Here is a 43,837-nt window from a genome sequence, read left to right on the forward strand (position 1 = left end):
CAGTTGGAAGTGTATGGCTTCCCTCGTGTGAAGAGAAACTCAGGTTATGTTGTCTTCGAGTGTTACCAAGATGGAGATGCCGACAAACTTGCGAGAGGTTTAGACTTTAAGTCTTTAATTTTTGCTCGACAAATGTTTGCGGTAGCAGCTGAGTTTCAATCGTTGCCAAGTGATGACCGCATTAGTCCAATTTTGAATGAACTAGCAGACATTGAAGCATTCCCTCGTTGTGGTGATTTGAGAATTGAAACGCCAGATACAAATGAAGCGAAAGAGCTACTGAAATTCTGCCGTAAGTTTACCGTCCCAATGCGTCAAGCGTTGCGCGGCAAAGGCTTAATGCTGAACAAAGATAACGCGAAAAAACCAGTACTGCACATTTGCTTTGTTGAGCCTGGCCACTGTTACGTTGGTTACTCTTACACTGACAACAACTCACAGTTCTTCATGGGTATCCCTCGCCTTAAATTCCCAGCAGACGCTCCAAGTCGTTCAACACTTAAACTGGAAGAAGCATTTCATGTCTTTATTCCACGTGAAGAGTGGGATGAGCGTTTGGCACCAGGTATGTGGGGTGTGGATTTAGGTGCATGTCCAGGCGGTTGGACGTACCAATTAGTGAAGCGCTCAATGTTCGTTCACTGCGTTGATAACGGCATGATGGCAGACAGTTTGATGGAAACTGGCCAGATCAAGCACCATATGGTGGATGGTTTTAAGTTCGAACCAGACCGCAAGAACGTAACATGGATTGTTTGTGACATGGTGGAAAAGCCAGCTCGTGTTGCTCACCTGATGGGACAGTGGCTGTTAAAAGGTTGGGCAAAAGAGGCCATCTTTAACCTTAAGCTGCCAATGAAAGGGCGTTATGACGAAGTGCTGCAAGACCTTGAAAATCTGAAGCAGTTCCTCATTGATAATAAGGTAAAGTTCAAGCTACAAGCTAAACATTTGTATCATGATCGTGAAGAAATCACGATTCATATCCAATGTCTGTCGAATATTTCACCTTACTAACTTTATTCCCCGAGTCTTTTGGGAATAGTGATTAGAATAGAAAAAGCGCCTTCAAATGGCGCTTTTTTAATATCTGCCGGATTTCATTGTGTGAAACTACCATCGGGCACTACTCTGCTTTGTTTGGCCCTACAAAGCGAATATCTTGCAAGTTAAAGCCTAGTTCGATATCGCACTTTAAAGCGGCGACGCGTTTACATAAACGAGCAGACTCAATGTGCTCATCCAATTTTTTACGGTATTTCGGTACGAGATCTTCACTAGCGTAGGCAGCTTCAATACTCTCAAACTGAGTGAGAATCTCTTTCGCTGCTTTCGGGCCAATTCCAGGTACGCCCGGAACTTGGCTAGAGCTTATCCCTGTCAATCCCCAGTAGTCCGCTAGTTGATTTGGTTTTACGCCGAACTCTTTTTCGATAAATGGTTCATCTAACCAACGATGTTGGAAATAATCACGGATTTGTAGGGTAGGGGAAAGTAGCTGGCAGTAACCTTTGTCAGTCGAAACGATGGTGACTTTTTCACCATGGCTGGCCACTTTCGTTGCGAGTGTAGCAACCAAATCATCTGCTTCATCGCCTTCAGACAGCAATGAATCAATACCTTGCTCCCACCACGCTTGTTGAATCGCATCTAACCCTTGCAGTAGTGGCAGAGGCATTGGTTTTCGGTTTTGCTTATAGTCAGGGAGAATTTCAGCGCGCCAACCTCTGTCTTGTTCGTGGTGATCAAAAACTGCGATGATGTGTGTCGGGTTGGCCTCTGACAGAATGCGAGTGAGGGTTCTTTGCGTTGTGGTTATGGTTCTTGCTATGTCGGTTGGATCTGGTTGTGCTGAGTGCACTCGGCGGATCAGGTTTAGGGCATCAATGATAACAAGATGAATAGACATAATGACTTAGCAATAAAAAAAGGGGCGTAATGCCCCTAGTGTAACGAATGCTAGCCTGACTATCGACCACCAATTTCCGGGTGAGCGATTCGATAACACGGTTCGTAGTCTGAACCGCCAGGTAATTTCATTCGGTGCTGTTCGACAAAGTCTTTTAGCAACTTATCGAGTTTTTTCATGAGGACTGCGTCTCCATGAATGGTGAAAGGCCCTCTACGTTCTATTTCTCGAATACCTTCAGCCTTTACGTTACCTGCCACTATACCAGAGAAGGCTTGACGCAAGTTGGCCGCTAAAACTTGCGGTTCTTGATCTAGGCTTAAATCCAATTGTTCCATCGACTCATGAGTAGGTTCAAATGGCAGTTGGAAGTTGGGCTCAATTTTCAATGACCAGTTAAAGCTGTACGCATCGCCTTTCTCTTTTCGGTGAAGGCGTACCGAGTCCATGGAGCGTTTCATAATACGAGCGACTTCTGCCGGGTCGTCAATGATGATCTCGTAGTGCTTTTGCCCTTCCTCACCAAGTGTGTCGCGAATGAACTCATCAATAGAGCGGAAGTACTCTTCACTTTCTTTTGGTCCTGTTAATACGATAGGCATTGGCTGATCGGCGTTATCCGGGTGCATCATGATGCCAAGAATGTACAGTAGCTCTTCCGCTGTGCCCGGACCTCCTGGGAAAATAACGATACCATGAGCCATACGGACGAAAGCTTCCAAGCGCTTTTCGATGTCGGGCATGATGACCAGTTCATTTACTATTGGGTTTGGTGGCTCGGCAGCAATAATCGAGGGTTCGGTTAAACCAAGATAACGTTGCTGAGTATAACGTTGCTTTGCGTGCCCAATTGCTGCACCTTTCATCGGCCCTTCCATTGCGCCAGGGCCGCAACCTGTACAGATGTTAAGTTCACGCAGGCCCAGTTCGTTACCCACTTCACGTGTGTACTGATACTCCACTCCATTGATAGAGTGACCACCCCAACATACGACAAGATTCGGTGCGATACCTGGAGTTAATGCTCTGGCATTACGAAGAATGCCGAACACGAGGTTCGTAATGTGAATTGGGTTAGTAAGGTTGAGCCGTTGGGCGTCTGCCAAATGCATGTTTACGTAAACGATATCACGCAATACGGAGAACAGATGCTCTTGGATACCTTTAATTATTTCGCCGTCAACAAAAGCGTGCTCTGGCGGATTAGTCAGCTCAAGCTTAATACCACGCTCACGACGCACGACGTTGACATCAAACGATTGGTATTTATCGAGCAGTTCTTTCGAGTTATCGGTATGGCTACCGGAGTTCAACACCGCTAATGTGCAATTACGGTACAGCTGATAAAGTTCACTCGAGGCTGTGTTCTTTAAGCGCTCTACTTCTAGTTGAGATAGCAAGTCCATGCTACCAGCGGGGCTTATATGGGTAATCATAACGCCTCCTTGTGTTGCATTAATTTGAGGGAAAGTACCAACTTACCTTTTTGGTGTTATACGTATGGTTTGATGAAAGGTAGTTGGCCGATTTGGTTTTATGGTTATCAACTCCCAAGCAACCTCAAGATGATACATTTGCCTTTTATAAATACATCATCTTGAAGTGACTTGGGTTTTTACAGCTTAGCAGACTAAAAGGGAAGAAATGTGATAACTCGTTGAAAATGGGTGGTTATAAAGCGTAGATTGCACCAAATTTGGTTTGTTTGCTCGCTTTTTGTACGAATCTTAGCTCCAGTTAAGCTGGTTTGTTCCACGTTTTTTAGCGTCCGCAAGCATCTTGCCAAGACGATCGAGCACATACTCTGGCGTATCGGACTCTTTGAAAGACGTCGATACAGCAGCTAAGGTAATCATGATATTTTGCTCACGGAACTTAAAGGGTAATTGGCTAATATCACGCTGGATATGCTTAATCAGATCCAGTGTGTATTCTTCAGATTGTTCCGGGACGAGTAGAATAAACTCCTCGCCACCAAAGCGAGCTACTGTTTCCGTTTCTGATACGCGCTTGTTAATAGTACGAGCGATGATCTTCAGCGCTTTATCGCCAGCCGTATAACCATAGCTATCATTCACCGCTTTGAAGTTGTCTACATCAAATAGCACAACACGAAGGTTTTGCTGAGAGCGAATCCAACGGCGATACTCTAGCTCTAGTCGATCGTTAAATGCAGTGCGGTTATAAACTTTAGTCAGCGGGTCGAGCAACATACGCTGAGCTTGGTCATCTAAGCGTCGACGATAATCTTGCGTAGTTTCAAATACCGCTTCGAGTTGGTTCTTACTGTAACTTAACCGCTCTTGCAGCGCTTGCTCTCGCTCTTCCGTCATTTTCAGTCGCTCTGTCAGCGACGCCATTTTTTCGAGAAGAGGCGTGATTTCTTTTTTCACAACCGCGATATCTTGAGCTTGATTAAGTGACTTTTGGCTTAATTCAACCAAGCTGTTCATTTCTGTGTTGAGCTCTTGGCGGTGTTCAAAGTAGGTATGATGCTGGTCGACGTTCTGATGAACGGTTTTTAGGTTACTTGCGAGAGAAGTGTTCAGCTGATCAAGGAATTGGCTAGACGCCTCGCGCTCGAACTTTGTTGCTTCGACAACCAATTTCAGCGTTGAGAGCGTAAGCTCAATGAGAGACTCGGCACTCACGCTAAGGAGCAACTTAGCGCGAATATCCAGCAATCTATCGCCTGATTCTCCCTCGAAATCCAGCTCTGTAATAGTATGTTGGAGGTCGCTGGCTAAGCACTCAAGCTGAGATCTGTCGGGATTGTTTTCAAATTCACTAAGATGTAGACGTGAATTAGACGTGATGATTTTCAGAGCGCGTTCGTAAATACTCAGTAGCTTAGTGGCTTGATCAGCTTTATTGCTGGCGTGAACTTCAGAGAAACTCATCAGGTTCCGTAGTTCACGTTTTAACTGCGCAGGTAAGCCCGTGACACGTTGCAGTGTTTCACCACTGTGCTTGATTTGTTCGTCAAGGTAACCGTTTTGTTTATCCATCGTCTTCGACTGCTGTTTGAGCATCCTCTCTAATACCGCTAAACGCGGGATAAGAGTGCTGATATCTTTTTGATGTTGCAGCTCTTGTTGGATTTCAAATAGGTAGTTGGATACCTGAGTATTCGAACCCTGGCAAGCTGAAGACAATGATGCCACAACGCGTTTAAGAACTTGTTGTTCACGTTTGAATTTGAGTGAAGTATCACGATGAGTCAGTCTGAGTTGGTCAAGTTGACAACTCAGCTGATGCAGCTGCGACTGAATATCGGATTCCAAGATTCCCATGAAGTGACTACGGTTAAGTCCATGTACTACTGACAATTATCTGATAATAACAAAAAACTTTATAGCGTCATTAGTTATTACGTTCAACAGGCGTTTAATTATCCATTTTTTAATATTTTCTTGATGTCGTCCTCATTCTTGTAGGACGAATGGATCTTGATCAGGCCTTGGCTAATGGCATGTTGACAGGCAGTTCTTATGTTACCTGTTGCAAAGCTAGCAGCAGGCGCATTATCGATGGCTTTTAAGAACACCCAGTGGCTTTGCTTATCCTTCAAGCTGACTTCTCGTGCGATGTGAGTCGCAAGCAACAACAGATCGAGTAATTCCTCATCGTTAATTGCAGTGTAGGCTCGGGGTAAGAACGGATAATCACTGATGCCCATACGAATAATACGATTGACGTTGTGCTGCTGAGCGAACTCATCCACCCAAGTCTGGAATTTTTCGAACATGACTTCGGCAGAAGCATCACGGTCAGCGTTCGGTTCTATATAGAGTAAGTTCGCATCTGAGAAATGGTAAAGACGCGACGGTTTTTCTATTTTTTCCGCAAGGAAGTCGCCAAATGCCCGTTCTAGTTCTAGACCTGCCTTATAGCCGTTATGGACGTACATGCTTCGTAAGAATGGCAAATCGATCATAACAAAGCGTAGGCGATCATTAAGTGGTTCGTGGATCAATTCACCCATTTGCCATTGCTCGAAAGTTTCGCTCGACTTTTTCAATGAGCGAGAAAGCTTAACATTCAGCATACGCAAGTTACGTAAACGAGAGCGAGAGTGGGTGAAGAGGTCGTTACGCAGTTTTTCGATTTCACTTGCTTGGCGCTGCATAATGACCCCACGGCGCATAATGAACAAAAACATGACCAAGACAGTAATAAACAATGCAAATGAGATTTTCTGGAATTTACGATGCTCTCTTTCCACTTGCTCTAAGCGTTCTGATTGACCGATGTAATGGATGGTTTGTTCGGCAAATTCTTTTTGCTGACGGAACGCATCCTCACTGATTTGGTTAAGCTGCTTTTGTTCTAGACGAACGAGGTTGGTGTATTTTTTATAAGCTTGCAGAGAAAGTTTGTATTCGCCTGCCTGCTCGTAACCCAACCCAAGTAAACGGTATGACTGCTGCTTAATGAAGTTGTTATTTTCAGGTGACTTTTCAGCAAGCGCTAACGCCAGCTTTGCATTAGTAATGACGTCTTTACTGTCATTTTGATGATAAGCCAGACCTGACTGAAGCAGGGCTGCCTTTGCTTCAAGCTTAGGAATATTGGTGTATTCTAAAAGCTCTTTAGAGCGGTCTAAGTACTGCTCTGCTAGCGCGTAGTTATAGAGTTGTAGGTAGGTAGCCGCCAAGCTTAAGCGAATCTTAATGATTCTATTGATGTTCTTACTGGTACTTTCATGGTCAAGCACGTTGAAGTAATGCACTAACGCAAGATTAAACTTACCCTGATAAAAGTAGATGTCGCCCATTTGCTCTAGGACGTCCGCTAGGATCGGAGAGCTAGGGTAGGAGTCATAAAAATCTGCGGCTTGAGATAAGTATTCGATCGCTTTGTCGTACACTCGTCGCTCCTGGAAGAGCCTAGCCAAAAGGCGATTCACTTTTGCTAATCTTGCACCACTGTTACTTTCAATAGATTGCCAATAACCGTATAGCAGTTCTGACAAAGCCAAATTGTACTTCTTGCTATTGAGGTAAAACTCGCCGACGGCAGTGTAGTAGTCGATCAAGGCTAACTCAGAGCGGCTATCGTCAAGCATGGTCTTTGCTTCAGAGTACAAGTTTTCCGCTTTAATGATATCGCCACTATGTGAAGCGAGGAGTGCTCTTTGCATCACTAGTCGGTAGCGAACGCTGTCGGTGCGTTGTAATACGGCATCGGCTTCATCGAGCTGTTGTTCAATTTGGTTAAGCGTGTCTTCCGCTTTTGAGTAGTTTTCGTCGTACATCCAAATCATTTGGTTGCGCATCAGCTGTAGATCTAAGTCCATGTACGGCAATTGATATTCTTGCGCTAAGCGTTCCGCTTTATTTAGGTGCTCGATAGCCGAACGAACATTACCCATGGCGTAATCTGCCTGAGCGATAATCTTGTGCGCTTCGATGGTGCTGCTTGGTGTGCGAACGCTACGATCTGTTTCGTCGCGAGACATGGCTGAAGGGCTGTCACTTTCTTTGCGTTCTGTTAGCTCACGCTGTGACAAATAGTTGGTTGCCGCTTGTTTTGCTTGTGATGGCTCTATTTCCGCCAATTGTTGTGCTTCGTTGAGTAACGCGGACGATAAAATGGTTGCATGAAGTGGCTGTACAAACAGCAAGCAAAGAAAGCCAATCAACTTGAATAGACGCGAACTGTCCCAAAACATCCTTTCGTTCCCTCGAACTGTTTTTAGATATGGCGATAACGGCGAAAAGCCTCAATTAGCCGTTTAAATGCGGGTTGAAGCCATTTGATATAGTAACATGCTTGGACAATAAAAACGTCCGGCAACCCTTTAGATTGCCGAACTTATTTCTGTTGCCTATGCGCTTACTGACGAGCCATACGGTGATTGTGAGCTGGCTTATCTTGTTCCGTTGAGCGGTAAGGGTTGATATCCAAGCCTCCACGGCGCGTATAGCGGGCAAATACGGTCAGTTTGCTTGGTTGGCAGTATTTCATTAGATCCGTAAAAATACGCTCTACACACTGTTCGTGGAACTCATTGTGCTCGCGGAAAGACACTAAGTAACGTAACAGCTTCTCACGATCTATTTTTGCGCCTTGGTAGCGAATTTCTACACTGCCCCAGTCGGGTTGGTTAGTGATCAAACAGTTTGATTTCAATAGGTGGCTATGTAGCACCTCTTCAACTTGTACTTCACCTGCTGCACCTTCAAGCAAATCGGCATCGAAATCGTAACTGGTGATGTTAATGTCTTGGTCATCAATACATTCACCGTCCATTGTTACGATAGGTTGATTGGTATAGTGGGTCACTGGATTCACCTCAACCAGCACCTTTTCACCTGCGCATTCAGAAAGGTCTTGTGTTAAACGCTCAGTCACTTCTTCCCAGCTTGCAAAGCGGGTTTGGTTGTAGCTGTTTAAGTACAGTTTGAAAGACTTCGATTCAATCAAGTTTGCGCTGGTGGCTGGAATGTATACTTCGCCAACGGCCACTTGTGGTAAACCTTTACTATTTAACCAAGACAGTTCATACAGCGTCCAAATGTCGTGCCCCATGAAAGGCAGAGTATCGCCTAACTGAAGGTCATCTCGGTTCAGGCTGCGAGGGACTGGTTGCAGCAAGCTTGGGTCATACTGGTTCGCATACTCGGTCGTTTTACCTAGTGTTAGGCCAGCAAGCTCTTTAGCGTCAGAATATTTGCTCATACTTTGTGGTCGTTTTCGATTAGAATGGCGAGAATTTTACTGAATCCGCTGGTCAATTGCCATCCGGCAAGTACGGCTATCTGATAAATAAGGAATGAGGAGACCTTCATGACCCAAAACGTTACTCAGGCGCTACAAGAGTTCAGCCTGCGCTACCAACAAGCTTGGCAAGCTAAGCACAATGAGTTGCCAAGCAGTGAAGAGCTTGCAGATCTTGTTTCTCCTTGTGTCGAAGAGAAGCGTGATGGAGAGGTGCTTTGGAAAGCGGTCGCACGTGATGAAATGGCCGATTTCACCAATGTGGAAAATGCGATTGAGTTGTCACTACAAGATGATGTTAAAGCCTTTTATGGTTCTCAATACTGCGCCGATATGGAGGCAACTTGGCAAGGTAATTCGTTGACGCTGCTGCAAGTGTGGAGCGATGACGATTTCGTGCGTCTACAAGAAAATATTCTTGGTCATTTGGTGACTCAGCGCCGCTTGAAACTTAAACCAACAGTATTTATCGCAGCGACAGATGAGGAAATGGATGTGATTTCTATTTGTAACCTCACTGGCAATGTGATTCTAGAGCGTTTGGGCACCTCTAAACGTGATGTATTGGCAGATTCATTGGTTGAGTTCTTGAATAAGTTAGAGGCTGCCGTCTAAGTATGTATGTTGTTGAGTTGCAGTTTGAGTGTTTTGATAACACCACCGTCAGCGCGGTAGACAAAGCCATTAATGGCTTGATGGATGCTCTGCGTTACAACGGCCAAGTATTAGGTCGTGAATTCCCGATAGTGATGGGAGAAGGTGAATTTTTCGTTCGTGTTGTTTGCCCAGAACAAGACAGCTTGCATCCACGTTATCACTCAGATTTCGTCAAAGTGTGCATGAACCGTTTGTCGGATGCGTCTTTGCTTGCTCCGAAAATGCGTATGCTGGGGCGTGATTTGAATTCAGAACAAGCAGCCGAAGAAGAGACACCTAGCTGGCAAGTGTTGTACACGACTTATGTTCATACGTGTTCGCCTTTGCGAAGTGGTGAAACCCTGTTGCCAATTCCTTTGTATCGTAATGAGCCAACACTTAATGGAGACCATAAAGCCGTCATTAAGTGGCAGACTGAGTGGCAAGCTTGTGATGAAATCCAAATGGCAGGGGGTTGCCGAGCGGAACATGCGGCGCTGCACGAAATTTGCGATGTGGATAGTGTGCTGTTTCGCCGAGGTTGGGACTTACGTGGCCGTATCGAATACATCACGAAGATCCCTACGTACTATTACCAGTATCGTGTCGGTGGTCAGTCGCTGGAGAGCGAGAAAGCGCGCAAGTGTCCAAAATGCGATGGCGAGTGGCTACTCGATGAGCCACTACATGACATATTTCATTTTAAGTGTGATGACTGCCGAATCGTGTCGAATATCTCTTGGGACCATCTTAAGTAGCGAATTGAAGCTACTTAAATGGGTAGATAGACAAATAGAAAGGGCTGATGTTTTCACATCAGCCCTTTTGTGTTTAGAACGTTTATGTTTAGAACGTTGTTTTCAGTCATGTTTTGAAAGGTGGGATTACCAACCTTTCACAACACCGCCTTTGAACAGCTCTTTTGCCGCTTCGTAAACTTCTTCCGTTTGGTAAGCTTTTACGAAGTTTTGTACGTTTTGCGCATTAACATTTTCTTCGCGAGCGACAATTAGGTTTACGTATGGTGAGTCTTTATCTTCAACGAACACGCCGTCACGCTCTGGCGATAGGTCGATAGAGCTTGCGTAAGTGGTGTTGATGATTGATAGCGTTACGTCATCCAATGAACGCGGAAGCTGTGGGGCTTCTAGTTCAATGATTTCGATATTTTTAGGGTTGCCTACGATGTCACGTACTGTAGCGAGTAGACCAACGCCATCACGTAGCGTAATCAAACCTTGTTGCTCAAGAAGCAGTAGTGAGCGACCTAGGTTAGTTGGGTCGTTTGGTACTGCGATGCGTGCGCCATCTTGAATTTCATCAATTGATTTTACTTGCTTTGAGTAACCAGCAATAGGGTAAACGAATGAGTTACCCGCGATAGCCAGTTTGTAGCCGCGGTCTTTCACTTGTTGGTCTAGGTATGGTTTGTGCTGGAACGCATTCGCGTCTACTGAACCATCATCCAGAGCGGCGTTTGGTGTTACGTAATCGGTAAATGTTACTAGCTCAACATCTAGGTTGTATTTCTCTTTTGCTACTTTAGCGGCAACTTCGGCTACTTGTGCTTCAGCACCAGCAATAACGCCAACTTTTACTTTGTTTACGTCTACTTCTTTGTCGCCGCAACCCGCTAGAGCAAGAGCAGAGGCGGCCGTTGCTACAGTCAAAAGACCTTTAAGGCTAAATTTCATCTTTATCTCCTTATAATTTGTATTTTTGATGCTTATCTGTGGTCTACACGGCGCACCACTGCGTCACCGATAGACTGAATAATCTGTACTAGAACAATCAACATCACGACAGTCACGGCCATGATAGTTACATCGTAGCGGTGGAAACCGTAACGGATGGCTACGTCGCCTAGGCCGCCGCCGCCTACCGTACCCGCCATAGCTGAGTAGCTAACGAGAGTGACCAAGGTAATCGTTACTGAGTTAACAATAGTCGGCATTGCTTCAGGCAGTAGAACTTTTGTGATGATCTGTGTTGGTGTCGCCCCCATTGACTGCGCAGCTTCCACCAAGCCTGTCGGTACTTCTAATAAAGCACCTTCAATAAGACGAGCGACAAAAGGAATGGCGCCAATAGTCAGTGGGACGATTGCTGCGGTTGTACCGATAAAGGTTCCAACCAGCATTTTTGTCACTGGAATAATCGCAACCATCAGTACGAGGAATGGCACTGAGCGACCAATGTTAACGATAGCGCCTAAGCCGCTATTTAGTTTGGTGTTTTCAAGTAGGCCGCCTTTTTTAGTAATATGGAGGATTACGCCTAATGGAATACCCACAGCAAAGCCGACTAATCCGGCAACCGCAACCATGTAAAGCGTTTCCCACGTTGCACCTAAAAGTAGTTTGCTGTTTAAACTCAGCCATTCAGAAATCGTATTAAAGGACATAACCAAGTACCTCTACTTTTACGTTGTGCTTACGCAGGTATTCAAGAGCTGCGTTGTCATCTTCTTCGTTACCAAATAGCTCTGCGACCATCATGCCGAATTTCACGCCACCAGCGTAATCAAGGTCGGAACTCAAAATACTCACATCAATATTGTATTTACGAGAAATTTGCGACATTAACGGTGCATCAACGGTTGCGCCAGTAAACTCTAAGCGAACCAACGGGTAGCTGCCATCAACACGCTCTGCTTGCAGACGTGCTTGGTAATCTTCAGGAATGGAAAGATCCAGCGTTGAGCGAATGAATTGGTGCGCTAGTTCTGTCTTAGGGTGCGCAAAAATATCGCCAACGGTGCCTTTTTCCACCAGCTCACCACCACCGATGATTGCTACTTCGTGACAGATGCTTTTTACGACTTCCATTTCGTGAGTGATAAGTAAAATCGTGATGTTGAGTTTGCGGTTGATCTCTTTCAATAACTCAAGGATAGATTGAGTTGTTGCCGGGTCTAGTGCACTAGTGGCCTCATCACAAAGCAGCACGCTAGGATCGGATGCCAATGCACGAGCAATTGCCACACGCTGTTTTTGTCCGCCACTTAAGTTAGATGGGTAGCTCTCGTGTTTGTCGGCTAAGCCTACAAGCTTTAGCAACTCAGTTACTTTTGTTGTGATTTGCGATTTGTCTTTACCTGCCAGTTCTAGGGGTAATGCCACATTATCAAACACAGTACGAGACGAAAGCAGGTTAAAGTGCTGGAAGATCATGCCAATGTTACGGCGTGTTTCGACTAGTTGTTTTTTACTGAGTTTGGTTAGATCTACACCATCAACGATGATGGAACCAGAGGTCGGTGCTTCTAGCATGTTGACACAGCGAATCAGCGTACTTTTACCAGCACCTGATGAACCGATAACACCAAAGATGGTGCCTTTGTCGATGTGTAGGTTAATGTCTTTCAGGGCAAGGATTTCCTTACTGCCTTGGTAGAACACTTTATTGACGTTTTTTATTTCTATCATGTTTCAACCTGCCCAAAGATACGGGGAACTTCGCTGTCAAAAACGGCCTTTGACAGAACTTAATGTTGAGCTTTATCTCAATTTTCAGTTGATGCTATGGGTTAAGCAGAATGAAGTCAATAGATATTTTTACGTCTAGACGTCTAAATGTATGGATGTTCTGTTTTGAAACGAAGATGTATAGATAACAAGCAGGAGGTAGACGGCAGGGCACCCTCAGATTTACCGATTCTTGCCCAACAAATCAACCGTTTTGTCGAGGCCTAGAATGAATTAGATAGTGTTGAAGTTTATAAGGTATGTAATAATCTGATTAAACCGAGTTAATAGAGAAATACGTTTTGGCAAAACCTGCTGTTTTTATCGATCGTGATGGCGTAATAAACGTTGACCACGGCTACGTTCATGACGAACATGATTTTGAGTACATTGATGGTGTCTTTGAAGCGACAAAAGCGCTGAAAGATAAAGGCTACCTGTTGGTGCTTGTGACCAATCAATCTGGCATTGCACGTGGTAAATTCAGCGAAGACCGTTTCTTATCTCTGACTCAGTGGATGGACTGGAACTTCGCTGATAATGGCGTTGAGTTCGATGGCATCTACTACTGCCCACATCATCCTGAACATGGCATTGGTGAGTACAAGCAAGATTGTGAGTGCCGTAAGCCAAAACCAGGCATGTTCATTTCTGCACGTGACTTCTTGAAGATCGACATGGAGAAATCTGTGATGATCGGCGATAAAGCTGAAGACATGATGGCAGCAGAAGCGGCAGGCGTTGGCACTAAGATTTTGGTTCGCACTGGTAAGCCAGTAACAGAACAGGGCGAAGCCATTGCAACGGTAGTATTAGATAGCATTGCGGATGTGCCTGCGTACTTAAACAAGTAATCTTCATTACTGACTGAGTTAAGGGAAGCCACTGCTTCCCTTTTGTTTGATTCCTTCTTTTAGTCTGAACACTTATGAGCAAAAAACTCACCATTCTTGATATCGCAAAATTGGCAGGCGTGGGCAAATCAACAGTAAGCCGTGTGCTTACTAACGATCCAAAAGTGAAACCCCAAACGCGAGAGAAGGTTGAGCAAATCATTCGTGAATCTGGTTATGTGCCGTCCAAATCTGCGCAATCAATGCGTGGCGGCAGCCAAAAAGTTATTGGGGTTATCATCTCCCGTTTAGACTCACCATCAGAAAATCGCGCCGTTGGTACCATGCTCAATGCTTTGTATTCCGCTGGTTATGATGCGGTGATCATGGAGAGCCAATTCGATCGCGATAAAACCAATGAACATTTGGATGTGCTTAAACGTCGCAACGTCGATGGGGTGATCGTGTTTGGTTTTACTGGATGTGATGAGCGAGCATTGGCAGAGTGGGGTAATCGTATCGTTGTGATCGCGATGGACACGCAAATGGTTTCTTCGATCAACTACGACAACCAAGGTGTGATAGACATGGCTTTGTCTCATCTTGAGCAGCAATCTTTATCTCGCATTGCTTATATTGGTGTTGATCCTGAAGACAAAACCACTGGCTTAGCTCGTCTAAATGCTTATAAAGCTTGGTGTCAACGCAAGCAAATTGCACCTTGTTTCCAAACGGGTAAGTTGAGCCATGAAAGTGCTTATCAGTTGGTAGACAAAGTCCTTCAATCTGATACTCAGGCCATCGTGTGCGCCAGTGACACCATCGCGTTGGGCGTGATTAAGCGTCTTCAAGAGTTAGGCCGTGAAGACGTGGTTGTGACAGGTGTTGGTGGTAATGAATTGCTCTCTTTCCTTTTCCCTAAAGTATTTAGTGTCGACCCAGGTTATACCCTTGCAGGTGAGAAGTCCGCTAACATGCTGATCAATCAATTAAATGGTGATGAGGAAGTGGTTCACTTTACTCAACAGCCTATCGTTTGTTAATCCACACTAAAACGATCTGCTCTAAAATTATACTGTGATCATTCTCAATTAATGGGACTGTTCCCATTTTGTTTTTTGTCTTCGGATGGCAATATTAAAATTAAGAAATGGGAATGTTCCCATTTATAAAAACAAAATGATGAATCGAATGTATCCAATACAGGGTGGACAAAGTTATGAGTAAGATTGCGCGTAAAGACGTGGAGCGTCTTATTGAGCTGGTCGGGGGGCCGGACAATATTGCCAGTGTAAGTCACTGTTTAACTCGCTTGCGTTTTGTTCTAAATGATACGGACAAAGCAGATACGAAACAGTTAGAAGCATTACCGATGGTGAAGGGCTGTTTTACCAACGCAGGCCAGTTCCAAGTGGTTATCGGTACTGAAGTGGATGAAGTTTACAAGGTACTGATCGGACTGACGGGTAAAAGTGAAGCCAGCAAAGACGAAGCGAAGAACGCTGCTCGTCAAAACATGAATATCGTTGAGCGTGGTATTTCCCACCTTGCAGAAATCTTTGTACCACTGCTACCTGCGATCATTACCGGTGGTCTGATTCTTGGCTTCCGTAACGTGATTGGCGACATCAAGATGTTTGATGGTCAAACGCTAACGGAAATCAGCCAGTTTTGGGCTACGGTACACTCTTTCTTATGGCTGATTGGTGAGGCGATCTTCTTCTTCCTACCAGTTGGCGTGTGTTGGTCGACAGTGAAAAAGTTCGGCGGTACTCCGATTCTGGGTATCACGCTTGGTGTAACATTGGTTTCGCCACAGTTGATGAACGCCTACCTGATTGGTAAGCAAGTACCCGAAGTGTGGGACTTTGGCTTATTCGCCATCGAGAAAGTGGGCTATCAGGCGCAAGTGATTCCAGCAATGCTTGCTGGTATGGCACTGGCGTTTATTGAAACCAACTTAAAACGCATCATTCCGTCTTACCTTTACCTAGTGGTCGTGCCGTTTGTCTCAATCATTGTGTCTGTGATTCTTGCGCACTCTATCATTGGTCCATTCGGTCGTATGTTGGGTGACGGCGTTGCTTTCGCAGCAAAAGCAGCCATGACGGGTGACTTCGCTATGATTGGCTCAACCATCTTCGGCTTCCTATACGCGCCATTGGTCATTACTGGTATTCACCACACTACCAACGCGGTAGACCTTCAACTGATGCAAGAGCTAGGCGGTACGCCAATTTGGCCTCTGATTGCACTTTCAAACATTGCTCAAGCGTCTGCGGTCGTCGGCATCATTATCATCAGTAAAAAACACGGCGAGCGTGATATCTCAGTGCCTGCGGCTATCTCTGCTTACCTTGGCGTGACTGAACCGGCGATGTACGGCATCAACTTGAAATACAAGTTCCCAATGCTGAGCGCGATGATCGGTAGTGCGTGTGCTGCTGCTATTTGTGGTAGTGCGGGCGTAATGGCGAACGGTATCGGTGTGGGCGGTTTGCCGGGCATCTTGTCTATCCAACCGCAGTTCTGGGGCATTTTTGCTTTGGCTATGTTAGTCGCAATGCTGGTACCTGCTGCATTAACGTTAATTCTTTATAAGCGTGCACAAGCCAAAGGTGAGCTTGAGCCTGCAAACGCGTAATTCTATTTGAGGCAGTGACTTGGCTGCCTCCTCCTATTTTTTCTTTTCAAATTTTAAGTTTCCGATTACTGGTAAGTGAGTGTTAGAAATGGCTATGACCAAGCATGATGAGAGCTGGTGGAAAACCGCAACCATCTATCAAATTTACCCAAAAAGCTTTTGTGACAGTGGCAGTAAAGGCACGGGCGACATCAAAGGGATCATTTCTAAGCTGGATTATCTTAAGCATCTTGGTGTGGATGCGATTTGGCTGACGCCGGTTTACCAATCGCCAATGATCGACAACGGTTATGACATCTCCGATTACTACTCGATCAATCCACAGTTCGGCACTATGGAAGATTTCGATACTTTGCTAGCAGAAGCGCATCAGTTGGGCATTCGTATCATCATGGACATTGTAGTGAACCACACGTCGACAGAACACAAGTGGTTCCAATCCGCACTGGGTGATAAAAACAGCCCATACCGTGATTACTACATCTGGAAAGATCCGGTAGATGGTGCTGAACCAAACAACTGGCAATCAAAGTTTGGTGGCAACGCTTGGGCGCTGGATGAAAAAACAGGCCAGTACTATTTGCACCTTTTTGCTAAAGAGCAAGCGGACTTAAACTGGGAAAACCCAGTAGTGCGTGAAGAAGTGAAAGAAGTCATCAGCTTCTGGGCAGAAAAAGGAGTGGATGGTTTCCGTCTCGACGTTATCAACCTGATTTCCAAGCAGCAAGATTTTCCAAGTGATGATATTGGTGATGGTCGCCGCTTCTACACCGACGGCCCACGCGTGCACGAATACCTTCAAGAGATTAGCGAATCTGTGTTTCAAAAATACGGCAGCGTGACGGTGGGTGAAATGTCTTCCACCACACTAGAGCACTGCCAGCAATATTCTTCGCTAGACGGCAAAGAGCTATCCATGGTGTTCAACTTCCATCATCTGAAAGTCGATTATCCAAATGGTGAAAAATGGACCAAAGCGCCGTTTGATTTCATTCAGTTAAAACAGATCTTCAATCATTGGCAAACGGGCTTAAATGGCAAAGGGTGGGGGGCGCTGTTCTGGTGTAACCACGACCAGCCACGCGTTGTGAGCCGATTAGGTAACGACGAGCAATACCGTGTTGAATCTGCCAAGATGCTTGCGGCATCAGTGCACATGATGCAAGGCACACCTTATGTTTACCAGGGGGAAGAGATCGGCATGACCAACCCGGGTTATACCGAAATCAGCCAATATCGTGATGTTGAAAGTACTAACATGTACGACATCATGGTCAACCGTGATGGTGTATCTCATGACGATATGATGGCGATCTTGGCACAGAAGTCGCGTGATAACTCACGTACACCAATGCAATGGAACAGTGCAAAACACGCGGGCTTTACTGAGGGCACGCCGTGGCTTGAAGTGGCGCAGAATTACTCTGAAATCAATGCTGAAGCTGCGGTTGCCGATTTGAACTCGGTGTTCTACTTTTACAAGCGTCTGATTGAACTGCGTAAACAGGTTCCAGTCATCACCGATGGCCGTTACGAGGACCTGCTGCCAGAGCACAAACGTATTTTCGCTTACGCTCGTCAGAACGATAAGCAAACGCTGCTGTGTATCAATAACTACTACGCAGAAGAGGAGGAATGCGTTCTGCCAGAACTTTTTGATATGAGTAAAGCGAAAAACTTGCTATCTAACTATCAAAACTCAGCGAGCGCAGTCGCGTCAAACCATCAAGTGTTACGACCTTACGAAACTCGTATTTTATTGATAGAAGAATAAACTCGGGTGTCATCACCCCTAAGATTGATGTTCGAGATGAAGGCTTTGGTGTGCTCCCCAAAGCCTTCTTTTATTGAGGTATCTCTAAAAATGCGAGCTTATTTTGTTTCAATCGCTGTTAGCTGCACTTTCTCTTCGTTGATTTGTACTTGTTGTACTTTTAGTAGTTCAATTTGTTCAATCAGACCTAAGCTCGGATTAAACCAACGTTCTGCCGAAGTAGCGAACTCCATTGAGTCCATGTCATCACAGTTCAGGTTGTAGATGTTCTCTTCCATCAGGTATGCCGCTTCAATTTTCTTGCCTGAGATCGAGAACGCTTTACGCACGCCAGTCTCTCGGATTTGCTGTTGCCAAACCACTTGGCAAGATGCTGTCATAGGAAGGTTTTGTACCCACTCATGATCTTCAAAACGGTCTAGAAGGTTGTGAACTGCGTAGCCTGTAAGAGTGGTTTGCAGAGACATAGTTTCTTCACCGATGTCAATATTCGGGCTTTTCTCTTTTACGTCGTCACCGTTTAGGCGGAAAATCGGACTGCTGTGCATAAGCATGGCAATAAACTGATGACCAATGAAATAAGCGTCAGTGATTTCATGGAGTGCACCATCTGATCCTGCAAAGTAAAGCGTATTGCTCTCTTCGTCGTCGTTGTACTGCTCGTCTGAATAGTAGAACTGTTCGGCGCCGTAGTTCATCAAGTCATTAACCAACTGGACCATTGCCTCGCTGTTTGGGATTTGTGCCAATGCTGCCAATATTTGCTCGCTATCCATCGCTTGGAAGCTCAGTTTCATGTCGCCCTCTGGTTGGCCATCCAAGCTAAACGAATAGCTCAATTGTGTGTTTGGTACAGGAGCGAAAATGGAGTTGTGAATCGAGACGTCGAAACTTTCTTGAGGCACTTTGTTTGGATTCGCACTGCCAGAAGACGAACCTCCGCCACAGCCGTAAAGAGCCAGAGTTGCTGCTGCGATAAGCGTCATTTTGTTTAGCATGGTTTACATTCCTGATTGATAAGGCCGCTTCATGTTGGGCCGTTGCTTGAATGCGAGCATGCTAAGTTCAGTGAGAGAAAAAGGGCAAAAAACAAAAGATAACAGGGGTTAATGAAAGCTTAATTTTATATTTAGGTCTTTGTTTTATTTGGAGTTATTTCGTTGGCCACATTAGTGCAATACTCGTTAATGAGCGCTTTCCATCGGCTTATGATTTCTTGATCGGTCACACTAACATGCAACGTTTTCCATGGTTGGAGGCAAGTCTCTTTTGATTCAGATTGAGAAAGACGCTCAAACAAGGTTTCGGAAGGTAAAACGCGCAGCAGCGCCACCAGTGATTCCATGTAGTTGAGACGGAACTGTTCAAGTTTGTTCTGCTTATAAGCAATGTGAGACACAAAGGTATAAATCAGTGCGTTTTGGATACGTGAGTCGCCATCTGGTGTCGTTAACAGGGCTTTTGCCCTGTCTAAGTTACCTAATTTGAAATGCAATAGACCTAACCAGAGGCTCAGCTCATCTGGCAAAACATCAAACGACGATTGTACTTGAGTTAAATATGCTTCCAGCTTTTGATGTTCGTGCTCGTATAAGGCGAGATGTCTTGCCGTTGTTATAGCCGCAAACTCATCAGATTGTCTGAGAGGTTGGCTAGAAAAGGCATTCTCGAATAACATTTTTTTGTGAATATTCGAAAGCTGCCACGAACTTGCCGAAGGTGCAGGCAGATTGAAGTATTGCGCGACATCCGAGTGCATTTGGAAAATATCCGATTGTAGGTCAGATAAACGCAGTGTGTACTCATTGCGAAACGCCAGCTTGCCCGTCGCAGGATAAATAAGGTTCATCTGCGCTTTCAAGATGCCTTGCTCTGCGCCGTCTTTTAACTCGATATTGAGCTCGTAGTCGCTGGTCTGCATGTTTCGTGCGCCAGGGAAATATGGCGTATGACCGATAGGATCAAGAAAGTAACTGGGAGCATCTTGGTTGGCGATGTCGGTGTATGGATATTCGACCTGTTGTTGCAGCAAGATGGCTTTGACCAGTATGCGGTATTTTCGCGCCTGAGAGCCGATTGAATCGACACGGTTGAGTAGTAGCTCGACTTTGGAAATCAGTAGTTGATGACGTGTTTGTTGTGTTGAGATTTCTTGGCGTTGCCATAACAAGCTTGCGAGTGTCATGCTACATACCGCAAGTATGGCACATAAGCTGTAAGCAAAAATCAGCTTGAAGTTCTTATTACTCGCCACCTGGGTTGAGATAACGCGCCGATGGTTTTTCGCTGGTGGCACTAAACGAATATTGGCAGGGTTAAGAAAGTAGCCTTTGCGGGGGTAAGTGACTAAAAGCTTAGCGGCATCGTATTCGGGTAAGTACTGCTGTAGCAGTGCACGTAAGGTGCTAATGCGGTTCGTGAGCACATTCTTAGAGATGAACTTGCTCTGCCAAATGGTTTCAATAATGGTGTCAGCAGAGAGTGGGTGGCCAACGCTTGTTAACAGCAGTTCTACTAATTCAATGGTGCGAGGTTCAAGATCAATCGCGATAGCATCTTGATGAAGGGTCTGTGTCTTCGGGTTATAGATCAGCTCTCCAATCGCAATACAACTGTGAGTCTGTTTAGCTTGTTGCAGAAAGTCGCGCATACCGTACCGATCTATTTGGAAATCGCGAAGTATTATATAGCGATTGGAGCGCGAAATCTTATAAATCGCGCTTCAATCATTATCAAAAATTTATGAACCGTAGGTCACGGAATAGCGGTGCGGTTTGTGGTTCATCGCTAACACGAGATTGAGTGCAAACGCCCCCAAAATTGAAAGGCCAATCACTTCTGGTGTGACAAAGAAGAATGAAGCAAACAGGATACATGCATCGATTGCCATTTGGCTTTTGCCAACTGAAATGCCAAATTTGTCTTGGATAAACAAACACAGCACGTTAAAGCCACCCAAGCTGGAGCGATGTCGGAATAGGATCAGCATACCGAGCCCCATTAAAAGCCCGCCTGCGACGGCGCAATAAACTTCATTTACCGATTCGAGCGAGATTAGCAAATAAAGATGATCGGCAAAGATAGAAACCAACGCGCCAGAAATGGCACTATTAATGGCGAAATGACGGCCGAAGCGTTTCCATGCTAGTAAGTAAAAAGGACTGTTTGCTAAAAAGTACAGCACACCAAAGGTAAAAGGTGTAAATTGGCTAATAAGCAGAGCCAATCCAGTCGTGCCTCCCGTTAGAAGGTTCGCGGATTGGAGAAAGAAAACGCCTTGAGCTACTAAAAAGGTACCCGTGAGAATCGCTATCCAGTCTTCTTTTAATGAGTGTTTTTCCATCAATGTTGCAGTCATTTGTGATAAATAAGGCGTGCATAGTAGTAAAAAGATGATCTTTTCGGTAGCTAGAGGGTAAAATTTACGGTAAACCTATGTAATTGCTGTTTTACAGGGTGTAAAGCACAAATTTGACAGGCAATAGATTGTCGTTATGCGATTGCAATGCTGGCATGATAAACATTGCTTGTCATCATGAAAAAACTGCATGAGAAAAATTGTAAATTTCTCTTTATGACCTAAATCAAATTATGTAGAATGCGCGCCATTAGGGTGACGAAAACGTTTGCGTCGGGTCATTCAACAGTTTTTTTGCAACTTTCAGTACTAATCTGAGTCAGGAGATACAGATGCTTAAGCGTGATATGAACATCGCAGATTACGATGCGGAACTGTTCGCAGCTATCCAGGAAGAAACTCTTCGCCAGGAAGAACACATTGAACTTATCGCTTCTGAAAACTACACAAGCCCACGTGTAATGGAAGCGCAAGGTTCTCAGCTAACGAACAAATACGCTGAAGGCTACCCAGGTAAGCGTTACTACGGCGGTTGTGAGTACGTAGATAAAGCTGAAGCACTAGCAATTGAGCGTGCATGCCAACTATTTGGTTGTGAGTACGCTAACGTACAGCCTCACTCAGGTTCTCAAGCAAACAGCGCAGTTTACATGGCGCTTCTTAACCCTGGCGATACAGTTTTAGGCATGAGCCTAGCGCACGGTGGTCACCTAACTCACGGTTCACCAGTAAACTTCTCGGGTAAGCACTACAACGTTATCCCTTACGGTATCGATGAAGCTGGTCAAATCAACTACGACGAGATGGAACAGCTAGCACTTGAACACAAACCTAAGATGATCATCGGTGGTTTCTCTGCTTACTCGCAAATCGTTGATTGGAAACGCATGCGTGAAATCGCTGACAAAGCAGGTGCTTACTTATTTGTTGATATGGCGCACGTAGCTGGTCTTATCGCCGCCGGTGAATACCCAACACCAGTACCGCATGCTCACGTGGTAACAACAACGACGCACAAAACACTAGCAGGTCCTCGCGGTGGTCTTATCTTGTCAAATGCTGGCGAAGATATGTACAAGAAATTGAACTCAGCAGTGTTCCCTGGTGGTCAAGGTGGCCCTCTAATGCACGTTATCGCTGGTAAAGCAGTAGCGTTCAAAGAAGCGATGGAGCCAGAGTTCAAAGCTTATCAAGCTCGCGTAGTGAAAAACGCAAAAGCAATGGTTGGTCAGTTCCAAGAGCGTGGCTACAAAATCGTATCTAACGGTACAGAAAACCACTTGTTCCTTGTTGACCTAATCGACAAAGATATCACTGGTAAAGACGCAGACGCGGCACTAGGTGCAGCAAACATCACTGTAAACAAGAACTCAGTACCAAATGACCCACGCAGCCCATTCGTAACGTCTGGTATTCGTGTAGGTACGCCAGCGATCACTCGCCGTGGCTTCACTGAAGAAGATGCAAAAGAGCTAGCAAACTGGATGTGTGACGTTCTAGATAACATCGGCAACGAAGAAGTTATCGAAGCGACAAAACAGAAAGTGCTAGAAATTTGTAAGCGTCTACCAGTTTACGCCTAACATTTTTTGAAAATAACTCAGGCGAACTCGTTCTATTTCTGCGATTCGGTTTGATTATTTGATTGATGAAAGGTCCTCATTTGAGGGCCTTTTTGTTTGTCTGGCGTTTGGAATGAGATATAGCGAGAGTGTGTGATAAGGGGATGGCTACCAACACTGTCCCTTTTCAATATACCCAAACCACGTCATTCCGACGAGCCGAGGCGAGATCAGGAATCTTGTTGAGGCACACTCTTTTACTCAGAGTTTCCCTAAAAATCCTCAGTATTCTGAAAACAGATTCTGAATCACGTTCGTACCTCGCTGTTCAGAATGACGGTGGTAGAGTGGCTTTTTATCATCATTTGCCAGATACAAAAAAGGTTGGCACTGAGCCAACCTTTCTTTTCAAAACAAGCGAGAGCTTATTTAATCTCGATACCTTGAGCTTGCATATCGGCATGGTAAGAAGAGCGAACAAATGGACCACACGCTGCATGCGTGAAGCCAAGTTCTAGTGCAACTTCTTTTAGCTCGTCAAACTCTGATGGTGGAACGTAACGTTCTACTGGCAAGTGGTGACGGCTTGGCGCTAGGTACTGGCCTAGAGTCAGCATCGTTACGCCGTGTGCGCGTAGATCTTTCAGTACTTCGATGATTTCTTCTTTGGTTTCACCAAGGCCCATCATCAAACCAGACTTGGTCGGTACATCGGGATGCTGCTCTTTGAACTTCTTAAGAAGCTCAAGTGACCATTTATAGTTCGCACCTGGGCGAGCTTTACGGTAAAGACGTGGCGCGGTTTCTAAGTTGTGGTTGAAGACATCTGGCGGATTGTCTTTCATTAGATCAAGCGCTACATCCATGCGACCACGGAAGTCAGGAACCAGTGTTTCAATCTTAATATGCGGGTTTAACGCACGGATCTCGCGGTTACAATCGGCAAAGTGTTGTGCACCGCCGTCACGCAGATCGTCACGGTCAACAGAAGTGATTACTACGTATTTCAGCTTCATATCGGCAATGGTTTTCGCCAGTTTTTGAGGCTCTTCTGCTTCCGGTGGTAATGGGCGGCCATGAGCAACGTCACAGAAAGGACAACGACGAGTACAAATAGCACCTAAGATCATGAAGGTAGCTGTACCGTGGTTAAAACATTCCGCTAGGTTCGGGCAAGATGCTTCTTCACATACGGAGTGAAGTTTATTCTTACGCATCGCCGCTTTGATGTCTTGAATTCGTTGGCTGTCGGCTGGTAGCTTGATCTTCATCCAATCAGGCTTACGTAGCACTTCTTTCTGCTCTGTAGGCATGTTCTTTACGGGAATCAATGCCATTTTATCGGCGTCACGATATTTAACGCCTTTTTCCATCTGGATTGGTTTGCTCATGCTTTATTACCTTGAGAAGGTGCTTCTGTGCTGAATTCTACTTGCTCATAATCGAGCAAAGTAACGAGTTCTTCTATTAATTGTTTTTCTACGGCTTCTACATTGTCTGGGCCGCCAAATTGGCTGACCTGAACCATTTCCATACCTTCATAACCACAAGGGTTAATACGCAGAAACGGTGTTAAATCCATATTTACGTTCAAGGCTAAACCATGAAACGAGCATCCTTTACGAATGCGTAAACCGAGAGAGCATATTTTTTTACCGTCAACGTAAACGCCTGGTGCGTCAGGTCGCGCGGCCGAATCGATATTGTATGCTTTTAGCGTGTTGATCACGAGGTTCTCGATAGTGGTAACGAGATCTCGTACACCTAATTTTTTGCGGCGTAGGTTGATCAAGAAATAGGCGACCAACTGACCAGGGCCATGATACGTAACCTGGCCTCCGCGATCACTTTGTACAACAGGAATATCGCCAGTGTTAATCAAGTGCTCAGCTTTACCTGCCTGTCCTTGCGTAAATACTGGGTTATGTTCTACCAACCAGACTTCATCACGGGTTTCTTCTGTGCGTTGGTCGGTGAACTCATGCATCGCCTTCCATACAGGCTCATAGTCTTGGCGGCCAAGTCGTTTTACAACAAGTTGGTGTTGCATGGGAATTCCTGTTGCTAATATATAAAGTTTTTGGATTATAAACCGGATAACCCTGATGCTCTACCGCTGCGTAACAGATTTTTAACTGAAAGCGATGTAAAGCCTCGTTATCTCTTTGATAAATAAAAAGAAAGCAGCCAAGGCTGCTTTCAAAAAAAATTTAATATATCAAAAAATTATAGAACCATGCGTACGATGTCAATTTCACCTAACTCTTTGTACAGTGTCTCAACCTGCTCGATAGAGGTTGCAGTAATGTTGATTGACACAGAGTGGTAGTTGCCCTTAGCACTTGGTTTAACGGTCGGGCTGTAGTCACCTGGAGCATGGCGCTGAATAACTTCAAGAACAAGCTCTGGAAGTTCAGGCTTTGCATGACCCATTACCTTGTAAGTAAATGAACAAGGGAACTCAAGCAGGTCTTTTAATTTTGCATCAGAGTTGATGGTTAGCATATCGATAACTCCAGTAGATATTCGTTGCGGTGCGAAATAGTACAGTCAAATTAGGGGGAACTCAAGACGAGGAGCTCAAACTTAAAAAGCCGCCCATTCAGGCGGCTTTGCGAATAAGTTTGCTACTCTAACGTTCTTTTTAGAAGAAGCTCTTGAATAACAATACGATGTAATCCCACATGCGGCTAAATAGACTACCTTGCTCTACGGTTTCTAGTGCCATTAGTGGGTACTCGGCAATATCTTCACCATCGATCTGATAGTATAGCTTACCAACTACATCACCTTTATTAATTGGGGCTTCTAGCTCTTTTTCAAGGACGAAGCTTGCTTTTAGGTTTTTCGCTTCACCACGCGGTAGTGTTACGTAAGTATCTTGGTCAAGACCCAGTGCTACGGTGTCTTTGTTACCCATCCACACTTTTTCTTCTACGAACGTTTCACCTGCTTTGTGCGGTGCCACTGTTTCGAAGAAGCGGAAGCCGTAGCTTAGCAGCTTTTTGCTTTCTGACTTACGAGCATTGGCATCTTTAGTACCCATAACGACCGCAACCAAGCGCATTTGACCTTCAGTTGCTGAACTTACTAGGCTGTAACCCGCATTACTTGTGTGACCCGTTTTGATGCCGTCAACGTTCATGCTCTTATCCCAAAGTAGACCGTTACGGTTGTATTGGGTGATGCCGTTGTAAGTAAATTTCTTCTCTGAGTACACTCGGTACTCATTTGGTACGTCACGGATAAGTGCTTTACCTAGCAGTGCCATGTCGTATGGTGTTGAGTACAATTCTGCGTTATCTAAGCCATGAACGTTGGCAAAGTGCGAGTTAGTCATACCCAATGTGTTGGCCCAAGCGTTCATTAGGTCAACAAATGCATCTTCTGAACCTGCAATATGTTCTGCCATCGCAACACAGGCATCGTTACCTGACTGGACGATGATACCTCGGTTCAGGTCACGTACTTTAACTGTTGTGCCTACTTCAATGAACATCTTTGATGAATCAGGGAAGTTTTTCGCCCACGCATTTTTACTGATGGTGACATCATCATCTTCTGAGATATTACCACGCGCTAGCTCTTGGCCGATTACATAGCTGGTCATCATCTTAGTCAGACTAGCTGGAGACAATTTTGTGTTCATCTCTTTCTCTGCCAGTACTTTACCTGAATGGTAATCCATCAGCACGTAGCCCTTCGCCGCGATTTGAGGGGCATCTGGAACAACGATAGGTGATGCAAGAGCAGATTGAGCGAAAGTTGCAGAAAGGGCAACCGAAGAAACGAGAATAGATTTCACAAACTTATTTTTATTCATGGTAATTCAAATTTTTGGGTTAACTGCAGACATCTTATCAGAATCCCTAGTTATGTAAGAGGGGGATCAAAGAGAAATTCATGACACGAGGTCATTTGGCAGTGTTGTGTTTTTTAATAAATGCAGACGAATAGCCGAGCAACTTTACTTTATCTAATGTGGCTTGCGTCAGGGAATAGTCAGTAAATGGCCCTAACAACAAGCGATAAGACTCTTTCGCACTCTCTAGGAAAGTTTCTGTATCCAATTTTTGACCAAGCTCGGTACCTAAAGTTCGCGCGCGTTCTTCATTTTTTGATGATGCCACTTGAATAACGTACCTAGGGTGCGCTTCTAATGACTTTTTGTCCGTGGGCTGATTGATACTGATCACTTCAATTTCCACGTTCGCGGTGCCTGTTTTTATGACATCTAACTTGTGCGCGGCGGCATAGCTTAAATCAATGATACGGCCATCGTGAAAAGGACCTCGGTCATTAACTCGTACTATGGTGGTTTTGCCGTTGTCAGTATTGGTAACTTTTACGTAACTTGGTAACGGTAGCGTTTTATGCGCTGCCGTCATTGAGTACATGTCATAGATTTCGCCATTAGAAGTCAAATGACCTTGGAATTTTTTCCCATACCAAGATGCGCGGCCTTTTTCTTTAAAGCCTTTCGCATTGCGAACTATTTTGTAGTCTTTGCCACGCAAGTGGTAATCTTTGTTCCCACCTAGGCTGTACGGTTCATATTTAGGATGCGCATCCTCGATGTGTTCGACTGAAAGCGGTGTATCCGGTGCAACATCAGATTCGAGTTCGTAACGGCCTTCTTGTTCTTTTTGGCTAGTTGATGAACAGCCTGCCAAAATAAGAGCAGAGAAAACCAAGGAATATAAAGCGCGTTTTTGCATGTCTAGGTCGCCTTAGAGAATGCTTTTCGGTGCGTATGAATCGACATCAGAATACCAAAACCAGCCATCAAGGTTACCATTGATGTGCCGCCATAACTGATGAGTGGCAACGGTACACCTACTACAGGTAGGATGCCACTTACCATGCCAATATTTACAAAAATATACACGAAGAAGCTGAGTACAATACTGCCTGCCATCATTCGTCCAAATGCGGTTTGCGCTTGGCTGGCGAGATATAAACCTCGTCCAATAATAAATAGATAGATGGCTAAAAGGCAAAGGAAGCCAATCATACCCCATTCTTCAGCAATTACTGCAAAGATAAAGTCAGTGTGTCGTTCTGGAAGAAATTCTAGTTGTGACTGCGTACCTTGCAACCAACCTTTGCCGGAAATACCACCGGAGCCAATCGCAATTTTACTCTGAATAATGTGGTAGCCCGCTCCTAGCGGATCAGATTCCGGGTTAAATAGAGTACGAACTCGCACTTTTTGATACTCTCGCATCAAGAAAAACCACAGAATTGGAATGAAACCACCTAATGCAATCGCAGCACCAGCGATGATTTTCCAGCTAATGCCGGCGAGGAAGATAACAAAAATACCGGAAGCGGCGATCAGGATCGAGGTACCTAAGTCAGGCTGCTTTGCAATGAGAATGGTTGGTAAGCAGACCATAATCAGTGCAACAATGAGTGTTTTTAGCGTTGGTGGAAGGGGCTGTCTACCGACATAGCGAGCCACCATTAATGGCACTGCGAGCTTCAATAGCTCTGACGGTTGAAAGCGCACAAAACCGAGGTTAAGCCAACGCTGCGCGCCTTTCGATGCTTCACCGAAAAACAGCACGCCGAAAAGCAGTATAACGCCACCAACGAACATCAAAGGTGCCAAGCTTTCGTAAGTTCGTGGAGAAAGCTGTGCAAGGACGAGCATCACAACGAGTGAAAGCACCATTCGCATGGCTTGGCGATCCATCATCAGTAAACTTTGGCCACTGGCGCTGTACATGATCACCAGGCCAAACCCCATCAGGGCCAGTATGCCAAGTAGGAGTGGTAAGTCGATATGGAAGCGTTCAAACAGGGCGCGATTTTTACCTGTAGAGGGATCCATCTTCATTACTGTTTTACCTCTTTCTTCGCATTGTTTTCAGGCTCAATTTCTTCTGGACCAAGAACGACTCGGTCAAAAATTTTCCTTACTACTGGGGCACCGTTACTAGAACCACCACCGGCATTTTCTAGTACTACAGTGACGACCACTTTAGGATCATCAAATGGTGCAAAGCCAGTAAATAACGCATGGTCACGTAAGTGCTCGGCGATCTCATCGGCGTTGTATTCTTCGTTTTCACCCAGACCGAAGACCTGTGCAGTACCTGATTTACCCGCTGTTTCATAATTCATTTTGTAGAATGAGCGGCGAGCTGTTCCGCGCGTGCCATGGTTTACCCGACGCATGCCTTCTTTCGCCATATCCCAGTACTTTTTAGGCACATTCTTGATTGGTGGGTAAGTCACGTATTCTGTCGCTTGCTGCTCTTCGAAGTCGTTACCATTTTCTATCGTCGCTTTGAGCAAGTGAGGTGCGATCACTTCTCCCTCGTTTACTAATACGGAGGTTGCTTTGGCGATTTGCATTGGTGTTGCTGTCCAATATCCTTGGCCGATACCCACAGGGATCGTATCACCTTTATACCACGGGGTTTTATGGCGAGACATTTTCCAGTCACGAGTCGGCATGTTTGCCTTACTTTCTTCGTAGATATCAATGCCAGTGTAATCACCAAAACCGAACATCATCATCCAATTCGAAATACGGTCAATACCCATGTCATAAGCGATTTGATAGTAGAAGGTATCAACAGACTCTTCGATCGACTTAATGATATCGACGCGCCCGTGCCCCCAACGCAACCAGTCACGAAACGGACGAGTGTTAGAGTTTGGTATGCGCCAATAACCAGGGTCATTTCGTGTGGTGTTAGGTGTGACGACACCTTCTTGCAGCGCGGCTACCGCCATAAATGGTTTGATGGTAGACGCAGGAGGGTAAATGCCAAGTGTAGTGCGGTTGACCAAAGGACGGTTTTTATCGTTCAAAAGGGCGCGATAGTCTTTACCTGAGATTCCGTGCACGAACGAGTTAGGATCATAGCTAGGGCTTGAAACCATAGCCAGTACGCCGTTGTCTCTAGGATCGATTACTACAGCACTGCCTCGGCGGCCGTCCAACAATTGGTGTACGTACAACTGCAAGTTGATATCAAGGTTTAAAACGATGTCTTTTCCGGGTACAGGTGGAACGTACTTTAAGGTACGAATTACTCGGCCGCGGCTGTTTACCTCGACTTCTTGATATCCGGCTGTACCGTGTAAGAGGTCTTCGTAGTATTTTTCAATACCCAGCTTACCAATGTCGCGAGTGGCTTGGTAGTTCGCGTCTTTTTCTTCTCGGATCAGGCGTTGCATGTCGCGATCATTAATTCGAGAAACATACCCAATCACGTGGGTTAAGACTTCGCTGAAAGGGTAGTAGCGCTTTAAGGTCGCACTTATTTCCACGCCCGGAAAGCGGTACTGATTGACGGAGAATACCGCTACTTGTTTTTCGTTCAGTTGGGTAAGCAGTGGGACCGATTTAAATCGACGAGTCCGTTTACGCTCGTGGTGGAAACGTTCAATCTGGTCTGGTGTAATTTCCAGAATAGTTTGTAATTCTTGGATGGTTGCATCAATGTCTTTAATTTTTTCTGGGGTCAGTTCTAAGTTAAAGACGGGACGGTTCTCTGCCAGTAAAACGCCATTTCGGTCATAAATTAGACCTCGGTTAGGCGCGATAGGCACTACTTTGATGCGGTTATCGTTCGAGCGGGTTTGATAGTCTTGAAACTGGTTCACCTGAATGTTGTACATGTTGGCAACCAGAGCTCCCATCAAGACAACAATGCCGATAAAAGCAACAATAGCGCGGCTGGCAAACAGACGCGCTTCGGCTTGATAATCTCGGATTTGACTGCGGCGTTTACGAATCATTAACGCTTGGCTCTAAAGTTAAACAACGATTATTCGCGATGATAAGGGTGGTTAGCGGTGATGCTCCACGCTCGGTACAAGCTTTCTGCCATTACGATACGCACTAGAGGGTGGGGTAGCGTTAAGGCAGACAATGACCAGCTTTGGTCTGCTGCAGCTTTGCATGCAGGAGCGAGTCCTTCGGGACCGCCGATTAATATTGATACATCACGGCCATCTAATTTCCAAGCTTCTAACTGCTCAGCGAGTTGAGGAGTGTCCCATTTTTTACCTGGGATATCTAACGTGACGATACGGTTGCCTTTTGGTACCGCAGCGAGCATCGCTTCCCCTTCTTTTTGCAGGATGCGAGCGATATCGGCATTTTTTCCGCGTTTGCCAGCAGAGATTTCAATCAACTCCAACGGCATATCATGCGGGAAACGGCGACGATATTCTTGAAAGCCTTCCTCAACCCATTTTGGCATTTTTGTACCAACAGCAATTAGTTGAATTTTCAAAAGATTAACCCCAGAGTTTTTCTAGCTGGTAGAGTTCGCGGTGCTCTTCTTGCATCACGTGAAGCATGGCGTCGCCCATATCAAGGACTACCCATTCACCTTCGTTTTCACCTTCCATTCCTAGTGGCTCAAGACCGGCTTTTTTCACCTCTGTTGCAACATGGTCAGCGATGGATGAAACGTGGCGTTTGGATGTACCAGTACAGATGATCATGTAATCTGTCACGCTTGATTTATCTTCCACATTTAGGACGATAATGTCTTCCGCTTTCATGTCGTCGGCTTTATCAGCTAAAAAGTCTTTCAGTTCTTCGCGAAGCACTCGGTTTTCCTCGGTTTGTCTCTTATCTCTACAGTGTTTTACATTCTTGCTTGCAAAACAGGTCGCGCACTATATCACGCTTTGATTTTTAAATTGCCAGCTTAATATCAGGAGAGCAGGTTTCTAAGCTCAACTGATGAATAGTTGGCCATACAGACTCGTCATACTGAGTTTTGGCTTTTATCTCGGCTTGAGCCAACAAGGAGAGCAATGCACAAATACGACTCGCTGATAAGCGGGTCAGTGCTGCGTTATAGAGTGGACGCTTGTTTTGCCAAACTCGATATTTCTCAAATACCTGGTTCATTCCCATTTGACTTAAGTCTTGATGCATATTTAAAAGTTGGCTCAACTCTTTTTGTACACTTCGAATCAAGATCACGGTCTCAACCCCTTCCGCCTCAAGTTGGCGAAGAATACGTTGTGCACGGTTTGCTTTACCTGCCAGTAAGGCGTCGATCCAGTTAAAGGTAGTGAAGTGATTATGGCGACTTAGGGCTTCCTCTAAACGTATGATGGTCAGCTCACCATCCGGGTAGAGTAGGGCCAATTTCTCTAAGCTTTGTGTCAATGCAAATAGGTTACCTTCATGCCATTGAGCCAACATTTGCAGTGATTGCTGATCGGGTTTTAGTCCCAACGTGCGGCAACGTGTCTGAATGAACCTAGGTAGGCGTTGAAGGTCTGGCGACAAGCAGCTTACCCAATCGCCTTTTGAGCTTAATGCTTTAAACCATTTCGCATTTTCTTGGGCTTTGGTCAGTTTGCTACCAACAATGACGAGCATGATGTCATCATGAAGCATATCACACAGTGTTTGCAGCTCTTTGCTGACGGCGGTTGTTACGCCACTTTCAGGAATTTCAAGCTCAATCAATTGACGGTTTGAAAACAGGCTCATCGCTTGGAAACAGTCGTAAACTTGGTTCCAGTCGATGCTAGCATCCACCGCAAAACGGTGTTTTTCCTCAAAACCTTGCTGAAACGCTGCCTTTTGGATTGCTTGGCGGCTTTCTTGAATCAGTAACGGCTCATTACCAAAGATTAAGTAAACCTGTTTAACTTGTTTAGTTAAATGATCCGTTAGCTTATCGGCATAAATTCGCATAGTGACTAAGAGTTTTTGTTCGCTGGCTCAGAGATTTGTCCTGCTTCATATTCGGCACGAATACGGCCCAACTGGCGCATCATCTGTTTTGCAGCTTGCAAGCGCATCTCGTCTTCAATTACGTCACGCTCAACAGATTTTGCAAGTGCGGTCAACGGGTTGTCTAGGTAGTTGCGGTTTACTGTTGTCGTAAAGTTTTTAGAACCATAGCCAGGAATTGTCACACGGTATTTTACTACGTATGTCAGCTCTTTTTCTGCTGCACGGCTATTTTGATAAAGCGATAGTGTACGCTCATCGATTGTCGCTTCCGTCAAATGAAGGTTGGGTACCGTCGATGATGGTTGAACAAGTTCAACTTTGTTCAGTTCGAGTTGAGAGCGAACATAGCGAGTTAATTCACTGTATTCATCGTAGCTGGAGAAAGACATAGTGTGCAGCTCTTCCGGTACGGAATACTCGCCGCGAAGGTGAAAACCACAGGCAGAAAGAAGCCCCGCTAATACCAATACCACTGGTAGTTTAATCAAAGAGAAAAAGCGCATTGATTGTATTCATCCTAAATTGAAGGGGTTATTTACCTTAAACCACTCATGTGAATGGTTTGAGGTAAATAAACAGGGTAGAAAACTACCCTGTTTAATGACTCTTGGTTAACAAATAAGTTCGCTAAACAGAGACAAATTGACAGCTGCGATTAGTTTGCAACGATGTTCAGCAGTTTACCTGGAACGTAAATAACTTTACGAATAGTCAGGCCATCAGTGAACTTAACCACGTTTTCGTCGTTTAGACCAAGCTGTTCGATATCGTCTTTAGAGATATCAGCTGGGACTGTTAGCTTCGCACGTAGCTTACCGTTAACTTGAACAACGATAGTTTTTTCGTCTTCAACTAGCGCTTTTTCGTCAAACGTCGGCCATGCCGCGTTATCAATGTCTGTTTCACCTAGTGCTGCCCATAGCTCGTATGAGATATGCGGAGTGATAGGGTAAAGCATGACAACAATAGCTTTCAGTGCTTCGTCAAGGATTGCACGATCTTGCGCAGATTCTTGAGGCGCTTTCGCTAGTTTGTTCATCAGCTCCATGATCGCTGCGATCGCGGTGTTGAATGTTTGACGACGAGCGATATCGTCCGTCACTTTCGCGATAGTCTTGTGAACGTCGCGGCGAAGTGCTTTTTGATCACCAGAAAGCGCTGAGGTATCTACTGCTTCTGCTGCACCTTTCGCTGTGTGCTCTTTCACTAGTTTCCAAACACGTTTTAGGAAGCGGTTCGCACCTTCTACGCCAGACTCTTGCCATTCAAGTGTCATGTCCGCTGGAGACGCGAACATCATGAATAGACGTACTGTGTCAGCGCCGTACTTGTCTACCATTTCTTGAGGGTCGATACCGTTGTTCTTAGACTTAGACATCTTGATCATGCCTGAGTGCGTTACATCACGACCTTCAGTGTCTTTAGCAGAAGTAATGCGGCCTTTACCATCACGTTCAACGGCTACGTCTGTTGGAGCTACCCACTCTTTGCCGCCTTTCTCGTTCTCGAAGTAGAACGCATCAGCCAGTACCATGCCTTGACACAGTAGTTGCTTGAACGGTTCGTCAGAAGTTACGTAACCCGCATCGCGCAGTAGTTTGTGGAAGAAGCGTGAGTACAGTAGGTGCATACAAGCGTGCTCGATACCACCGATGTATTGATCTACTGGTAGCCAGTAGTTTGCTTTTTCTGGGTCTAGGATGTCGTCCGCTTGTGGTGAACAGTAACGCGCGTAGTACCAAGAAGATTCCATGAACGTATCGAACGTATCTGTCTCACGTAGAGCAGGTTCGCCGTTAAAGGTTGTCTTCGCCCACTCTTTGTCTGCTTTGATTGGGCTAGTGACGCCGTCCATTACCACGTCTTCTGGAAGAATCACTGGTAGTTGGTCAGCAGGTACTGGGTGAACTTCACCGTCTTCAGTGGTTACCATTGGGATTGGCGCACCCCAATAACGTTGACGAGATACACCCCAGTCGCGTAGACGGAAGTTTACAGTCTTAGTGCCTTTGCCCTCTGCTTCTAGCTTCGCTGCAATTGCATCGAACGCCGCTTGGAATTCTAGGCCATCGAATTCACCTGAATCGAACAGTACACCTTTCTCTGTATATGCCGCTTCAGAGATGTCTAGCTCGCTGCCATCAGCAGGCTTGATAACTGGCACGATGTCTAGACCGTACTTCGTTGCGAACTCGTAGTCACGTTGGTCGTGCGCAGGTACAGCCATTACCGCGCCTGTACCGTAGTCCATCAGAACGAAGTTTGCTACGTATACTGGTACTTCGCGGCCGTTCAATGGATGAATAGCAGTAAGGCCAGTTGCCATACCTTTCTTCTCCATTGTCGCTAGCTCAGCTTCTGCAACCTTGTTGTTCTTACATTCGTCGATAAACGCTGCAAGCTCTGGATTGTTCTCTGCTGCAAGAGCTGCAAGAGGGTGGCCGGCTGCGATACCCACGTAAGTCACACCCATTAGCGTATCTGGACGTGTTGTGTAAACTTCTAGGTCTTGTTGACCCTTAACTTCAAACTTCAGTTCAACACCTTCAGAACGACCAATCCAGTTGCGCTGCATGGTTTTCACCATTTCAGGCCAACCTTCAAGCTTGTCTAAGTCGTCTAGTAGCTCTTGAGCGTACTCAGTGATTTTGATGAACCATTGAGGGATTTCTTTTTGCTCTACAGGCGTATCACAACGCCAGCAACAACCGTCTTCAACCTGCTCGTTTGCAAGAACAGTTTGGTCGTTAGGACACCAGTTAACAGAAGAAGTCTTTTTGTAAACTAAACCTTTCTCGTAAAGTTTAGTGAAGAACTCTTGTTCCCAGCGGTAGTACTCCGGTGTACATGTTGCGAATTCACGGTTCCAATCGTAACCAAAGCCTAGAAGCTTAAGTTGGTTCTTCATGTATTCGATGTTTTCGTAAGTCCAAGGTGCTGGCGCAGTTTTGTTTTTTACTGCTGCGTTTTCTGCAGGTAGACCGAATGCGTCCCAACCGATTGGTTGCATCACGTTTTTGCCTTGTAGGCGTTGGAAACGAGATACTACATCACCGATAGTGTAGTTGCGCACGTGACCCATGTGCAGTCGACCACTTGGGTATGGGAACATGGACAGACAGTAGAATTTTTCTTTATTTGGGTCTTCACTTACAACAAAGGTTTTGTTGTCATCCCAGTGCTTTTGAACTTTTTGTTCAATATCTTGTGGGTTGTATTGTTCTTGCATCGATGGTATCCGTTATCTTGGAATTTGTGAGTTCGGTTAGAACAGACTTAAATAGATCGTCATAGAATACCTAAAGCTAGGGATCACAACAATAGCCAATCTGTACCCATGCGCCCTTAAGTGACGCAGGTAGGAGAAAGATGGAGGTCAGTTATGCCTAAACGTAAAACAGGTTATGAGGAAATGCTCGAGGATGTGATTGAAACCTTGAAGCACAGTCCGGAAGAAGTTAACAAAGCGATTGAGACGTCGGGCAAAGTGGTGGATGCTGCTAATGACTTGACCAAAGATGAGTTGGCTTTAATCAAAGCGTACCTTAAAGCAGACTTAAAAGAGTTTTCAGAGAGTTACGAGGATAGCAAAAGCGGCCCGTTTTACTTAACGATTGCGGACTCGATATGGCAAGGGCTGTTAGAGATTACAGACCGAACTAAAGTTGAGTGGGTTGAGTTGTTCGATGACTTAGAGCATCAAGGGCTATATGAAGCAGGAGAGGTGATAGGCTTAGGCACTTTAGTCTGTGATGAGTGTGGTCACAAGACAACGTATAACCACCCAACTGTAATCATTCCGTGTATTAAATGTGGTCACAAAGGCTTTACTCGTCAGTCATTAAAGCCATAAATGGCGCGTAACGACAGTATAATGCTATGAATAAAAAAGAGGCTTAGTCGCCTCTTTTTTGTCTTTTCTACTTTCAAGCTGTTATCAGCTCTGTTTTCTTCTTAAGCCGAAAGCCAGAGCTAAACTTAACCCAACCCAAATATACAATGGCCAAGTACCAAGGACTCGATATGGCGTTTGTCCATTGGTTGGGGTGAGCTCTGCGCGCAGTACTGCAGTTTCAAACTGCGGTACTTGCTCAACGATTTTACCTTTGTGATCGGTTACCGCTGTTAATCCGTTGTTAGTCGAGCGGATGAGCGGTTTACCTAACTCTAAGGCACGCATACGGGCGATCTCCATATGCTGAAGAGGACCGATAGAGTGACCAAACCATGCATCGTTCGAAAGCGTTAGAATGAAGTCTGTTTCGTCAGTTACATTTTGACGCACTTGCTCATTAAAGATGATCTCATAGCAAAGCGCTGGTGCCATGTGCATGCCATTCGCAACGATGTTTGGCTGCACAAAAGTCCCACGGCTAAACGACGACATCGGTAGGTTAAAGAATGGCGCTAATGGGCGCAAAATATCTTCAAATGGTACAAACTCACCAAACGGTAGTAGGTGATGCTTATGGTAACGTTCGCTTAAATCGAAGCTGTAGTCACCGTATGGTGTGATGCCGAGGGACAGAATACTGTTGTAGAACTGTCGATCTTCAGCTTGGTTGACGACACCGGTGATGATTGCGCTGTTATTCATTTTTGCAGCGCTGTCGATATTGCTCAAAAATGAAGGCACTTCAATTTCAAAAGCGGGAATTGCTGCTTCTGGCCAAACGATAATATCAGCGTCCCAGTTTTCACGAGTTAAGTCAGCATATTTCATGATGGTTGGCCAGCGTTGACTTGGTAGCCACTTTAGGTTTTGGTCTACGTTACCTTGAATCAGCGCTAGCTTAGTCGTGTCTTCTGGTCGTGGTGTTACCCAATCGTAGTTGCGAATCCCAAAGCCAGTACTGAGTAGTACCGCAGGGATAATCACCATCAGCCACTGCTTATGAATCCATGCATAGGCTAACGCCCCTGCGCTGATAAGGATAAATAGAGTAAGCAGTTCTACGCCGCCAATTGGTGCAAAGCTTGCGAGTGGAGCATCTATCTGGCTATAGCCTAGCCATAACCAAGGGAAGCCAGTCATCACCCAACCACGTAACCAATCACTGATCAGCCATAAAGCAGGTGCAGCGAGAAGTGCTTTTGTGAGCGTAAATTGAGGAAACAGCTTGTTGTTGAGCCAAGCAAATAAGCCTGAATAAACAGCCAAGTAGGCAACAAGCAAGCCCATTAAAAATAAATTGGCAATGAGCGGCATACCGCCAAAACCGGAGATACTGACGTAAACCCAGCTAACGCCAGTTGCAAATTGACCTAACCCCCAAGCATAACCAACCCATAGTGCGCGTTTCGGAGTTTGGTTAGCAAGAAGAATCAGTAGAATTGCTGGGCTAAGAATGGCAATAGGCCACAGCTGGTAAGGAGCGAAAGCGAGTGTAGTAGAGGCGCCAACAAAAGCGGCCACTAAGGGCCGCTTAAGGCGATGAAAGAGTTCATTCATCATTGTAATTTTCTGAGATTCCCAATGGGTATCGCGTTACTCTTGAGTGGCTTCAACCAGGGTTTCTTCGTCTGGGATCGTCACTTGGAGTTGAATGACACGACGGTTATCGGCAGCGGTGACTTTGAAGTTGTAGCCTTCAATTTCAACCAGTTCACCACGAGAAGGTAAGTGACCAAAGGCAGTCATGACCATACCACCAACGGTATCAACTTCCTCATCGCTGAAGTTGGTTCCGAATGTCTCATTAAACTCTTCGATGGTTGTCAGCGCTCTGACAGCAAACGTATGCTTGCTCAGCTTACGAATGTCCGTCTCTTCACTTTCATCGAATTCATCTTCAATATCCCCGACGATTTCCTCAAGGATATCTTCAATGGTCACAAGACCAGAAACACCACCGAATTCATCGACAACAATGGCCATATGATAACGTTCTTCACGGAATTCTTTCAGCAGTCGATCAACGCGTTTACTTTCCGGTACCACAACCGCTGGTCGAATGACTTCTTCGATATCAAATGGATTACTGCCTGAGCCTAAGTATTTAAGTAAGTCCTTCGCTAGAAGTATGCCTTCCACATGGTCTTTATCTTCGCTGATCACAGGGTAGCGAGAGTGTTGAGCATCGGTAATCAAAGCAACCAAGGTATCAAGGTCGTGAGTACGCTCAACTGTAACCATTTGCGAACGCGGGATCATAATGTCACGCACACGCATTTCGGAGATTTCCATAACACCTTCGAGCATATCGCGAGTGTCATGGTCAATCAGGTCGTTAACTTCAGAGTCGCGGATAACATCCACAAGCTCTTGGCGATCTTTTGGTTCGCCCTGAAATAGTTGACCTAGACGTTCAAAGAAGGACTTTCTACTCGGACCTTCTGCCTTTTCTTTCTTATCTTCGTTAGAAGAGGGAGAATTATCTTCGTTCATTGTTTCTCAATTAAGTAACGCTATCAGAAGTGTGATAGCACACATAGAGAGGCGAACACGAGAGTCATTTAGGTGGTTCGCCTTTCCCTGTCGAGTGGCCAATAGCTACTCTTTTTCAGCAATGTAAGGATCTTCATAACCCATACCTTGCATGATTTCGGTTTCGAGGGACTCCATCTCTTCGGCTTCGTCATCCTCTATATGATCATAACCTAGCAGATGCAAGCTGCCATGTACAACCATATGCGCCCAATGTGCTAGCAGAGGCTTGCTCTGTTCAACCGCCTCTTTTTCAACAACTTGGCGGCAAATAATCAAATCACCAAGTAAATCTATTTCCATACCAGGAGGTGCTTCAAATGGAAACGACAACACATTAGTTGGTTTATCTTTGCCGCGATACTCATGGTTGAGCGTATGACTTTCTTGTTCATCAACAATACGAATGGTGACTTCGGCTTGTGGCTGGAAGAGAGGTATTGTCTTATCTAGCCACAATTGGAAATCTTGCTGCGAAGGCAGACCTTCTTCATTTTCGACTGCCAGTTGCAGATCAAGTTCAATCGCCATGGTTATTCCTTAGTTGAAGCAACTTGTGCATTCAGTTCGGCTTTTGCTGCTTCTAGTAACTTCGCATCGCGTTCTTCACGACGGCGTTTCTCGAACTCTTTACGCTCTTTCTGGTCTTGTGCTTCCCACTTCTCGTACGCGTTAACGATACGAGCAACCACAGGGTGACGTACAACGTCGTCGGCTAAGAAGAAGTTAAAGCTGATGTCGTCAACTTCGCTTAGTACTTCAATAGCATGACGAAGACCCGATTTCGCACCACGAGGTAAGTCAATCTGCGTGACATCACCAGTGATAACCGCGCGAGAGTTAAAACCAATACGCGTTAGGAACATCTTCATCTGCTCAACAGTGGTGTTCTGACTCTCATCAAGAATGATGAAGGCGTCGTTTAGAGTACGACCACGCATGTAAGCAAGAGGAGCAACCTCAATCACGTTACGTTCAATCAGCTTCTCTACGCGCTCAAAGCCCAGCATTTCAAATAGGGCGTCGTATAGCGGACGTAGGTATGGGTCGACTTTCTGGCTTAAATCACCAGGCAGGAAGCCCAATTTCTCACCAGCTTCAACCGCTGGACGAGTAAGTAGAATACGGCGGATCTCTTGGCGCTCTAGTGCGTCAACAGCTGCTGCTACAGCAAGGTAGGTTTTACCTGTACCAGCCGGGCCAATACCAAAAGAAATATCATGCGTGACCATGTTAACCAAGTACTGCGCTTGGTTTGGCGTACGTGGTTTGATCACACCTTTCTTGGTTTTGACGAAGACTTCTTTACCATGCTCGATGTTAGACTCAGTATTCTGCTCAAGAACACCAGACTCTTTGATCGCTAGATGGATTTGCTCAGGCTCAATATCTGGGATCTCACCTCGTACAGGTGCGGTATCAACATATAGAGTTTTCAGGATATCCAGCGCAGCTGATGCGGTATGAGGTTTACCGACAATCGTAAAGTGGTCACTACGGTGGTTAATTTCAACGCCTAGACGACGTTCTAAATGCTTGATGTTGTCATCGAATGGACCGCACAGGCTAGCTAGTCGGCGGTTGTCTGAAGGTTCTAGGTTAATTTCTAGAGTTACGATTTTATTGCTCAATGTTGCCTCTCATTTTTTGCCACTTAGTGAGAGCCTGATAACGACCAGGCCCTCTATGGCTATTTATACGAGCTTACGGCGTAAAAGTAGCTACACCCAGCTCATCTTCGCGACGTGTTTTCGCCATCATCTGCGTTGGGGAAATCACACTACGAAGATCCATGTCTTTTTCAGTACGTACTAGCTCACCACGCAGTGAGTTTGCAAATACGTCTACGATCTTCACATCAACGAACTGACCAATTAGGTCTGCACTACCTTCAAAGTTTACTACACGGTTGTTTTCTGTACGAGCGCGTAGTTCCATTAGGTTTTTCTTCGAAGGACCTTCCACTAGAACACGTTGTTCTGTGCCAAGCATTAAGCGAGAGTAACGCATCGCTTGAGCATTGATAGTTTGCTGTAGTTCGTAAAGGCGTTCTTTCTTCACTTGTTCTGACACATCACAAGGGTAATCCGCTGCTGGCGTACCTGGACGTGGAGAGAAAATAAAGCTGAAGCTCATGTCAAAGTCTACATCTTTGATTAGCTTCATGGTGTCTTGGAAGTCTTTGTCTGTCTCACCAGGGAAACCAACAATAAAGTCTGAACTGATTTGAATATCAGGACGAGCTTTACGCAGTTTACGGATGATCGATTTGTATTCGATAGCGGTGTGAGGGCGTTTCATCATCGTTAGGATACGGTCACTACCACTTTGCACAGGTAAGTGCAGGAAGCTCACAAGTTCTGGCGTATCTTCGTATACTGCGATGATGTCGTCTGTGAATTCTAACGGGTGGCTCGTCGTGAAACGAATACGGTCGATACCATCGATAGACGCAACCAAACGAAGCAGTTCTGCAAATGAACAGATCTCACCATCGTGCATAGGACCACGGTACGCGTTTACGTTTTGACCCAGAAGGTTTACTTCACGTACGCCTTGTTCAGCAAGTTGGGCGATTTCGAACAGTACGTCATCCATTGGACGGCTTACTTCTTCACCACGAGTGTACGGTACGACACAGTAAGTACAGTACTTAGAGCAGCCTTCCATAATAGAAACGAATGCTGTCGCACCTTCAGCGCGAGGTTCAGGTAGGCGGTCGAATTTTTCGATCTCTGGGAACGAAATGTCCATAACTGGTGCATCATCGGACTGAGATTGTTTGATCATCTCAGGTAGGCGGTGCAAAGTTTGTGGGCCAAAAATAACGTCAACGTATGGTGCACGTTCACGAATATGGTCACCTTCTTGCGTTGCTACACAACCACCTACACCGATAACTACGCCAGGTTTTTTATCTTTTAGTGTTTTCCAGCGGCCTAACTGGTGGAAAACTTTCTCTTGCGCTTTTTCACGGATCGAACAGGTGTTAAGTAGAAGTACGTCTGCTTCCTCTGGCTCTTCCGTCAGCTCGTAGCCGTTTGCAGCATTAAGCAGGTCGGCCATTTTTGATGAATCGTATTCGTTCATCTGGCAGCCCCAGGTTTTAATTAGCAGTTTCTTACTCATCTCACTTTCGCTCGTTCAGTTGTACTTAAATCGGAGAGCTATTGCTCAAATTATAGCCGCCATCACGGCGGTAAGCGGCGTATTGTACTGCTTTAAAAAGCACCTGACTAGTGATCTAGCTAATTCTCTGCAAAGCCTGATGAAATCTAGTTTTTCGCCCTATGCAGAACAAGGTTTTTTGTTAAACAATTTTGTAAAAATAGCCATGGAAAGTACAATAAAAAACGCCAATTAATCAGCACGATGAAGAGTGAAAAATGAACAAGTATGACATCGCCGTGATCGGTGGCGGTATGGTTGGGGCAGCCGTCGCTGTTGGATTTGCCAAGCAGGGCAGAAGCGTTGTCTTGGTCGAAGGTACAAAACCTAAAGTTTTTGATGCCGCTCAGGCGATGGATATTCGTGTATCTGCAATCTCGCACCAGTCGGTGGAGTTACTTGATTCACTCGGAGCATGGTCAGAGATCAAGAGCATGCGAGTTTGTCCTTATCGGCGCTTAGAAACTTGGGAGCACCCAGAGTGCCGTACTCGTTTTCACTCTGATGAATTGTCATTGGATCAGCTAGGTTACATCGTTGAAAATCGCCTAATCCAATTAGGTCTTTGGCAAGTCTTCTCTCAGTATGAAAATCTAACCGTGATGTGTCCTGAGCGATTAAAAGCCATTGAGTTTGCAGATGTAAACCTTGTGACACTAGAAAGTGGGGAGCAGTTTGAAGCTAACTGGGTGATTGGTGCTGATGGTGCAAACTCTAAAGTTCGTCAATTGTCTGGAATTGGTGTAACTGCGTGGGATTACCGACAACACTGCATGTTGATTAACGTGAAAACAGAATTGCCTCAGCAAGATATTACTTGGCAACAATTTACACCTTCAGGCCCACGTTCATTTTTACCTCTGTGCTCTTTGAGTAACGACGATGGTCAAGTAGTAGGCCTAGGTTCTTTGGTTTGGTATGACTCGCCTAAACGTATTAAACAACTGTGTGCGATGGGTAAACCTCAACTAAGGGAAGAAATCTTACGTCATTTCCCTGCTGAATTAGGCGATATTGAAGTTTTACAGTTTGGCTCATTCCCACTCACTCGTCGTCATGCGCAAAGCTACTCAAGCAAAAATTGCGTGTTAGTGGGTGACTCTGCTCATACGATCAATCCGCTTGCAGGGCAAGGGGTAAACTTAGGCTTCAAAGATGTAGACGTTCTCCTTTCGGTAACAGAACACCAAGAAAAGCTGGAAGATACCTTACTCGCGAAATACGAACGCGCACGTCGACCTGACAACTTACTCATGCAGACGGGCATGGACTTTTTCTATAAAGGTTTTAGCAACGATCTTGGGCCATTGAAGTTCGTACGTAATGCTGCATTGAAGCTTGCTGAAAACTCAGGGCCAATTAAGGCTCAAGTACTGAAATACGCGTTAGGTATGTAGTAAGCTACTCAAATCACAGATAGAAAAAAAGCGAGCCATGAGCTCGCTTTTTTAATTCGGCAAATCTAATGATTTCCCGAGTCCAGAACCAAAAAAAAGAAAAAACCCAGCAAAGTCATGCTGGGTTTTCCGATAATGGTGCGGAAGGAGAGACTTGAACTCTCACACCTTGCGGCGCCAGAACCTAAATCTGGTGCGTCTACCAATTC

Annotated in this window: 38 protein-coding genes; 10 read left to right on the forward strand and 28 right to left on the reverse strand. The window is 45.4% G+C overall.

The genetic code is table 11. The features are described from left to right. A partial coding sequence (rlmM, locus tag R7Q47_RS16725) for a 23S rRNA (cytidine(2498)-2'-O)-methyltransferase RlmM (RefSeq protein WP_318073011.1) occupies positions 1–1,017 on the forward strand: 1,017 nt, incomplete at its 5' end. A gap of 109 nt (positions 1,018–1,126) precedes the next feature. Here the strand turns inward: rlmM and xni are convergent. The 5 genes from xni to queF form a co-directional block, all read right to left on the reverse strand. Then, a complete protein-coding gene (gene xni, locus R7Q47_RS16730) occupies positions 1,127–1,909 on the reverse strand; it encodes a flap endonuclease Xni (RefSeq protein ID WP_005383612.1) in 783 nt (260 codons plus the stop codon). Positions 1,910–1,968: 59 nt separating this feature from the next. Then, positions 1,969–3,345, reverse strand: a complete 1,377-nt coding sequence (ppnN, locus tag R7Q47_RS16735; protein ID WP_005383611.1) for a nucleotide 5'-monophosphate nucleosidase PpnN — start codon at positions 3,343–3,345, stop codon at positions 1,969–1,971. Between the two features lie 291 nt (positions 3,346–3,636). Next, entirely contained in the window at positions 3,637–5,202 is a 1,566-nt protein-coding gene (locus R7Q47_RS16740; RefSeq protein WP_248487411.1) for a GGDEF domain-containing protein, read from the reverse strand. 98 nt (positions 5,203–5,300) lie between these two features. Beyond that, positions 5,301–7,583, reverse strand: a complete 2,283-nt coding sequence (locus tag R7Q47_RS16745) for a tetratricopeptide repeat protein (protein WP_017635678.1) — start codon at positions 7,581–7,583, stop codon at positions 5,301–5,303. A 164-nt stretch (positions 7,584–7,747) separates the two neighbouring features. Further along, entirely contained in the window at positions 7,748–8,593 is an 846-nt protein-coding gene (gene queF / locus R7Q47_RS16750) for an NADPH-dependent 7-cyano-7-deazaguanine reductase QueF (protein ID WP_005383608.1), read from the reverse strand. A gap of 108 nt (positions 8,594–8,701) precedes the next feature. On the opposite strand from queF, the gene syd reads away from it, so the two are divergent. Together syd and R7Q47_RS16760 are read left to right on the forward strand one after the other, a co-directional pair. Beyond that, a complete protein-coding gene (syd, locus tag R7Q47_RS16755; RefSeq protein ID WP_213874897.1) occupies positions 8,702–9,247 on the forward strand; it encodes a SecY-interacting protein in 546 nt (181 codons plus the stop codon). 2 nt (positions 9,248–9,249) lie between these two features. Further along, the gene (locus R7Q47_RS16760; protein ID WP_005383605.1) at positions 9,250–10,026 is read left to right on the forward strand and encodes a Zn-ribbon-containing protein; all 777 of its coding nucleotides are present in this window, start codon (positions 9,250–9,252) and stop codon (positions 10,024–10,026) included. A gap of 126 nt (positions 10,027–10,152) precedes the next feature. Here the strand turns inward: R7Q47_RS16760 and R7Q47_RS16765 are convergent, their stop codons facing one another. From R7Q47_RS16765 to metN, 3 genes are read right to left on the reverse strand one after another with little or no spacing between them, the layout of a single operon-like run. Continuing rightward, positions 10,153–10,962 carry a MetQ/NlpA family lipoprotein gene (locus R7Q47_RS16765; RefSeq protein ID WP_005381966.1) on the reverse strand — a complete coding sequence of 270 codons (810 nt, stop codon included), beginning with the start codon at positions 10,960–10,962 and terminating at the stop codon, positions 10,153–10,155. A gap of 32 nt (positions 10,963–10,994) precedes the next feature. Further along, positions 10,995–11,672, reverse strand: coding sequence for a methionine ABC transporter permease (locus R7Q47_RS16770; RefSeq protein ID WP_005383604.1), 678 nt, complete (start codon positions 11,670–11,672; stop codon positions 10,995–10,997). Then, the gene (gene metN, locus R7Q47_RS16775; protein ID WP_005381962.1) at positions 11,662–12,696 is read right to left on the reverse strand and encodes a methionine ABC transporter ATP-binding protein MetN; all 1,035 of its coding nucleotides are present in this window, start codon (positions 12,694–12,696) and stop codon (positions 11,662–11,664) included. The genes R7Q47_RS16770 and metN overlap by 11 nt, the downstream gene beginning before the upstream one ends. Before the next feature lie 341 nt (positions 12,697–13,037). On the opposite strand from metN, the gene gmhB reads away from it, so the two are divergent. The 4 genes from gmhB to treC all read left to right on the forward strand — a co-directional run bounded on the left by gmhB (position 13,038) and on the right by treC (position 17,986). Then, entirely contained in the window at positions 13,038–13,589 is a 552-nt protein-coding gene (gmhB, locus tag R7Q47_RS16780; protein WP_005381961.1) for a D-glycero-beta-D-manno-heptose 1,7-bisphosphate 7-phosphatase, read from the forward strand. Between the two features lie 74 nt (positions 13,590–13,663). Beyond that, on the forward strand, positions 13,664–14,611 hold the full coding sequence (gene treR / locus R7Q47_RS16785; RefSeq protein WP_005381960.1) for a trehalose operon repressor TreR: 948 nt from the start codon (positions 13,664–13,666) through the stop codon (positions 14,609–14,611). Between the two features lie 176 nt (positions 14,612–14,787). Further along, positions 14,788–16,212, forward strand: a complete 1,425-nt coding sequence (gene treB / locus R7Q47_RS16790) for a PTS trehalose transporter subunit IIBC (RefSeq protein ID WP_154204794.1) — start codon at positions 14,788–14,790, stop codon at positions 16,210–16,212. A gap of 88 nt (positions 16,213–16,300) precedes the next feature. Next, on the forward strand, positions 16,301–17,986 hold the full coding sequence (treC, locus tag R7Q47_RS16795; protein WP_225473466.1) for an alpha,alpha-phosphotrehalase: 1,686 nt from the start codon (positions 16,301–16,303) through the stop codon (positions 17,984–17,986). 98 nt (positions 17,987–18,084) lie between these two features. On the opposite strand, the gene R7Q47_RS16800 is transcribed toward treC, so the two are convergent. The 3 genes from R7Q47_RS16800 to R7Q47_RS16810 all read right to left on the reverse strand — a co-directional run bounded on the left by R7Q47_RS16800 (position 18,085) and on the right by R7Q47_RS16810 (position 21,329). Then, complete coding sequence (locus R7Q47_RS16800; RefSeq protein ID WP_154204792.1) at positions 18,085–18,984, reverse strand: hypothetical protein; 900 nt, start codon at positions 18,982–18,984, stop codon at positions 18,085–18,087. A gap of 131 nt (positions 18,985–19,115) precedes the next feature. Continuing rightward, positions 19,116–20,636 carry a transcriptional regulator gene (locus tag R7Q47_RS16805; protein WP_154204791.1) on the reverse strand — a complete coding sequence of 507 codons (1,521 nt, stop codon included), beginning with the start codon at positions 20,634–20,636 and terminating at the stop codon, positions 19,116–19,118. Between the two features lie 90 nt (positions 20,637–20,726). Further along, positions 20,727–21,329 (reverse strand): YitT family protein, encoded by a 603-nt coding sequence (locus R7Q47_RS16810; RefSeq protein ID WP_017635671.1) that lies wholly within the window; start codon positions 21,327–21,329, stop codon positions 20,727–20,729. A 347-nt stretch (positions 21,330–21,676) separates the two neighbouring features. Here R7Q47_RS16810 and glyA point away from each other — a divergent pair, with 347 nt between their 5' ends. After that, the gene (glyA, locus tag R7Q47_RS16815; protein ID WP_005381985.1) at positions 21,677–22,927 is read left to right on the forward strand and encodes a serine hydroxymethyltransferase; all 1,251 of its coding nucleotides are present in this window, start codon (positions 21,677–21,679) and stop codon (positions 22,925–22,927) included. Between the two features lie 404 nt (positions 22,928–23,331). Here glyA and lipA read toward each other — a convergent pair whose 3' ends face one another. The 12 genes from lipA to leuS all read right to left on the reverse strand — a co-directional run bounded on the left by lipA (position 23,332) and on the right by leuS (position 35,865). Then, positions 23,332–24,297: a lipoyl synthase gene (gene lipA / locus R7Q47_RS16820; RefSeq protein WP_005391329.1), complete on the reverse strand. Its 966-nt coding sequence runs from the start codon at positions 24,295–24,297 to the stop codon at positions 23,332–23,334. After that, on the reverse strand, positions 24,294–24,956 hold the full coding sequence (lipB, locus tag R7Q47_RS16825) for a lipoyl(octanoyl) transferase LipB (protein ID WP_064353679.1): 663 nt from the start codon (positions 24,954–24,956) through the stop codon (positions 24,294–24,296). The genes lipA and lipB overlap by 4 nt, the downstream gene beginning before the upstream one ends. Before the next feature lie 176 nt (positions 24,957–25,132). Continuing rightward, positions 25,133–25,411, reverse strand: a complete 279-nt coding sequence (gene ybeD, locus R7Q47_RS16830) for a DUF493 family protein YbeD (protein ID WP_005384135.1) — start codon at positions 25,409–25,411, stop codon at positions 25,133–25,135. Positions 25,412–25,550: 139 nt separating this feature from the next. Then, positions 25,551–26,729: a serine hydrolase gene (locus R7Q47_RS16835; RefSeq protein ID WP_005384132.1), complete on the reverse strand. Its 1,179-nt coding sequence runs from the start codon at positions 26,727–26,729 to the stop codon at positions 25,551–25,553. A gap of 91 nt (positions 26,730–26,820) precedes the next feature. Further along, entirely contained in the window at positions 26,821–27,624 is an 804-nt protein-coding gene (locus tag R7Q47_RS16840; protein ID WP_017635670.1) for a septal ring lytic transglycosylase RlpA family protein, read from the reverse strand. 2 nt (positions 27,625–27,626) lie between these two features. After that, a complete protein-coding gene (gene rodA / locus R7Q47_RS16845) occupies positions 27,627–28,748 on the reverse strand; it encodes a rod shape-determining protein RodA (RefSeq protein ID WP_005373004.1) in 1,122 nt (373 codons plus the stop codon). Beyond that, positions 28,748–30,664, reverse strand: coding sequence for a penicillin-binding protein 2 (mrdA, locus tag R7Q47_RS16850; protein ID WP_005373006.1), 1,917 nt, complete (start codon positions 30,662–30,664; stop codon positions 28,748–28,750). The genes rodA and mrdA overlap by 1 nt, the downstream gene beginning before the upstream one ends. Positions 30,665–30,693: 29 nt before the next feature. Beyond that, positions 30,694–31,164, reverse strand: a complete 471-nt coding sequence (rlmH, locus tag R7Q47_RS16855; RefSeq protein ID WP_017821762.1) for a 23S rRNA (pseudouridine(1915)-N(3))-methyltransferase RlmH — start codon at positions 31,162–31,164, stop codon at positions 30,694–30,696. A gap of 4 nt (positions 31,165–31,168) precedes the next feature. After that, positions 31,169–31,486, reverse strand: coding sequence for a ribosome silencing factor (rsfS, locus tag R7Q47_RS16860; RefSeq protein ID WP_005373015.1), 318 nt, complete (start codon positions 31,484–31,486; stop codon positions 31,169–31,171). A gap of 88 nt (positions 31,487–31,574) precedes the next feature. After that, positions 31,575–32,594: a DNA polymerase III subunit delta gene (gene holA / locus R7Q47_RS16865; RefSeq protein WP_248487416.1), complete on the reverse strand. Its 1,020-nt coding sequence runs from the start codon at positions 32,592–32,594 to the stop codon at positions 31,575–31,577. Positions 32,595–32,599: 5 nt separating this feature from the next. Next, positions 32,600–33,139 (reverse strand): LPS assembly lipoprotein LptE, encoded by a 540-nt coding sequence (lptE, locus tag R7Q47_RS16870; protein ID WP_005384122.1) that lies wholly within the window; start codon positions 33,137–33,139, stop codon positions 32,600–32,602. A 152-nt stretch (positions 33,140–33,291) separates the two neighbouring features. Continuing rightward, positions 33,292–35,865, reverse strand: a complete 2,574-nt coding sequence (gene leuS, locus R7Q47_RS16875; RefSeq protein ID WP_005384121.1) for a leucine--tRNA ligase — start codon at positions 35,863–35,865, stop codon at positions 33,292–33,294. 153 nt (positions 35,866–36,018) lie between these two features. Here leuS and R7Q47_RS16880 point away from each other — a divergent pair, with 153 nt between their 5' ends. Next, entirely contained in the window at positions 36,019–36,489 is a 471-nt protein-coding gene (locus tag R7Q47_RS16880) for a zinc ribbon-containing protein (RefSeq protein ID WP_005373024.1), read from the forward strand. Between the two features lie 84 nt (positions 36,490–36,573). On the opposite strand, the gene lnt is transcribed toward R7Q47_RS16880, so the two are convergent. The 5 genes from lnt to miaB form a co-directional block, all read right to left on the reverse strand. Continuing rightward, positions 36,574–38,091, reverse strand: a complete 1,518-nt coding sequence (lnt, locus tag R7Q47_RS16885; RefSeq protein WP_248487418.1) for an apolipoprotein N-acyltransferase — start codon at positions 38,089–38,091, stop codon at positions 36,574–36,576. 33 nt (positions 38,092–38,124) lie between these two features. After that, complete coding sequence (corC, locus tag R7Q47_RS16890) at positions 38,125–39,024, reverse strand: CNNM family magnesium/cobalt transport protein CorC (protein WP_005384118.1); 900 nt, start codon at positions 39,022–39,024, stop codon at positions 38,125–38,127. A 105-nt stretch (positions 39,025–39,129) separates the two neighbouring features. Next, positions 39,130–39,594 (reverse strand): rRNA maturation RNase YbeY, encoded by a 465-nt coding sequence (ybeY, locus tag R7Q47_RS16895; protein WP_005373030.1) that lies wholly within the window; start codon positions 39,592–39,594, stop codon positions 39,130–39,132. Between the two features lie 2 nt (positions 39,595–39,596). Next, on the reverse strand, positions 39,597–40,694 hold the full coding sequence (locus R7Q47_RS16900; protein ID WP_005373033.1) for a PhoH family protein: 1,098 nt from the start codon (positions 40,692–40,694) through the stop codon (positions 39,597–39,599). A gap of 73 nt (positions 40,695–40,767) precedes the next feature. Further along, positions 40,768–42,192 (reverse strand): tRNA (N6-isopentenyl adenosine(37)-C2)-methylthiotransferase MiaB, encoded by a 1,425-nt coding sequence (miaB, locus tag R7Q47_RS16905; protein ID WP_005373038.1) that lies wholly within the window; start codon positions 42,190–42,192, stop codon positions 40,768–40,770. Between the two features lie 257 nt (positions 42,193–42,449). Between miaB and R7Q47_RS16910 the strand changes: the two genes are divergently transcribed. Continuing rightward, positions 42,450–43,628 carry a 2-octaprenyl-3-methyl-6-methoxy-1,4-benzoquinol hydroxylase gene (locus tag R7Q47_RS16910; protein ID WP_154204789.1) on the forward strand — a complete coding sequence of 393 codons (1,179 nt, stop codon included), beginning with the start codon at positions 42,450–42,452 and terminating at the stop codon, positions 43,626–43,628. Positions 43,629–43,837: the final 209 nt, after the last annotated feature.

The sequence above is a fragment of the Vibrio sp. Vb0349 genome (genome assembly GCF_033338975.1).

Coding starts and splice junctions, on each gene's coding strand:
- ppnN (WP_005383611.1), bottom strand. CDS start 3,345: ATGATTACCCATATAAGCCCCGCTGGTAGCATGGACTTGCTATCTCAA.
- R7Q47_RS16760 (WP_005383605.1), top strand. CDS start 9,250: ATGTATGTTGTTGAGTTGCAGTTTGAGTGTTTTGATAACACCACCGTC.
- R7Q47_RS16740 (WP_248487411.1), bottom strand. CDS start 5,202: ATGGGAATCTTGGAATCCGATATTCAGTCGCAGCTGCATCAGCTGAGT.
- xni (WP_005383612.1), bottom strand. CDS start 1,909: ATGTCTATTCATCTTGTTATCATTGATGCCCTAAACCTGATCCGCCGA.
- lptE (WP_005384122.1), bottom strand. CDS start 33,139: ATGCGCTTTTTCTCTTTGATTAAACTACCAGTGGTATTGGTATTAGCG.
- leuS (WP_005384121.1), bottom strand. CDS start 35,865: ATGCAAGAACAATACAACCCACAAGATATTGAACAAAAAGTTCAAAAG.
- R7Q47_RS16810 (WP_017635671.1), bottom strand. CDS start 21,329: ATGGAAAAACACTCATTAAAAGAAGACTGGATAGCGATTCTCACGGGT.
- treC (WP_225473466.1), top strand. CDS start 16,301: ATGGCTATGACCAAGCATGATGAGAGCTGGTGGAAAACCGCAACCATC.
- treB (WP_154204794.1), top strand. CDS start 14,788: ATGAGTAAGATTGCGCGTAAAGACGTGGAGCGTCTTATTGAGCTGGTC.
- R7Q47_RS16805 (WP_154204791.1), bottom strand. CDS start 20,636: ATGCGCGACTTTCTGCAACAAGCTAAACAGACTCACAGTTGTATTGCG.
- rodA (WP_005373004.1), bottom strand. CDS start 28,748: ATGAAGATGGATCCCTCTACAGGTAAAAATCGCGCCCTGTTTGAACGC.
- ybeY (WP_005373030.1), bottom strand. CDS start 39,594: ATGGCGATTGAACTTGATCTGCAACTGGCAGTCGAAAATGAAGAAGGT.
- R7Q47_RS16910 (WP_154204789.1), top strand. CDS start 42,450: ATGAACAAGTATGACATCGCCGTGATCGGTGGCGGTATGGTTGGGGCA.
- queF (WP_005383608.1), bottom strand. CDS start 8,593: ATGAGCAAATATTCTGACGCTAAAGAGCTTGCTGGCCTAACACTAGGT.
- glyA (WP_005381985.1), top strand. CDS start 21,677: ATGCTTAAGCGTGATATGAACATCGCAGATTACGATGCGGAACTGTTC.
- R7Q47_RS16880 (WP_005373024.1), top strand. CDS start 36,019: ATGCCTAAACGTAAAACAGGTTATGAGGAAATGCTCGAGGATGTGATT.
- R7Q47_RS16770 (WP_005383604.1), bottom strand. CDS start 11,672: ATGTCCTTTAATACGATTTCTGAATGGCTGAGTTTAAACAGCAAACTA.
- R7Q47_RS16835 (WP_005384132.1), bottom strand. CDS start 26,729: ATGAATAAAAATAAGTTTGTGAAATCTATTCTCGTTTCTTCGGTTGCC.
- syd (WP_213874897.1), top strand. CDS start 8,702: ATGACCCAAAACGTTACTCAGGCGCTACAAGAGTTCAGCCTGCGCTAC.
- holA (WP_248487416.1), bottom strand. CDS start 32,594: ATGCGAATTTATGCCGATAAGCTAACGGATCATTTAACTAAACAAGTT.
- mrdA (WP_005373006.1), bottom strand. CDS start 30,664: ATGATTCGTAAACGCCGCAGTCAAATCCGAGATTATCAAGCCGAAGCG.
- miaB (WP_005373038.1), bottom strand. CDS start 42,192: ATGAGTAAGAAACTGCTAATTAAAACCTGGGGCTGCCAGATGAACGAA.
- lnt (WP_248487418.1), bottom strand. CDS start 38,091: ATGATGAATGAACTCTTTCATCGCCTTAAGCGGCCCTTAGTGGCCGCT.
- ybeD (WP_005384135.1), bottom strand. CDS start 25,411: ATGCTAACCATCAACTCTGATGCAAAATTAAAAGACCTGCTTGAGTTC.
- R7Q47_RS16800 (WP_154204792.1), bottom strand. CDS start 18,984: ATGCTAAACAAAATGACGCTTATCGCAGCAGCAACTCTGGCTCTTTAC.
- R7Q47_RS16765 (WP_005381966.1), bottom strand. CDS start 10,962: ATGAAATTTAGCCTTAAAGGTCTTTTGACTGTAGCAACGGCCGCCTCT.
- lipA (WP_005391329.1), bottom strand. CDS start 24,297: ATGAGCAAACCAATCCAGATGGAAAAAGGCGTTAAATATCGTGACGCC.
- treR (WP_005381960.1), top strand. CDS start 13,664: ATGAGCAAAAAACTCACCATTCTTGATATCGCAAAATTGGCAGGCGTG.
- metN (WP_005381962.1), bottom strand. CDS start 12,696: ATGATAGAAATAAAAAACGTCAATAAAGTGTTCTACCAAGGCAGTAAG.
- R7Q47_RS16840 (WP_017635670.1), bottom strand. CDS start 27,624: ATGCAAAAACGCGCTTTATATTCCTTGGTTTTCTCTGCTCTTATTTTG.
- lipB (WP_064353679.1), bottom strand. CDS start 24,956: ATGCAACACCAACTTGTTGTAAAACGACTTGGCCGCCAAGACTATGAG.
- R7Q47_RS16745 (WP_017635678.1), bottom strand. CDS start 7,583: ATGTTTTGGGACAGTTCGCGTCTATTCAAGTTGATTGGCTTTCTTTGC.
- corC (WP_005384118.1), bottom strand. CDS start 39,024: ATGAACGAAGATAATTCTCCCTCTTCTAACGAAGATAAGAAAGAAAAG.